Annotated in this window: 58 protein-coding genes, 1 tRNA gene and 1 other RNA gene (1 of these 60 running past the window's edge); 23 read left to right on the forward strand and 37 right to left on the reverse strand. The window is 55.5% G+C overall.

Going from position 1 to position 55,914, the window contains the following annotated elements:
- Both ACTQ33_RS03735 and ACTQ33_RS03740 read left to right on the forward strand, forming a co-directional pair.
- Positions 1–992, forward strand: the 3' portion of a protein-coding gene (locus tag ACTQ33_RS03735) for an MATE family efflux transporter (protein ID WP_441462467.1). 355 nt of this gene lie to the left of the window's left edge; 992 of the gene's 1,347 nt are visible here — the last part of the coding sequence; its start codon lies beyond the left edge, outside the window; the stop codon is at positions 990–992.
- 82 nt (positions 993–1,074) lie between these two features.
- Complete coding sequence (locus tag ACTQ33_RS03740; protein ID WP_441462316.1) at positions 1,075–1,572, forward strand: hypothetical protein; 498 nt, start codon at positions 1,075–1,077, stop codon at positions 1,570–1,572.
- Positions 1,573–1,649: 77 nt separating this feature from the next.
- On the opposite strand, the gene ACTQ33_RS03745 is transcribed toward ACTQ33_RS03740, so the two are convergent.
- The 4 genes from ACTQ33_RS03745 to ACTQ33_RS03760 form a co-directional block, all read right to left on the reverse strand.
- Positions 1,650–2,951, reverse strand: coding sequence for a permease prefix domain 1-containing protein (locus tag ACTQ33_RS03745; RefSeq protein WP_441462318.1), 1,302 nt, complete (start codon positions 2,949–2,951; stop codon positions 1,650–1,652).
- On the reverse strand, positions 2,938–3,243 hold the full coding sequence (locus tag ACTQ33_RS03750; RefSeq protein ID WP_441462320.1) for a PadR family transcriptional regulator: 306 nt from the start codon (positions 3,241–3,243) through the stop codon (positions 2,938–2,940). Before ACTQ33_RS03750 ends, ACTQ33_RS03745 begins: the two co-directional genes overlap by 14 nt.
- A gap of 95 nt (positions 3,244–3,338) precedes the next feature.
- Positions 3,339–4,088, reverse strand: coding sequence for a copper homeostasis protein CutC (locus ACTQ33_RS03755; RefSeq protein ID WP_441462322.1), 750 nt, complete (start codon positions 4,086–4,088; stop codon positions 3,339–3,341).
- A gap of 81 nt (positions 4,089–4,169) precedes the next feature.
- Positions 4,170–5,348: an ROK family transcriptional regulator gene (locus ACTQ33_RS03760; protein WP_441462324.1), complete on the reverse strand. Its 1,179-nt coding sequence runs from the start codon at positions 5,346–5,348 to the stop codon at positions 4,170–4,172.
- 278 nt (positions 5,349–5,626) lie between these two features.
- Here ACTQ33_RS03760 and ACTQ33_RS03765 point away from each other — a divergent pair, with 278 nt between their 5' ends.
- The 8 genes from ACTQ33_RS03765 to ACTQ33_RS03800 all read left to right on the forward strand — a co-directional run bounded on the left by ACTQ33_RS03765 (position 5,627) and on the right by ACTQ33_RS03800 (position 16,436).
- Positions 5,627–7,213 carry an ABC transporter substrate-binding protein gene (locus ACTQ33_RS03765; protein ID WP_441462326.1) on the forward strand — a complete coding sequence of 529 codons (1,587 nt, stop codon included), beginning with the start codon at positions 5,627–5,629 and terminating at the stop codon, positions 7,211–7,213.
- Between the two features lie 128 nt (positions 7,214–7,341).
- Entirely contained in the window at positions 7,342–8,262 is a 921-nt protein-coding gene (locus ACTQ33_RS03770; protein ID WP_441462328.1) for an ABC transporter permease, read from the forward strand.
- Between the two features lie 20 nt (positions 8,263–8,282).
- Positions 8,283–9,188: an ABC transporter permease gene (locus ACTQ33_RS03775; protein ID WP_441462330.1), complete on the forward strand. Its 906-nt coding sequence runs from the start codon at positions 8,283–8,285 to the stop codon at positions 9,186–9,188.
- A gap of 12 nt (positions 9,189–9,200) precedes the next feature.
- The gene (locus ACTQ33_RS03780) at positions 9,201–10,223 is read left to right on the forward strand and encodes an ABC transporter ATP-binding protein (RefSeq protein WP_441462332.1); all 1,023 of its coding nucleotides are present in this window, start codon (positions 9,201–9,203) and stop codon (positions 10,221–10,223) included.
- On the forward strand, positions 10,220–11,185 hold the full coding sequence (locus ACTQ33_RS03785) for an ABC transporter ATP-binding protein (RefSeq protein ID WP_441462334.1): 966 nt from the start codon (positions 10,220–10,222) through the stop codon (positions 11,183–11,185). Before ACTQ33_RS03780 ends, ACTQ33_RS03785 begins: the two co-directional genes overlap by 4 nt.
- Positions 11,186–11,189: 4 nt before the next feature.
- Positions 11,190–12,506, forward strand: a complete 1,317-nt coding sequence (locus ACTQ33_RS03790; RefSeq protein ID WP_441462336.1) for an alpha-L-fucosidase — start codon at positions 11,190–11,192, stop codon at positions 12,504–12,506.
- 120 nt (positions 12,507–12,626) lie between these two features.
- Positions 12,627–13,985: a leucyl aminopeptidase family protein gene (locus tag ACTQ33_RS03795; protein ID WP_441462338.1), complete on the forward strand. Its 1,359-nt coding sequence runs from the start codon at positions 12,627–12,629 to the stop codon at positions 13,983–13,985.
- A 3-nt stretch (positions 13,986–13,988) separates the two neighbouring features.
- Positions 13,989–16,436 carry a transglutaminase domain-containing protein gene (locus ACTQ33_RS03800; RefSeq protein WP_441462340.1) on the forward strand — a complete coding sequence of 816 codons (2,448 nt, stop codon included), beginning with the start codon at positions 13,989–13,991 and terminating at the stop codon, positions 16,434–16,436.
- 131 nt (positions 16,437–16,567) lie between these two features.
- On the opposite strand, the gene ACTQ33_RS03805 is transcribed toward ACTQ33_RS03800, so the two are convergent.
- Positions 16,568–18,289, reverse strand: a complete 1,722-nt coding sequence (locus tag ACTQ33_RS03805; protein WP_441462342.1) for an ammonium transporter — start codon at positions 18,287–18,289, stop codon at positions 16,568–16,570.
- 978 nt (positions 18,290–19,267) lie between these two features.
- Between ACTQ33_RS03805 and ACTQ33_RS03810 the strand changes: the two genes are divergently transcribed.
- Positions 19,268–19,729, forward strand: a complete 462-nt coding sequence (locus ACTQ33_RS03810; RefSeq protein WP_441462344.1) for a hypothetical protein — start codon at positions 19,268–19,270, stop codon at positions 19,727–19,729.
- A gap of 121 nt (positions 19,730–19,850) precedes the next feature.
- Here the strand turns inward: ACTQ33_RS03810 and ACTQ33_RS03815 are convergent.
- A protein-coding gene (locus tag ACTQ33_RS03815) for an IS5 family transposase (RefSeq protein WP_441462346.1) occupies positions 19,851–20,835 on the reverse strand; the annotation gives its coding sequence in 2 pieces (ribosomal slippage) (positions 19,851–20,423 and positions 20,425–20,835; 984 coding nt in all).
- A 95-nt stretch (positions 20,836–20,930) separates the two neighbouring features.
- On the opposite strand from ACTQ33_RS03815, the gene ACTQ33_RS03820 reads away from it, so the two are divergent.
- From ACTQ33_RS03820 to ACTQ33_RS03830, 3 genes are all read left to right on the forward strand, one after another.
- The gene (locus ACTQ33_RS03820; protein ID WP_441462348.1) at positions 20,931–21,158 is read left to right on the forward strand and encodes a hypothetical protein; all 228 of its coding nucleotides are present in this window, start codon (positions 20,931–20,933) and stop codon (positions 21,156–21,158) included.
- Positions 21,159–21,802: 644 nt separating this feature from the next.
- On the forward strand, positions 21,803–23,212 hold the full coding sequence (locus ACTQ33_RS03825) for a FibroRumin system radical SAM peptide maturase (RefSeq protein ID WP_441462350.1): 1,410 nt from the start codon (positions 21,803–21,805) through the stop codon (positions 23,210–23,212).
- Positions 23,202–25,334, forward strand: coding sequence for a hypothetical protein (locus ACTQ33_RS03830; RefSeq protein ID WP_441462351.1), 2,133 nt, complete (start codon positions 23,202–23,204; stop codon positions 25,332–25,334). Before ACTQ33_RS03825 ends, ACTQ33_RS03830 begins: the two co-directional genes overlap by 11 nt.
- A 111-nt stretch (positions 25,335–25,445) precedes the next feature.
- On the opposite strand, the gene ACTQ33_RS03835 is transcribed toward ACTQ33_RS03830, so the two are convergent.
- The 4 genes from ACTQ33_RS03835 to ACTQ33_RS03850 form a co-directional block, all read right to left on the reverse strand.
- Complete coding sequence (locus ACTQ33_RS03835; RefSeq protein WP_441462353.1) at positions 25,446–26,831, reverse strand: relaxase/mobilization nuclease domain-containing protein; 1,386 nt, start codon at positions 26,829–26,831, stop codon at positions 25,446–25,448.
- On the reverse strand, positions 26,797–27,015 hold the full coding sequence (locus tag ACTQ33_RS03840) for a plasmid mobilization protein (RefSeq protein ID WP_441462355.1): 219 nt from the start codon (positions 27,013–27,015) through the stop codon (positions 26,797–26,799). Before ACTQ33_RS03840 ends, ACTQ33_RS03835 begins: the two co-directional genes overlap by 35 nt.
- 181 nt (positions 27,016–27,196) lie before the next feature.
- Positions 27,197–28,411, reverse strand: a complete 1,215-nt coding sequence (locus ACTQ33_RS03845) for a YfjI family protein (protein WP_441462357.1) — start codon at positions 28,409–28,411, stop codon at positions 27,197–27,199.
- A 277-nt stretch (positions 28,412–28,688) separates the two neighbouring features.
- Complete coding sequence (locus tag ACTQ33_RS03850; protein ID WP_441462359.1) at positions 28,689–28,898, reverse strand: helix-turn-helix domain-containing protein; 210 nt, start codon at positions 28,896–28,898, stop codon at positions 28,689–28,691.
- Between the two features lie 144 nt (positions 28,899–29,042).
- Between ACTQ33_RS03850 and ACTQ33_RS03855 the strand changes: the two genes are divergently transcribed.
- Both ACTQ33_RS03855 and ACTQ33_RS03860 read left to right on the forward strand, forming a co-directional pair.
- The gene (locus ACTQ33_RS03855; protein WP_441462360.1) at positions 29,043–29,861 is read left to right on the forward strand and encodes a helix-turn-helix domain-containing protein; all 819 of its coding nucleotides are present in this window, start codon (positions 29,043–29,045) and stop codon (positions 29,859–29,861) included.
- Positions 29,862–29,896: 35 nt separating this feature from the next.
- Positions 29,897–31,009: a tyrosine-type recombinase/integrase gene (locus tag ACTQ33_RS03860; protein WP_441462362.1), complete on the forward strand. Its 1,113-nt coding sequence runs from the start codon at positions 29,897–29,899 to the stop codon at positions 31,007–31,009.
- 174 nt (positions 31,010–31,183) lie between these two features.
- Here the strand turns inward: ACTQ33_RS03860 and ACTQ33_RS03865 are convergent.
- Positions 31,184–31,259 (reverse strand) — tRNA-Ala (locus tag ACTQ33_RS03865).
- 158 nt (positions 31,260–31,417) lie between these two features.
- Between ACTQ33_RS03865 and hydA the strand changes: the two genes are divergently transcribed.
- From hydA to ACTQ33_RS03880, 3 genes are all read left to right on the forward strand, one after another.
- Positions 31,418–32,791 carry a dihydropyrimidinase gene (gene hydA / locus ACTQ33_RS03870; protein ID WP_441462363.1) on the forward strand — a complete coding sequence of 458 codons (1,374 nt, stop codon included), beginning with the start codon at positions 31,418–31,420 and terminating at the stop codon, positions 32,789–32,791.
- A 16-nt stretch (positions 32,792–32,807) separates the two neighbouring features.
- Entirely contained in the window at positions 32,808–33,350 is a 543-nt protein-coding gene (locus tag ACTQ33_RS03875; protein ID WP_441462365.1) for a flavin reductase family protein, read from the forward strand.
- A gap of 188 nt (positions 33,351–33,538) precedes the next feature.
- Entirely contained in the window at positions 33,539–33,775 is a 237-nt protein-coding gene (locus ACTQ33_RS03880) for a hypothetical protein (protein WP_441462366.1), read from the forward strand.
- Positions 33,776–33,865: 90 nt separating this feature from the next.
- On the opposite strand, the gene ACTQ33_RS03885 is transcribed toward ACTQ33_RS03880, so the two are convergent.
- Positions 33,866–34,639, reverse strand: a complete 774-nt coding sequence (locus ACTQ33_RS03885; protein ID WP_441462469.1) for a hypothetical protein — start codon at positions 34,637–34,639, stop codon at positions 33,866–33,868.
- Between the two features lie 183 nt (positions 34,640–34,822).
- On the opposite strand from ACTQ33_RS03885, the gene ACTQ33_RS03890 reads away from it, so the two are divergent.
- From ACTQ33_RS03890 to ssrA, 4 genes are all read left to right on the forward strand, one after another.
- Positions 34,823–36,346 carry a DEAD/DEAH box helicase gene (locus ACTQ33_RS03890; RefSeq protein ID WP_441462368.1) on the forward strand — a complete coding sequence of 508 codons (1,524 nt, stop codon included), beginning with the start codon at positions 34,823–34,825 and terminating at the stop codon, positions 36,344–36,346.
- Positions 36,347–36,433: 87 nt separating this feature from the next.
- The gene (gene smpB, locus ACTQ33_RS03895) at positions 36,434–36,898 is read left to right on the forward strand and encodes an SsrA-binding protein SmpB (RefSeq protein WP_441462370.1); all 465 of its coding nucleotides are present in this window, start codon (positions 36,434–36,436) and stop codon (positions 36,896–36,898) included.
- A 2-nt stretch (positions 36,899–36,900) separates the two neighbouring features.
- Positions 36,901–37,440, forward strand: a complete 540-nt coding sequence (locus ACTQ33_RS03900; RefSeq protein WP_441462372.1) for a peptidylprolyl isomerase — start codon at positions 36,901–36,903, stop codon at positions 37,438–37,440.
- Between the two features lie 113 nt (positions 37,441–37,553).
- Positions 37,554–37,901: a transfer-messenger RNA gene (ssrA, locus tag ACTQ33_RS03905) on the forward strand.
- Between the two features lie 181 nt (positions 37,902–38,082).
- Here ssrA and ACTQ33_RS03910 read toward each other — a convergent pair.
- From ACTQ33_RS03910 to ACTQ33_RS04030, 25 genes are all read right to left on the reverse strand, one after another.
- A complete protein-coding gene (locus ACTQ33_RS03910; protein WP_441462374.1) occupies positions 38,083–38,853 on the reverse strand; it encodes an N-acetylmuramoyl-L-alanine amidase in 771 nt (256 codons plus the stop codon).
- The gene (locus ACTQ33_RS03915) at positions 38,850–39,335 is read right to left on the reverse strand and encodes a phage holin family protein (RefSeq protein WP_441462376.1); all 486 of its coding nucleotides are present in this window, start codon (positions 39,333–39,335) and stop codon (positions 38,850–38,852) included. The genes ACTQ33_RS03910 and ACTQ33_RS03915 overlap by 4 nt, the downstream gene beginning before the upstream one ends.
- 45 nt (positions 39,336–39,380) lie before the next feature.
- On the reverse strand, positions 39,381–39,698 hold the full coding sequence (locus tag ACTQ33_RS03920) for a hypothetical protein (protein WP_441462377.1): 318 nt from the start codon (positions 39,696–39,698) through the stop codon (positions 39,381–39,383).
- Positions 39,699–39,742: 44 nt separating this feature from the next.
- Entirely contained in the window at positions 39,743–40,180 is a 438-nt protein-coding gene (locus ACTQ33_RS03925) for a putative ABC transporter permease (protein WP_441462379.1), read from the reverse strand.
- The gene (locus ACTQ33_RS03930) at positions 40,164–40,706 is read right to left on the reverse strand and encodes a DUF4376 domain-containing protein (protein ID WP_441462381.1); all 543 of its coding nucleotides are present in this window, start codon (positions 40,704–40,706) and stop codon (positions 40,164–40,166) included. The genes ACTQ33_RS03925 and ACTQ33_RS03930 overlap by 17 nt, the downstream gene beginning before the upstream one ends.
- A complete protein-coding gene (locus tag ACTQ33_RS03935) occupies positions 40,703–41,530 on the reverse strand; it encodes a hypothetical protein (RefSeq protein ID WP_441462383.1) in 828 nt (275 codons plus the stop codon). The genes ACTQ33_RS03930 and ACTQ33_RS03935 overlap by 4 nt, the downstream gene beginning before the upstream one ends.
- Positions 41,531–41,541: 11 nt before the next feature.
- On the reverse strand, positions 41,542–42,141 hold the full coding sequence (locus tag ACTQ33_RS03940; RefSeq protein WP_441462385.1) for a phage tail-collar fiber domain-containing protein: 600 nt from the start codon (positions 42,139–42,141) through the stop codon (positions 41,542–41,544).
- Complete coding sequence (locus tag ACTQ33_RS03945) at positions 42,138–42,821, reverse strand: putative phage tail protein (RefSeq protein WP_441462387.1); 684 nt, start codon at positions 42,819–42,821, stop codon at positions 42,138–42,140. Before ACTQ33_RS03945 ends, ACTQ33_RS03940 begins: the two co-directional genes overlap by 4 nt.
- Positions 42,818–43,852 carry a baseplate J/gp47 family protein gene (locus ACTQ33_RS03950; RefSeq protein ID WP_441462389.1) on the reverse strand — a complete coding sequence of 345 codons (1,035 nt, stop codon included), beginning with the start codon at positions 43,850–43,852 and terminating at the stop codon, positions 42,818–42,820. Before ACTQ33_RS03950 ends, ACTQ33_RS03945 begins: the two co-directional genes overlap by 4 nt.
- A complete protein-coding gene (locus ACTQ33_RS03955; RefSeq protein ID WP_441462391.1) occupies positions 43,849–44,259 on the reverse strand; it encodes a DUF2634 domain-containing protein in 411 nt (136 codons plus the stop codon). Before ACTQ33_RS03955 ends, ACTQ33_RS03950 begins: the two co-directional genes overlap by 4 nt.
- Complete coding sequence (locus ACTQ33_RS03960) at positions 44,256–44,519, reverse strand: hypothetical protein (RefSeq protein ID WP_441462393.1); 264 nt, start codon at positions 44,517–44,519, stop codon at positions 44,256–44,258. Before ACTQ33_RS03960 ends, ACTQ33_RS03955 begins: the two co-directional genes overlap by 4 nt.
- 10 nt (positions 44,520–44,529) lie before the next feature.
- Complete coding sequence (locus tag ACTQ33_RS03965) at positions 44,530–45,501, reverse strand: XkdQ/YqbQ family protein (protein ID WP_441462395.1); 972 nt, start codon at positions 45,499–45,501, stop codon at positions 44,530–44,532.
- A gap of 4 nt (positions 45,502–45,505) precedes the next feature.
- Positions 45,506–46,537: a LysM peptidoglycan-binding domain-containing protein gene (locus tag ACTQ33_RS03970; RefSeq protein WP_441462397.1), complete on the reverse strand. Its 1,032-nt coding sequence runs from the start codon at positions 46,535–46,537 to the stop codon at positions 45,506–45,508.
- Positions 46,537–48,618, reverse strand: coding sequence for a tape measure protein (locus ACTQ33_RS03975; protein ID WP_441462399.1), 2,082 nt, complete (start codon positions 48,616–48,618; stop codon positions 46,537–46,539). The genes ACTQ33_RS03970 and ACTQ33_RS03975 overlap by 1 nt, the downstream gene beginning before the upstream one ends.
- Before the next feature lie 155 nt (positions 48,619–48,773).
- Positions 48,774–49,178, reverse strand: coding sequence for a phage tail assembly chaperone (locus ACTQ33_RS03980; protein ID WP_441462400.1), 405 nt, complete (start codon positions 49,176–49,178; stop codon positions 48,774–48,776).
- A complete protein-coding gene (locus ACTQ33_RS03985; protein ID WP_441462402.1) occupies positions 49,175–49,606 on the reverse strand; it encodes a phage tail tube protein in 432 nt (143 codons plus the stop codon). Before ACTQ33_RS03985 ends, ACTQ33_RS03980 begins: the two co-directional genes overlap by 4 nt.
- 12 nt (positions 49,607–49,618) lie before the next feature.
- A complete protein-coding gene (locus ACTQ33_RS03990) occupies positions 49,619–50,680 on the reverse strand; it encodes a phage tail sheath C-terminal domain-containing protein (protein WP_441462404.1) in 1,062 nt (353 codons plus the stop codon).
- Positions 50,661–51,146 carry a phage tail terminator family protein gene (locus ACTQ33_RS03995; RefSeq protein ID WP_441462406.1) on the reverse strand — a complete coding sequence of 162 codons (486 nt, stop codon included), beginning with the start codon at positions 51,144–51,146 and terminating at the stop codon, positions 50,661–50,663. Before ACTQ33_RS03995 ends, ACTQ33_RS03990 begins: the two co-directional genes overlap by 20 nt.
- 3 nt (positions 51,147–51,149) lie before the next feature.
- Positions 51,150–51,608: a hypothetical protein gene (locus tag ACTQ33_RS04000; protein ID WP_441462408.1), complete on the reverse strand. Its 459-nt coding sequence runs from the start codon at positions 51,606–51,608 to the stop codon at positions 51,150–51,152.
- Positions 51,608–52,171 (reverse strand): hypothetical protein, encoded by a 564-nt coding sequence (locus tag ACTQ33_RS04005; protein ID WP_441462410.1) that lies wholly within the window; start codon positions 52,169–52,171, stop codon positions 51,608–51,610. Before ACTQ33_RS04005 ends, ACTQ33_RS04000 begins: the two co-directional genes overlap by 1 nt.
- 3 nt (positions 52,172–52,174) lie before the next feature.
- The gene (locus tag ACTQ33_RS04010) at positions 52,175–52,501 is read right to left on the reverse strand and encodes a head-tail connector protein (protein WP_441462411.1); all 327 of its coding nucleotides are present in this window, start codon (positions 52,499–52,501) and stop codon (positions 52,175–52,177) included.
- A 2-nt stretch (positions 52,502–52,503) separates the two neighbouring features.
- Positions 52,504–53,703 (reverse strand): phage major capsid protein, encoded by a 1,200-nt coding sequence (locus ACTQ33_RS04015; RefSeq protein WP_441462413.1) that lies wholly within the window; start codon positions 53,701–53,703, stop codon positions 52,504–52,506.
- Between the two features lie 12 nt (positions 53,704–53,715).
- The gene (locus tag ACTQ33_RS04020; RefSeq protein ID WP_441462415.1) at positions 53,716–54,414 is read right to left on the reverse strand and encodes a head maturation protease, ClpP-related; all 699 of its coding nucleotides are present in this window, start codon (positions 54,412–54,414) and stop codon (positions 53,716–53,718) included.
- Positions 54,411–55,715 carry a phage portal protein gene (locus ACTQ33_RS04025; protein ID WP_441462417.1) on the reverse strand — a complete coding sequence of 435 codons (1,305 nt, stop codon included), beginning with the start codon at positions 55,713–55,715 and terminating at the stop codon, positions 54,411–54,413. Before ACTQ33_RS04025 ends, ACTQ33_RS04020 begins: the two co-directional genes overlap by 4 nt.
- Entirely contained in the window at positions 55,712–55,894 is a 183-nt protein-coding gene (locus tag ACTQ33_RS04030) for a hypothetical protein (RefSeq protein WP_441462419.1), read from the reverse strand. The genes ACTQ33_RS04025 and ACTQ33_RS04030 overlap by 4 nt, the downstream gene beginning before the upstream one ends.
- Positions 55,895–55,914: the final 20 nt, after the last annotated feature.

Raw genomic sequence — 55,914 nt, forward strand, 5'->3', positions numbered from 1 at the left:
GGATGGACACGCCCCAGGCGGTTATGGAACAGTCGGTGGTGTACCTGCGGATCTATTTCCTGGGCTCCCTGGGCAACGTCCTCTATAATATCTGCGTGGGCGTTTTACAAGCCGTGGGCGACAGCCGCCATCCCCTGTACTATCTGATCGTTTCCTCGCTGGTGAATCTGGTGCTGGACCTGGTGTTCATCGCCGGACTGGGCTGCGGCGTGGGCGGCGCGGCGGCGGCCACGGTGATCTCCCAAATCGTCAGCGCGATCCTGTGTCTGATCCAGCTGGCCCGTTCCCGGGAGGCTTACGGCCTGCGGTGGCGGGAGATTCGGTTCCACAAGGGAATGCTGGGACAGGTGCTGCGCCTCGGCGTGCCCTCCGGCGTCCAGAACTCCATCATCAACTTTGCCAATGTCATCGTCCAGTCCAACGTCAACGCCTTCGGGGAAATGGCTATGGCAGGCTACGGCGCGTATACCAAGGTGGAGGGCTTCGCATTCCTGCCCATCACCAGCTTCGCCATGGCCCTGACCACCTTTATCGGGCAGAATTTGGGCGCGAAAGAGTTTGAACGGGCGAAAAAGGGCGCCCGCTTCGGTATCCTGACGACGGTAATTCTGGCCGAACTCATCGGTGTTGTCATCTTTCTGCTGGCGCCCTCGCTCATTGCCGCCTTTGACAGCACGCCGGAAGTCATCGCCTTCGGTACCGACAAATCCCGGACGGCGGCACTGTTCTATTTCCTGCTGGCCTATTCCCATGGCTCCGCTGCCGTGCTGCGGGGCGCGGGCAAGGCCATGGTACCCATGGTAGTGCTGATGGTCTGCTGGTGTGCCATCCGGGTCACCTTCCTGTCCATCGCTGTGCCGTTGACCGGCAGCATTCTGACGGTGTACTGGGTGTATCCGCTGACGTGGTTCCTCAGCTCTGTGACATTCTTCTTCTATTCCCGGAAGGGCGACTATCTGAACCGCAAGGTCTTCGGCGCGGACGGCCCCTGACCGGTGAGCGAATTCGCAGATGGGAACCAACAGCAATCCGCTGTTCAAATAGAGACAAATAGAGAAAGGAAGGGAACTGACGATGATTGATACGATTCTGTTAAATCTCCCGGTAATTTTTTTCCTGCTGGTGTTTTTGGGTCTCCTTGTGTTTTGCGTCTGGTATCTCAAAGCCTTTTATGCAGGGCGCGCTGAAAAGCAGAAAACGGCAGAGGCCCAGCGGATACGGCATGGCGGCGAAAGTGTGTTGGAGTGGTCCGAACCATATGCCCAGGGTGACCCCGACCGTGAATTTGGGCGATTGGTTGTTCTGATTCCAAAACGGCTCGGAGGCGATGCGGCCCGCTTTTACGAAAAAGGCGTGGTGCTGGACGCCAAGCGGCTGCCCTATTCGCAGCTGAAAGACGTGGTCTTGATGGAGGCGGAAGATACCATGACGATTAAGGACGCCATCAAGGATTCCGGCGTGTTGTGGCTTTATCCAAAAAAGGGAAGCGCCATTGCGCTGCGCGGCCTGAACTATCAGTTCGATAATACGGTCATGGAAGCCATCAAAAACGGCCTGGGATTTCGCTCCTGAGCGCCGGACCACAGACAGGAAAACACGCTCAGTTCCAAACGGAACTGGGCGTGTTTTGCCTGATAACAGGTAATAGTTCAAACTTTTTGCACAGCTGTGACGGCGTCCCGTACCCATGGCCCCATCCGGAAGACCGACAGCATACAGCCCATAAGCAGGGCGTTGAACACCAAAGCTGTGCCGCCGTAGGACACAAACGGGAAGGAAATGGCGCCAAACAATCCATATCCCAGGTTGGTAACGCCGTAGGACAGCACTTGCAACACAAACGTGGTGCTGACTGCCAGAACCAACAGCTTTCCGAGCATGCTCTGCTGACGCAGACCGCGGCGTATACAGAAGATACACAGTCCTACAGACAACAGCATCAGCACCAGAAACGGCCCCAGACCAAAGTGGTGGATACCGTAGAGCAAGGAGTAATCCGTTTCCAGATTGGGGATGGTGGAAAGGTCTCCGCTTCCCTCGCCCCAAAAAGCAGCCTGGGCGATGAGTTCCCGCACTTGATTATTGAGATGGCCGTCCAGATCGATACGGAAGCTGCGGAACTGCAAATTTTCCGAGGAGAGCAAAGTGACCAGAAATACGCCGCAACACATCAACGGGGGAATCAGCGCCAGGGCCAGTCCGCGGACCCGGCGCACCTGAAACCAGCCCTGCCAGATGGCTGTGTACAGCAGTAATACACTGGTGATAGTATAGAGCAGAAAACCGAAAATGGTGGGAATCCAAAGCAGAATCCCCGCAAAGGGCAGATAGGCCAGCCCACAGTAAACGATACCCAACATGCCCCGGTTCCGCATCCGGTATACGAACAGTCCGTAGGCCATGGGGAAAATCAGCGCTAGATTTCCCAGCATGATGTTGAACGGGGGCAGCGACAAAACCGCAAAGCCATGCCCTGCCAGTTCAACATTTAATATAATATTGGCGCGGAATAAGGCCAGCAGAGAAAGCGCCAGCACCAGACCATAGACCTTACCGGCATGACGGCCCAGCAGGGAAGTGTCCATAAAATAACCGAGGAAAAACGCGGCAGCAGCGATACCATAGGGGAGTGCCCATATGGCGTCCGGTGACAGCACGGATTGCAGAACCAGCCCCACGGCCAGGAGCACCAGGATTACAAACATGGGAAGCCAGGGCGTTTGCGGGCGATGGGTCTGATTCAGGGCTTGTCCCACCATTTGGGCGTCACCCATCTGGGCCACCGCCATCCGGGCGGCCTCGTCTGCATCGTGGCCCTGCTCCAGATAGGCGTCCTGCTGGTCACAGAGGTGCTGTTCCAACTCTTGCGCTACGACGTGCCGCACCCGTTTCCAGCGGATTTGCTGCGACACCTGCTGACAGTATTCGGTGAAGTGCTCATTGGAAGGCATGGACGCTGTCCCCTTTCAGAATCTTTTCCACGGCATCTACAAAGCGGGTCCATTCCCGCTGCTTTTCCTGAAGCCGCTCTCGTCCGGCCTCTGTCAGATGGTAATACTTGCGAATGCGCTCCTGCGGCGCCCGCTGTTCGTAGGAGGATACCAACCCCTGCTTTTCCAGGGTGTGCAGAATGGGATAGAGCGTCCCGGCTTTGAAATCAAAGGTGTGATTGGAACGCTGAGCCAGCGTTCCAATCATCTCATAGCCATATATATCCCGTTCCTCCAGCAGCTTGAGAATCAATGTGGTGGTCCTGCCCCTGATAACACAAAGCTGCCCAGCTCCGAACGAGGAGCTGAGCAGCTTGTATCGTCTGTTGCTGGAAAGAGGAGGAGACATCAGCCCAGACGGCTGACCATCCCACCGATGTAGTCACTGTCAATGACATTGAAGCGGTCCTCCGGCGGATACAGGGCGCCGCCGTAGTAAATGGCCCGGTTGTTGCAGACCGACGTATCCGAACAGGGTCGATGGGCCGCCAGATGAATCTGATCGCAGCCGGTCTCGGCAATGATGCGGTCCATGTTACGGGCCGTAATACCGGCTCCGGGCAGAATCTGGATGCGACCCTTGGCGTAGGCAATCATCTCCCGGACGGTGTCGGTACCCATGGAGACGTCAGGCTCCTGCCCGCTGGTCAGTACACGGGTGATTCCCAGATCAATCAGTTCGTCGAGGACGGCTTTCCAATCCGCCACCACATCGATTGCCCGGTGGAACACCGTTTCCTTACCGGCATCTTGGGCCATCTGGGCCAGGATTTTAGTGCGTTCCCGATCCAGGGTACCATCCTGGTGCAGGAAGCCGAAGACCAAACCATCGGTGCCGTTGGCCAGCAGCAGCTTGGCATCTTCGATGGCTGTGGCAAACTCGGCGTCGGTGTAACAAAAACCGCCTTCCCGGGGACGCACCATGGTCATGATCTTCATATTGGTCTCCCGCTTGGCCACCAACAGCTCACCAATGGTGGGCGTCAGACCGCCATGAAACAGGTTGCTGTTCAATTCCACGCGGTGTGCGCCTGCTTTGTGTGCCTGAATGACATCATCGGCGCTGCCGCAGCATACTTCCAAAATTACCTTACTCATTGTTTCATCACCTATTATCATCAATCTTGCATGTTGTAACCGGTCAAAGGGCCGGTCGTAGAACTGCACGAGTGCACTGGTTTACCGCTCCATGGCAATCTGCTGGAGCTGCTGTTCCACCGCCATGGAAATCAGCCCATAGAGACCGGCTTCCTGCCGCAGGGAAGAGGAGACCACCTCCACCGGGTCAAAGGCTTCCCGCTGCACCGCTTGATTGAGCAGGGGAAGCAGCTGGGATTCAAAGACCAGATAATCTCCGCCGAAGACAACGCGCTCACAGTTGAGCAGCGACAGGGCGGTAATCAGAATCTCGCCCAGTGCCCGACCGATATCCTCCACCAGGGTGTGCAGAAAGGCGTCTCCATTGCGCCACAGCTGGACCACCTGCTGAAAATCCCAGCGCTCCATGGGTGTGCGGAAAGCGGCACGGGTGGCAGGGGGGGCCTCCATACGAATGCGATCCATCAGCGAGGGAATTTCCACCTGCGTTCGCAGGGGCGTGTTGAGACGGCCCACGCGAACGCGGGCAATTTCGCCGGCGCTGCCGCGACTGCCGGTATAGAGATTGCCTTCCAAAATCATACCCATACCGATGCCCATACCGCAGCCCATAAACAACAGGTTGGATACGCGCTGTCCGGCGCCCTGATAGTATTCTCCCACGGTGGCCGCGTTGATGTCGTTGACCCACAGGACATGGGTCTGGAACTGGTGCTCCAAATCGTCGATCAGACGGCGGACATCCCAATTTTCAAACTCAGGGTTCAGGAGGAACTGTTCGTCCAAACCGCTGAAAGCGCCGGGAGAGGAGAGGGCGATCATGGCCAGATGGCCCGGCGGCACATTGCCCAGACGCAGCAGGGTGGAAATGGCGGCAATGGACTGCTGTAGCCGTTCCGCATAGGGCGCACTGTCGCGGACTGTGAGAACTTGCCGGTACAGTTGGCAGCCGTTGAGATCGCTCAGAGCAAAAATGGGCTGCTCCAATCCCAGCTCCGCGGCAATAAAAAAGCAATACGCCCCATGGAGCTGCAACAGCACGGGTCTGCGGCCCCCAACCCGCTGGGCATTGGCGGTGCCGACCTCCTGGAGCACACCGCACTGGAGCAGAGGCGCGATATTTTCAGAGACCGTGGAGCGGCTCAGCTCCAGACGGCGGGCCAGTTCGGCCCTGGAAATGGTGCCGCTCTGCTGAATCAGCTGTAAGATCGCCAGACGGCTATGGGCGCGCAATGCGGCATTGGTATCATTTTTTTCCATATGCTCTCCCTTTTTTACACACGGCCGCCTGCATGGCAGAACGACAGTTTGTTCTAGCACCGAATATACTATACCATGTAATGAAAAAATATTCAATTCCAATTCAAAATTTTTTGTGAAAAAAGAAAAAAATCCATAAAATCTTGGTGTTGACATTTGTCAAACATCGTGATAAATTTAGTGAAGTAAACTGAATTATGTTCGGACTCGGTACAAACTAACCATGGATACCCCGATGCATAATTCACAGATGTACTAGAAAGTGAGGGCTTTACATCATGAACAAAAGGATTCCCGCTCTTGTACTGGCTGCGGTTATGGCCATGTCCGCTGCCGGCTGCGGCAGCAAATCTGCCGCAGACACCACGACCAACACGGACGCCACGGCCAATACAGACGCCGCACAGAATACGGCAACTGCCGCCGACAATGACCTGGTGATTGCGTTCAACACCGACGTTCAGAGTTTGGATCCCCACAATACCACGGATACGCTTTCCATTTCGATCAGCAACACCATGTATGAAAGCCTGATTACGTTCGACGAAAATCAGAACATTGTACCGCTGCTGGCCGAAAGCTTTAAGGCGGAGGATGACAACCTGACCTATACCTTCACCCTGCGCAAGGGCATCAAGTTCAGCGATGGGACCGACCTCAACGCCGACGCGGTCATCGCCAACTATGAGCGCTGCCTGGCCGACACCACGCTGCGTCAGAACAGCAACGTCAAGAAGTGGGAGTCCGTGACCAAGGTAGACGACTACACTGTGGCGATTAAGCTGCTGACCCCCGATTCCTCGTTCCTCAACCGCTTCACCCAGTTTGATATGATCAGCCCCACCGCCCTGGCAAACGGCGTCGATCTGAACAAGGAGAGCGCCGGTACCGGCCAGTATGTGTTCAAGGAGCATGTGGAGGGCGACCATGTGACCGTCGTTCCCAACACCGAGTACTGGGGCACCAAGGCCACCGTGGACAGCCTGACCTTCCGCGCTGTTCCCGAAGACGGCAGCCGCATTGCTATGCTGCAGACCGGCGAGGCTGACTTCATCCATCCCATGCCCGTCATCCAGGCCCAGGAGATGGATGGCCAGGACGGCATTGTGGTGGAGAGAACGCCGTCCAATATCATGCGCTATGTGACGCTGAATACCACGGTGCCGGAGCTGTCCGACAAGCGGGTCCGTCAGGCTATGAACTACGCCATCGACAAGCAGGCCTATGCCCAGGTGGTGTTCAACGGCTACTGCGAGGAGGTTCTCTCCTGCTTCCCCTCCACGGTGTCCTATTATGCTGAGCAGACGCCCTATACCTACGACCTGGAAAAGGCCAAGGAGCTGATGACCGAGGCCGGCTATCCCGACGGTTTCTCTCTCACCCTGTGGGGCGACAATATGACCATTGAGCAGACCGGTATGCAGTTCATTGCCCAGCAGCTGGGTCAGATCGGCATTCAGGTTGAGGTGGTTCCCATGGAGCCCACCACCCTCAGCGAAATGATCTATATGCCTGAGGAGGAAAACGACGTCCAGATGTGGTACGTCAACTGGTCCGCCGGTTCCTTTGACGCCGACGGCTCCATGCGTTCTATCCTGCACAGCGACAATGTGCCGCCCACCAGTGCCAACACCGCGTTCTTCCGCAATGAGGAGTTTGATACGCTGATCGATAACGCCAAGCTGACCACCGATACCCAGGAGCTGACGGACCTGTATGCCCAGGCTCAGGCCATCGTGTGGGACGAGTGCCCCTGGCTGTTCTTGGGCAATGATGATCTGGTGTTTGCCCACCAGTCCTATGTGAACGGCATCGTAATGGCTCCCGACGGCTCCCTGGATGTGACCAACGCCACACTGTCCTGAGAAAAAACGCGCAGCCGATTGGCCTGTGAAGATATCCGGAATCCGGCAGCAGCGGCGCTGCTGCCGGATTTTTTAAACAATACTCTCCGGGCATGCTGCCCGCACACTCTACAAAGGAGGCGACACGCTTGGGCCGTTATGTTGTCAAGCGCATTCTCAGCGTCATACCACTGCTGTTGGTGATCTCAATTCTGATTTTTGCGTTTATCCATTTGATCCCCGGCGACCCGGTTCGCAAAATGCTGCCCAAAGAGGCGACCAACGAAGAATACCTGGCTCTGAAAGAGGAGCTGGGTCTCAATGAACCGCTGCCGGTCCAGTATCTCGATTATATGAAGGGCATTTTTCAGGGCGACTTCGGCGATTCCTATAAAAATGGCCTGCCTATCCGTGAGATTCTGCCCGACCGCATGGTTGCCACGCTGAAACTGACCTTTGCCGGCATTGTATGGGCTGTGGTGCTGGGAACCTTGATCGGTATTCTCTCGGCGGTCAAACGAGGAAAATTCCTGGACTATTTGGGCATGGTCATTGCCACCTCCGGTATTTCGGTCCCGTCGTTCTGGCTGGGCCTGATTCTGATACAGATATTTGCCGTGGAATTGGGATGGCTGCCAACCGGCCAGTTGGACAGCTGGAAGGGCTATATTCTGCCGTCCCTGACGCTCGGCTGTTCCATTATGGGCACATTGGCCCGCTATTCTCGTTCCTCCATGCTGGAGACGCTGCAGGATGACTACGTCCGCACGGCCCGGGCCAAGGGCCAGCGGGAATCCCTGGTGGTGCTGCGCCATGCATTCCGCAATTCCCTGGTGCAGGTGGTCACTGTGGTGGGCCTTCAGATCGGTGGTCTGCTGGCCGGTTCGGTGCTGGTGGAGACCGTATTCTCCATTCCCGGCCTGGGCCGGCTCATGGTGGATTCCATCGAGTTCCGTGATTATAAGGTGATTCAAGCGCTGCTGATGTTCTTCGCGGTGGAGTATATTACCATCAATCTCATCGTGGACCTGCTCTACGGCGTACTGAACCCCAAGATCCGCTATGATTAACGGAAAGGAGGCGCTTTTTCATGTCTGAAAACAACCACTCTGTCAACCCTGCGTCCAGCGCGTATATGGACGACCCGGTGCTGCAAAACCGCAGCCGTGCACGGGAGTTTTTCAAAAAGTTCTGCCAGCGCAAGACGGCAGTCGTTGCAGGATGTTTTATTATTTTGCTGATTGTTCTGGCCATCATCGGACCATCCATTGCCCCCTATGACCCGGACGTGTACGATTACAGCAATATGCGTGCCGCGCCCAGTTTACAGCATCTGATGGGCACCGACGAGTTCGGCCGCGATGTGTTCAGCCGCCTGCTGGCCGGTACCAGACTGTCGCTGGGCTCCGCTCTGGCGGCGGTGCTGGTGGGCGCGGCTCTGGGTACGATACTGGGCATTCTGGCCGGTTATTACGGCGGCATTCTGGAATCCCTGGTTATGCGCGGCAGTGACGTGCTGTTTGCCATGCCCGACATTCTCCTCTGTATTGCCATTGTGGCCATCATAGGACCGGGCTTGATCAACGTCATTATTGCCGTGACCGTCTTTACCATACCATCCTTCGCCCGTGTGATGCGAAGCGCCACGCTGACGGTGCGAGGGAGCCTGCATGTGGAGGTGGCCCGGTCCCTGGGCTGCCCGGACAGCCGGATTCTGTGGAAGCATATCTTCCCCGGTACGGTGCAGGCCATGATCATCAACTTCACCATGCGTATTGGCTCGGCCATTCTGGCTGCGTCCTCCCTGAGTTTCCTGGGCTTTGGCGCCGATGTGGGCGCGCCGGAATGGGGTGCCATGCTGTCCTCCGGCCGGAACTTCATCGGCGTGGCAGACCATCTGATCCTGTTCCCCGGTCTGCTGATCTTCCTGACGGTGCTGGCGTTCAACCTGTTCGGCGACGGACTCCGCGACACCCTGGACCCCAAGATCAAGTGAGGTGGATGGACTATGAGTGAAAAAGAAATTCTGCTGGACGTACGCGACCTGTGCACGGTATTCCAGGTGGGAAAGCGCAAAACCGTGACGGCTGTCAACGGCATCAGCTTTCAGGTGGGCGCCGGTGAGATCGTGGGTCTGGTCGGTGAGTCCGGCTGCGGCAAATCCGTCACCAGCCTTTCCGTCATGCAATTGCTGAAAAATACCAGTGGTCGGGTGGTAGGCGGTCAAATTCTGCTCAAGGGCAAGGATCTGCTGCACTGTTCCGAAAAGGAAATGCGTTCGGTCCGCGGCAAGGAAATCTCTATGATTTTCCAGGAGCCCATGAGTTCGCTGAATCCCTCCATGCGTATTGAGGCGCAGATGGTGGAAGCCATTCGTCTCCATACGGATATGGATAAAAAGGCAGCTCGGAACCATGCGCTGACCATGATGCGCAAGGTAGGCATTGCCAATCCGGAGACCACCATCCGCAGCTATCCCCACCAGCTCTCCGGCGGTATGAGCCAACGTGTGATGATTGCCATGGCCATGAGCTGCGATCCCACGGTACTGATTGCCGATGAGCCCACGACGGCGCTGGACGTTACCATTCAGGCCCAGATTTTGCAGCTGATGCGGCAAATTCGAGACGACAATAATACGGGTATTCTGCTCATTACCCACGACCTGGGCGTGGTGGCGGAAATGTGCAGCCGTGTCATCGTCATGTATGCCGGACGCATCGTGGAGGAAGCGCCGGTGCAGGAGCTGTTTGCGTCTCCCAAGCATCCCTACACCCAGGGTCTCATTGCCTCGGTGCCCAAGCTGGGCTCCGGCGTCACAAGCCTGCCGTCCATTCCCGGCAGCGTACCGGATCTGTCCATGATGCCCGAAGGCTGTAAATTTGCGCCGCGCTGCTCCAAGGCCTGTGACCGCTGCCACCAGACGGAGCCGCCGCTCTTTCCGCTGAAAGACGGCCGTGAGAGCCGCTGCTGGCTGGCGGAACCCGAGGCTGTGCAGCTTACTGAGGAAAAGGAGGAACAGATCGGATGACCCCTTTGCTTTCTGTAAAAAATGTCACCAAGACATTCCCGGCCGGTCGCGGCAAGAATGGTAAAAAGGCCCGCGTCCATGCCGTCAACAATATTTCCTTTGATATCTATCCCGGCGAAACCTTTTCCGTGGTTGGCGAGTCCGGCTGCGGAAAGTCTACCACCGGCCGTCTGGTGGACCATCTGCTGGTGCCGGATTCCGGCGAAATCTGGTTTGACGGCTGCGACATTTCCAAGTTGTCCGACAAGGAAATGCGTCCCATCCGCAAGGACATTCAGATGATTTTCCAGGACCCCAACGGCTCCCTGAATCCCCGCATGCGCGTGGAGGATCTGGTGGCGGAGCCGCTGCTGATTCATACGGATATGAGTCCGGCGGAACGCATGAAAGCGGCGCATGAGCTGCTGCAAGTGGTCGGACTGGGCACAAAGCACGCCCACCGGTTCCCCCACGAGTTCTCCGGTGGACAGCGTCAGCGTATCGGCATTGCCCGGGCGCTGACGGTGCGGCCCAAGCTGATTATTGCCGACGAGCCGGTTTCCTCTCTGGACGTATCCATCCAGGCCCAGGTGCTGAACCTGATGCAGCAGCTGCAGCGGGATTACGATTTGACCTATATGTTCATCTCCCACGACCTGAGCGTGGTGGAGATGATCTCCGACCGAATCGCCGTCATGTACCTGGGCTCCATTGTGGAGCTGGCGGAAAAGAAGGAGCTCTATGCCCATCCCCGCCATCCCTATACAAAGGCGCTGCTGTCGGCGGTGCCCATTCCCGATCCCACGATACAGAAGGACCATGCGTTGCTGGAGGGTGATATCCCCAGCACCATCGACCTGCCGGTAGGCTGCCCCTTCCAGACCCGCTGCCCCCGGTGCCAGGACGATTGCAAACTGAAACCCATTGAGCCGGTAGATGTGGGCGGCGGCCATATGGTGGCCTGCCTGCATATGGAGGAGTAATCATATGTCGTTTACCTTTGACAGAGAAGCTTATAACCGCCGCATGGCCTGGTATACCGAGGCCCGGTTCGGCATGTTTCTCCACTGGGGCGTCTATTCCATTCCTGCCCGCCATGAGTGGGTGCGCAGTTATGAGAATATTCCCAACGAGGCCTACGAGCCGCTTATGGACGAGTTCAATCCCTCTCACTGTGATATGCGCCAGTGGATGGAGGCGGCCCGGGATGCAGGCATGAAATATGTGATCCTGACCGCCAAGCACCACGACGGTTTCTGTCTCTATGACAGCGCCTATACGGACTTCAAATCGACCAACAGCCCGGCAAAACGGGATTTTGTGCGGGAGTTTCTGGAGGCGGCCCGGGACTGCGGCCTCCGCGCCGGTCTTTACTTCTCTCTCATTGATTGGCGGCACCCGGATTTCCCCCACTATGGCGACCGTTACCATCCCATGCGGGACAACCCGGAGGAATCCAACGAGAATCGGAACTTTGACCGCTATCTGGAGTATCTGCACAACCAGGTTCGGGAGCTGTGCACCAACTACGGAAAGCTGGATTTGCTGTGGTTTGACTTCTCCTACGACAATCTCCGCGGAGAGGCTTGGAAGGCTACGGAGCTGATGAAGATGGTTCGCTCTCTCCAGCCGGACGTCATCATTGACAATCGCCTGGAGGTCAGCGGCGAGGGCTTCGGCTCCCTGGCGGCCTGCAAGCCCACCCCGTATCACGGAGACTTTGTCAGCCCCGAGCAGATTATCCCGCCCAACGGCTTGCAGGACGCCAACGGCGATCCGCTGATCTGGGAAAGCTGCGTGACCATGAATAACCACTGGGGCTACTGCGCCACGGACCATTTTTACAAGCCCGCCTCCATGCTCATCAAAAAGCTGGTGGAGTGCGTATCCAAGGGCGGCAATCTGCTGCTGAACATCGGCCCCGACGCCACCGGACGGTTCCCAAAGGAATCTCTGGCCATTCTCAAGGAGATCGGCGTCTGGATGCAGTACAATGGCAAAAGTATCTACGGCTGCGGCATGTCCGGCCTGGACAAGCCGGATTTTGGACGGTTCACCCGCCGGGGCGATACGCTATACGTCCATGTTTTTGAGAATACCATCGGCCCGCTGCCGCTGTTTGGGATTCCCAAGTCGCAAATTGCATCTATTCGCCGTCTGGCCGACGGCAGCGAGGTCCAGCTGTCCACCAGCTGGGTCCACAGCGACTACCCGGAATTGGCCTTTGCCAATCTAGGCGAAGACCCGGTATTGCCGGACCCCATCGATACGGTCCTGGAAATTCAGCTGCGTCCGGAGCGCTGAACAACGAGCCAATATATAAGATAGACAGACGCAAATACAAGAGGGCCCGTCCGCCCGGTCTACGGACCGGGTGGGCGGGCCTCCTGATTCTATTTTCATTGATTTTAACGGAGGTTCATCATGCTGAAATTGTGGAACCAAGAGGCGGTTGATTGGCGACTGGCTCTGCGGACGGAGATGGAAGGTGCCGGTTCCCGGCTGTCCGTCGAGGCCGACGGCAAAACGGCCACACTGTGGGTTGGTCTGGGCGACGCGGAGACGGTGACGGCGGAGACCGTTCGCCGGGCTGCGGCCAAGGGCATCAAGACCCTCAAGGGCCTGGGCGCCAAAACGGTGGTGCTGGACCCCGCTGCGGCGCAGACGCTGCTGCATCAGGAAGGGATCGATGCCATGGCCCAGGGTGCGGCGCTGGCCCTTTACCGGCCCCGGTCCTGGAAGACGGAGGAGCAGACGGATATGACCCTGTACATGGAGTCTGCTTTGCCGTCGGAGGAGAGCAACAGCCTGACCGAAGCCATCTGCCTAGCCAGAGATTTGGTCAACTGCCCGGCCAACCATCTGGTTCCCGCCGACCTGGCACGGACGATGACGGAGACGGCCCGGACCTATGGGGTCGAGACGGAAATTATTTCCGCTGAGCAGGCCCGTGCTCTGGGCATGGAGGCATTTCTGACCGTGGGCGACAGTGCCGGTCATGCTCCGTGCCTGATTGTGCTGCGTTATCGCGGCGGCGCGCCGGACCAGGCGCCCATTGGTCTGGTGGGTAAAGGCGTTACCTGTGATACCGGCGGATATTGCCTGAAACCGGCCAGCTCCATGAAGGGCATCAAGGGCGATATGGCCGGTGCAGCTGCCGTGTTTGGCGCGCTGCTGGCCTTGGCTCGGAACAAAGTGCCCGTCAATGCCACGGTGGTGATTCCGTCGGTGGAAAACCGCATCGCCCCGGACAGCTTTATCCCCGGCGATGTCATCGGCTCCATGTCCGGCAAAACCATCGAGATAGGCAACACCGACGCCGAGGGACGGCTGATTCTGGCGGACGCCATCACCTATGCCCTGCGCAAGGAAGGCGTTGGCCGCGTGCTGGATATTGCGACGCTGACCGGCGCGGTGGTTGGTATGTTCGGCTTCACCACGGCGGGCTTCCTGTGCAACGACGAAGCCTACTGCACCGATTTCATGGAAGCCGCCGCCGTCAGCGGCGAGCAGTATTGGCGGCTCCCGGCCTTTGACGAGTACCGCAAGATGATTGAAAGCCCTGTGGCTGATGTGTCCAACGTCTCCAATGACGGTTGCGGCACCATCACTGCCGGACTGTTCCTGGAGGCCTTTACGGAGTCCCATCCCTGGCTCCATATCGACATTGCCGGTACAGCCTGGGTGGATTCGCCCAAGTGGGAGTACCAGACCAACGGCGCCACCGGTGCGGCGGTGACCACGCTGTATCATCTGTGCAAGGCTATGGCCAAGGAGGCATAAACTGTGGAAACCTGGAGCCAACTTTTGGAGACGCTTGGCGGCGAACAGCGCCGGGCCATGGAATTTCTCTACACCCATTTGCCTCAGAGCGACCTGGACACCTATCCGGCTGCGCTGTTTTTGCAGTTTGCAGACCATGCCCTGACCATGCGCCGGACGCTGCCCTGGTGTGCGGAACTGCCGGAGGAGCTGTTTGACCACTACGTTCTGTTTCCCAGAGTCAACGATGAGGATTTGTCCTTTCACCGGCAGCACTTTTCTGAAGCCCTGCTGAACCGGGTACATGCCATGGACACCATGGAGGAGCGGATTCTGGAGGTCAATCGCTGGTGCCATGAAAACGCATCCTATCAAAGTCAGGATGACCGGACGGCGTCGCCTTGGACTGTCTATGCCAACGGCAGCGGCCGCTGCGGCGAGGAGTCGGCCTTTCTGGTGGCGGCGCTGCGCAGCATCGGCATTGCGGCCCGTCAGGTTTATTCGCCCCGCTGGGCCCACTGTGACGATAACCATGCCTGGGTGGAAGCGCTGTGCGACGGCCAGTGGCGGTTCTTGGGCGCCTGTGAGCCGGAGCCCATTTTGGATCGGGGCTGGTTCAACACGGCGGCGTCCCGGGCCATTCTGGTACACTCGCGGATTTTCGGAACCGGAAACCATCTGCTCCACGGCACACCCATTAGCCGGGTGGATGGGATTTCCTGGTTCAACCAGACCGAACGCTATGCCAAAACTGCGCCGTTACAGCTCCATGTGACGCGGGATGGCCAGCCGGCCGCCGGCGCTCGTCTCGAACTTCAGGTGCTCAATGAGGCCACCTACTATACCATTGCCACCTTGACCGCCGATTGCTATGGCTATGCAGAAATCCGGCTGGGCCTGGGCGATCTCCATGTACTGGCCACACAGGACGGCCTTTGGGCAGAAGCCGATCGGGCAGGGGACCGGGTGGAACTGGCGCTGGCGCCGCTTCAGGAGCGGGAAACTGACTGGGTGACCATGGATGTGCTGGCGCCCCAGGATGCGGTTTTGCGCGATGTGTCTTTGGATGAAGCAGGGAAGGCGCGGAGAACGGCGGAGCTTCAGCGGGGAGCTGCCTTGCGGGAGGCCCGCATGGCGCAGTTCTATACGCCGCGTCCCGAGGACGGTCCCCGGGAAACCCTGTACCGGACGGCCCGCAGCAATGCGGAGGCGCTCCGTACCTTCTTGGAACGGGATGACAACCCCCTGCGGCAGGCCATGGTGGAAACGCTGACGGACAAGGATTTGCGGGACGTAAATCCGGCGGTACTGGAGGAGCATTTGCTCCATGTGGCGGCCAATGACGGCCTGCCTGCGGAGGTGTACCAATCCTTTGTGCTCAGCCCCCGGATTGAGTTGGAGCCGCTGACCGCCTGGCGCGGTCCTCTGGCACAGGCGCTGTGCCCGGAGGAGCAGGCTGTATACCGGAAAAATCCGGCAGCGTTGTGGACGGAGCTGGAACGCCGTATTACCACCCGTGATTTGGGCCTCGTCTATACGGGAGAACGGACGGGTCTGGTATGGACTCCCATGGCTGCCTGGACGGCAGGCCGCTGCGATTGCCGCAGCCTTCGGATTCTCTTTGTGGCTATCCTGCGCAGTCTGGGTGTGGCGGCCCGGCTGGGACAACTGGACGGTATGCCGGAGTATTGGCAGAACGGCTGCTTCCATCCGGTCAAACCCAGAGCCACCGCCACACTAACGCTGACCCATGCGCCGGAGGCGGAGCCGCTGTATCGTCAGAACTGGACCCTGGCTGTCCGCACGGCTACAGGGTGGAACACTCTGTCTTTGACGGATCAGGACTGGCAGCAGGGGCAGCGGACCTTGACGGTGCCTGCCGGACAGTATCGGCTTCTGACATCGGTGCGGCTGCCCAACGGCAACCAGTTTGCGGCCGGAAAGGAGTTTTCGCTCCGGGCCGGGACGGAACGGACGGAGTCGTTGCTGCTGCGGAGCTTCCGGTTGGAGGACTTGCTGCGCCGACAGGATATGCCGGTGCTTCCCGCCGTTACTTTGGACGGCACGCCGGTACCGGATGTCAGCCGCATCAATGGCCGTCCCACGCTGCTGTGCTGGATGGAGGAGGGCAATGAGCCCACGGAGCATGTCCTCAACGAACTGATGGCCGGACAGGAGGCCCTCCAGCAGCTGGCGGCCAATGTGGTATTTCTGGTCCGGGGCAGGGACAGCCTGAATCAGCGTACCTTGGCCCAGGTGTTGCAGCGCTGGCCGGACATTCAGGTTCTGCTGGATGACTGGGCATTTGACCTGGAGACGGTGGCGCGTCATCTGGCCTGTGACCCGGAACGTCCCCCGCTGGCTGTGGTATGCAATGGCGATGGCGTGGCGGTCTATGGAATCAGCGGCTACCATGTGGGCTCCGTGGAGCTGATGACGCGGATTATCGCGCAGCTTTGCGCCGAGGCCTGATCAGAAAACAAGAAGAGAAAGAAAAGAAAGTCGATTAGGTACAGAAATCGATACAATACAGATACAGAGAGGGCGTTGCAGAATGGAGTTCCGCAACGCCCTCTGTTTGTGCAGTGGGGGATTATGAAGGATTATTCCACATCCTGAAGTGCAGCACAGTCTTCTTCGCCGGTACGGACCTTGACAACACGTTCCACGCCGTAGACAAAAATTTTGCCATCGCCGATGTGACCGGTATACAGAACGTTCTTGGCCGTATCAATGACTTTCTGGACCGGAATCTTACAGACAACCACTTCCACCTGAGCCTTCGGCAGCAGGGTGGCGTCCAGCTCAATGCCGCGATATTTCTTACCGGTGCCTTTCTGGATGCCCATACCCATGACCTGTGTGACCGTCATGCCGGTAACGCCCAGATTGTTGAGGGCGTCTTTCAGGGGTTCCAGCTTATCCAGCTTGGCAATGATCACAATTTTGTGCATGGAAAAGGCGGGGGTTGCACTTCCCATGACAGGAACGGCGGCAGCCACCTGAGCCGGAGAGGCATGGTCCAGACGGTCTTCGCCCAGGTCGGTGTTTTCATTGACGCTGAGGGCGGCATAGGTGGGGTCGTTGACGACAAAACCGGCATAGGCACTGGCCAGTCCGTGCTCATGGATATCGAGACCATCGATTTCCACGTTGGCCGGAACCCGCAGACCCACCAACTTGTCAATTACCTTGAATACAATAAACATGACGACCAGAACATAGAGTCCGACGGCCACAATGCCCAGTGCCTGGACACCCAGGATGGAGAACCCACCGCCGTAAAACAGACCCCGTCCAAAGCTGCCGGAGTTGGCAAACAGTCCAACCGCCAGGGTACCCCAGGCGCCGTTGAGGCAATGGACGGAGACAGCGCCTACCGGGTCGTCAATTTTGGCAACTTTATCAAAAAATTCCACACCAAACACACAGAGCGCACCGGCCACAATGCCGATGATGGCGGCGCCCACAGGGGTGACCACGTCGCAACCGGCGGTGATGGCCACCAGACCTGCCAAAGCGGCGTTGAAGGTGATGGAAACATCGGGCTTTTTATACCGGACCCAGCTGATGATCAGGGCGGTTATCGTAGCCAGGGCGGCAGCCAGATTGGTATTGAAGCAAATGAGGCCGGCGGAGATCATGGTGCTGTCGCCCGTCATGGAGATGGTGGAACCGCCGTTAAAACCAAACCAGCAGAACCAGAGGATGAAAACGCCAAGCGCCATGGAGCTCAGGTTGTGCCCCAGAATGGCCCGCGGCTTTCCGTCTCTTCCGTACTTGCCGATACGGGGTCCCAGCAGGGCAGCGCCCAGAACGGCGGTGACGCCGCCTACATAGTGAACCGCGGTGGAACCGGCAAAATCATGGAAGCCCAGGTCGGCCAGCCAGCCGCCGCCCCAAATCCAGTGACCGCTGATTGGGTACACAATGAGACTGATGGCTGCGGAGTAGAGACAGTACGCTGAAAAATTGGTGCGTTCTGCCATGGAACCGGAGACGATGGTGGCAGCCGTAGCGCAAAACACCGTTTGAAATATGGCAAAAACCCACAGAGGTAAGCCGTTGCCCAGGAAAGAATAGTCGCCCCGAATCAACGGGTCAAAGCCGCCCACCAGGGGACCGGTGCCGAAGAACATGAGACCAAAGCCGACCAGCCAAAAACAAGGCGTGCCGATGCAGAAGTCCATCATATTTTTCATCAGGATATTACCCGTATTTTTGGCGCGGGTCAAGCCGCTTTCACAAAGGGCGAAACCGGCCTGCATGAAGAAAACCAGAAATGCAGCGATTAAGGTCCAGATGACATCGGATGATTGATACATAGCACTTCCTCCTCAATCTCTCCCAATTTGTTGAGAGTTTTTACTTTGTTTCTGAACGGATCAAATTGCAATTCTTTCGGTTCATTGAAGTAATGTCAAAATTATATCGAGAAATTGTTGAAAGTCAACCGGAAATTGAGAGGTTTTAATAACTTTGTAGGAGTGATCGTACATAGCGATTTAATCGAATGAATTTCTGGTGGTTTTACGGAAAAATGAGCCAGTCTGTTTGTGAGCCACAAAAAATTTTTGTCAGTTCCCATGGCAGCGTATGCGGAAGCGATCAAGACCCTATGTGGAGCAAACGCTGCTCCAAAGACTGTCTGGGCGCTATGGGGTCCTGGACTGAGATCAAAATGTGTCGAATTGCAAAAGCAGTTGAGGACACCCAGATCGCCTGGAGAAACCCAAAATGGTCATCAACGGTCTGCTCCGTCGGGTAGCGGCATATGGGGATTGTGAGCTGCACAGGGAGTTCAACATTGACTTTGCACAGTTCAGCCCAAGAATGGACGTTGCAGCAATTGCCGTATAGAAGAAAAAACCCGCTTCCTTACGGAAACGAGTTTTTTACAGTACTCTTTTGAGTTGGTGGAGATAAGCGGGATCGAACCGCTGACCTCTTGAATGCCATGGTTCTTGTCTGAATTTTTCCGTATTTTCTATCATACATAATAGACGTATTATCAAAATTTTCTTGAATAACCAGAATATTTTATGATATAGAGTTTATATGCTGACAATCTGATTCTGGTATGAATTCTGGTACAAACCCCCGCCCAGCACCGTGCTTGCCGGTGCTGGGCGGGGGTTTGTATTTTCTGGAAAATAATAACGGAAAGGGATGAAAGATAGAAGATAGCTGGTCTACACAAAAGGTTATTATTTTGATTCAGGAAATAAACGTATGATTTGGGGAATCAAATTTATAGAAAGGAAAATGCTGCTGTGATATACTGTTTCAAAGGCGGTGACACGATGAACGCAGAGGATACCATGCCACACAAAGATATTTTAGATCGCTTGATCACACAGATATTAAAAGAAGAGGTAATCTCTCCCGAGGAATGGGAGTGCAGAATGGACGAACTATCAGAGGAGCCCGATGTTGTTCCTACCAAATCAGAAATTGAGACTGCCGAAGCAGCATGGATGGCGTTCCAGGCCCACTTAAATCGTTTGGGGCTACCGGCAGATCATCGTTTTCAACTATGTAAAACGTTATACACAAAGGCCCTGACAGAACCTACTATAGAATTGACACAGCTATATTGCAACATTGTCTGCAACAGCAGTGTTCTTTTGGACAGCAAATGTAATGTGGAGCAAATGGCTGCTTGCTGGCATTCTCAATGCAAGCAAACAGATGCTCTGTATCAGTATTTGATGCAGAGGAAGCAAACGTCGATCTGTTTTCAGCAAATCTTAAGGAACCGCTGATTAAATGTAGCATTACAGCTTATAAAGGGCGGCAATCGTGCCAAATTGTGCAAGATAAACTCAAAATTCAGTCATTTCTACTGTTTTTTGCGTCCTTTTTCTGCAAAAGGGCGCAAAAAGCCTATGCTGGCGGCAAAGTGCCGCCGGCTCTAACCAGCATATACAAATTCGCACTGGCAAACAGCACATACAGGCGGTTGAGGTTTTTGCTCAGCCCTCGATAGACTGTTTTCCGGAAACCAAAGATATTTTTTACGATGCGGTACGGATGCTCTACTTTACAGCGCACAGAGGATTTCTGGTGCTCAATATGGCGTTCCCAATCGACAGTATTGCCTGAAACTCTGGGCAGCCTGCCCGGTCTGCGGTTGATACGGTACTGGATAGAAGAAAATTGCGCGTTGTTTTGGATCTCTTCCCGTTTTTCGATACCAAGGTAAGCACTGTCTCCATAGACTACCTCGTCGTCCTCTCGCAGCAGCTTTGCTGCCACGGCGATATCATGGACATTGGCTGCCGTTACCTCCACCGTGTGGACAAATCCGCTGCCTGTATCTACGCCCGTATGGCATTTCATGCCGAAATACCATTGGTTGCCCTTTTTTGCCTGATGCATCTCCAGGTCACGCTCTTTTTTCGCGTTCTTTGTAGAGCTGGGAGCGCTGATGAGCGTGGCGTTCACGGTACTTCCCGCCCCGCATCATCCGCCCGGCGCGATCCAGGCAGCGGTTAATCGCGTCAAAGAACCGCTTCCCCAGTCCATGCTCCTCCAGCAGGTGGCGGAACTGCAGCAGCGTTGTGGCGTCCGGCACATCCATTTCCCAAAAGTTGATTCCCATGAATTTCCGCATCGCATAGCTGTCGTAGATGGCGTCCTCAACCCCCTTATCTGACAGGGTAAACCAGCACTGCAGCAGGTACATCCGCAGCATTATCTCGATCTCAATGGGTGGACGGCCTCGCTTTCCAGATGGATAGTAGGGCACAATTAGCGACACCCATTCCTTCCACGGGATGATCTCCTCCATGATTTCCAGAAATTCCTCACGCCGCGTCTTTTTCTTCCGCTGGCTGTATTCGTAATCACTGAAACTTTGCTGCTTCATTTCTGTACACCGCCTTTTTTCTTCTGCCACTATGATATCATTTCTTTTGTGTCTTTGCATTCAATCAGTGGTTCCCTAAGAAAACCATTGCAGATATGAAAGCCAAAATCGAATCGCTGGTGGCAGAGCTTGCTGCGATCAAGGATGAGCTGGCACAATATAAGTCCGTGCGTGGTCAGCTTCGCACAGCGGATCTGGAGCAAGAGAATAATCGGCTTCGTAAAAGGCTTCGCACCTATGAGGATGTGATTTCACGGAATGATCTGTGGTCATATTTCGGCAGATATCGAGGAAAAGCACGCACAAAAGACGAAGTACGCTAATTCTCATGTAGAGACGTAAAATATGGAGATTTTCCAATGGGAGCGTTCAAATCATGCAGCGCAGTGTATCGTTTGGACGCTTCCCGTAAAAAATGGGTTGATTGTGAACGACGATCTAGAGAAATATCTGAAAGTCGTGATTGACTGTAAACTGCTGGATAGTTGTATTCATTGCCGTTTGCGGGAGTACTATATTTCTGTGGGTGATACTTTTTATCATTAAAGAAGCAGGATAACTAAAAAGCCATCTCGATGTTAGGGAAGAGCAAAGTAACAATTTGAAAATTTGACTGACCAGATTCAAAGGTTCCAATAGGGGTTAAATTATGGATTATTTAAATGTCAAGAACTTGATTTTAAGATGATTTCATGATATACTATAAAAGTAATTTTAGATATTTCCCGAAAAGGGTCAATATAAAGCAAAACTTTATGCTGGAGGTAATATTTATGAGTGCAAACGAAATGGATTACAATGAACTGTATGGAAACATTAATGCTTCCATGGAAGGCGTAACAATGGCAAAGTGTAATTGCACAGCATGCAATTCATGTGCTTGCGGTCGTTGTGAAAGATGTATTAGCCAGTGTACTGGTTGTAGAAGCGGTTTTCTTGCCGATGAACTCGAATGGGAGGTTGCTTAATGATTAGATTCTCTCGTTTTGCGCATACATTTGAATTAGGCGAGGCGGTTACACTTTATCATTCATTGCGAATGAAGCCTGTGTACTTGTCGAGAGATTCTTTTGAGGACTTGCAGGCATGGCTTGCAGGTCCTTTTTGTATAGATTTTGACTCCGCTCCTGATGCAATTAAAGAAGAAGTATTGCAGCTAAAAAAATGGAAAATTCTTACTTCGAGAGAAGATGAAGACGAAAAAGTATTAGAGTTTATTAAATCAAGAATCCCTACTCCTGCCATCAGTGTTTGCTATATGATACTTAGTGAACAATGCAATCTGGCTTGTAAGTATTGTTTTCTTGGAAATAATGATACTGATAAACGTAGCCATTTCAATCTACAGAATATGTCGATTGAAACTGCAGAAAAAGCAGTTGATTTCTTTTTAAAACAATTAAAAACATCTGGTTTAGATTTTGAAAAAGAAAAACCAGTCGTTATTTTTTATGGTGGTGAACCGCTGGTAAACTATCCAACATTGGTATATATTGCGGAAAAACTACTTTCTCTAAAAGAATCTGAAAAGTGCCTGAAAAATTTAGAAATGTCAATGGTTACCAACGGACTCCTGTTAGATGATGACCGTATTAAAAAGCTGAAAGAACTTGGTATTGGTGTTGCAATATCTGTAGATGGTTTTACTGAAGAAGAAAACAGGATGCGCATTGATCGAAGTGGAAAGGTAGTGTTTGGAAAAATCCTTGAAAAGATTGAGCGTTGCCAAGAACTTGGACTTAATATCTCTCTTTCGGTAACACTGAGTGAAGAAACAATCAAAAATAAAGAGAATATATTAAAATTGGTCAATGCGTATAACATTCATTCTTTTGGCTTTAATATTATGATGTCTAGTGATACGTTTATTGTACCCGATTCTTATAATGAAGAGGCTGCTCAATTTATTATTGATGAGTTTGTTGAGTTGAGAAAACTTGGTATTTATGAAGATCGAATGATGAGAAAGCTGGATTCTTTCGCAAAAGCTCAGGTATATTATTCAGATTGCGCTGCAACTTGCGGAGGACAGATTGTCATTGCACCCAATGGTCAGGTTGGAATCTGTCATGGGTGTTTGTACGATAAAAAGTATTTTGTCACAGATATTGATGATCAAGCGTTTGACTGTAAAACAAATGACAGTTATATTGAGTGGTCACAGTTGACTCCGGTGAATCACGAAGAATGTCTTGATTGTCCCGCACTTGGAATATGCGGTGGTGGTTGTCCATTAAATGCTATGTACTTGAAACCGGGCAACACTATCCACTCAATCGACACACGATTCTGTTCCCACGCAAAAAAAACATTGGATTTCTTGATAAGAGATCTATATCGTGTTGTGCAGAAAAGGACTGTTTTGGATGCAAAATAATATTATTGTAAAAGGTATAAGAACGAACAATCTAAAAAACATTGATATAGAAATATTCAAGGACGAAATTAATCTGATCCTTGGACCTTCGGGTAGTGGCAAATCCACGCTTGCGTATGAAACGATTGCACAAATAGGACAGCATGAATATTTGTCGATGTTTGCAGATGATGTTTTCGAACCAACATATAAGGTTCAATCTTTTTGCAATATGTTACCCGCAGTCCCTATAAAGCAATCAAATAATAATAATAACCTTCGTTCGACCATTGGTACCTACTTCGGGATGAACAGAAAGATAATCCTTCTGTTTTCAGCAATCTTGAACATTAATGAAGATTTTTTTTCGTTAGTTAAAGAAGAAAACCTATGTGAAAAATGCCACGGTTTAGGTTTTGTAACCCAATTAGATGTTAACAAAATTATCGCACCACATACAGCAATTAAAGATGTTCCGTTCCGATGCTGGAATCGCTATAAGGATTTTTTTTCTCGAATCCTTATTGAATATTGCGAAGATCTAGGAATTGATACTAACTCGACTTTTTACAGCTTGTCATCTGAACAACAACACAAGCTTCTCCATGGAGTCAGCGAAAGAAAGTATACGATAAAATATAAAAAGGTCGGACAAACCTCTAGCAGAACTACAAAATTTTATGGTGTTCTATCTGGCCATGATATGCTACCAGGATGTTCCATTAGCAAAGCATTTTACTCTAATGTGGAATGTGACTGTTGTCATGGAAGAAAATATAATGCTGACCATTTGAATTCAAAAGTATTTGGATTATCAATTGGAGAATTTCTTACGATGGAATTCGACAAATTGCTACCGACAGTTGAGAAAATGGTAAGAAGTATTTTGGATGTTCAATTGAAATTTGTATTAATCGAGTTATATAGTTTTGTTAAGAAGACGGTTGAACTAAAATTAGGACACTTGTCTTTCAACAGAAGTATTCCGACGTTATCTGGAGGAGAATTTCAACGATTGAAGTTAGTACAGGTGTTTAATACCCAACTTTCAAATCTGTTGCTTGTATTAGATGAACCACTAGCTGGTCTATCTGTAAACGAAAAACCGATTATCAAACAAAATATAATTAATTTAGCCGAGCAGAACACAGTCCTTCTTGTAGATCACAGTACAGAATTCTGCGCTTCTGCTAAGCAGATTATTTGTCTCGGTCCAACTGGAGGAACTCAAGGGGGCTACATTATTGATGTCGATCAATACCTCCTTAAGCAATCTATGCCAAATCTGTTTTCAGCGCCTGATTGTGATAAGGTGATAGATGTTCGTGCTTGTAACTCAATTTATCAATATAAAGGTGTGGATGTAAAGATTGCTCTAGAACGTATGAATCTCGTTACTGGTGATTCTGGTATTGGAAAGACAACAATATTGCGTGAATATTTTCCTCAGATATTTGATAGCTATATATATATTAGTCAAAAACAAATTATGGGTAATAAAAACTCGTGTGTAGCTACAGCATTAAATGTTGCCACACGAATATCGGCTTTGTATGGAGACAGATTTCATAAGGATAAAAAAGAGTTTTCAAATTTAACAGGCAATAAAGGGTGTTGTCAGAATTGTGGTGGTGCAGGATATTTCGAGTACGGGGTATCTGGAGGCACGACAGTAAAGGTTGAGTGCAATAAATGCCACGGGACAGGTTTTTCTGATAATTTGATGCAATATAAAATTGATGGGAAGAGTATTTTTGATGTATGGATGATGACCATTGATGAAGCCATGGCGTTTTACGATGGAAAAGACAAAAAACTTTTCGATACACTTGCGGTGGCTAGTTCCGTAATGCTCGGGCATTTAAGGCTTGGCCAAACAACAAGTTCACTGTCAGGCGGAGAAAATATCCGAATTAAATTGATTAAACAAGCATATTCGACTGCAAAGATGATTGGCATTGACGAGCCATTTAAAGGACTTAATGTTACGGAACGAAATGCAATAGCAATCTATCTCGATAAATTGCGTCAGAAAGGAAAAACGATAATAGTAATTGATCATACCGAAGGAATAGAGCAGTTCTTTTCATTTCGATTAGTAATTCAAAATGAAAATGGGATGATTACTGGAAAACATCTTTGATCCAATGTGATAATGAATGGAACCTATAAATCATAGACACTTTCCCAAGTAGACTCGGGGCTCTAAAACCCAGAGGGGCATCCATTGGATGGCCCTCCGTGTACATGTGCGTTATCGGGGGATTTCATACCGCTGACGGTGTTTCTTTTTCTCCTGCGGAGGATGCAGCCGCTGCCGCATCCTCTGTTCAATTTTCAACTGATTTTCCATCTCTGGCACCTGTTCCAGAATTTTTTGCGCTGTTTTCTGCTGTTGCCGCAGTGTGGTCAACATCCGGGTCAGTTCTGTCCGCTGCTCCTTCAGAATTTCCATCCGTTCGCCGGGATTGCTGCGGCGCATCCGATTGTAAAGTTCCTTCCGTTGCCATTCCTTTTCCTCAATCCGAAACGTAATGGAAAACAAAAAATTCTCCACATCTTCCTGTGTATGCAGCTGTTCCCGGTGAATCAGTTCCATCTGCCGGGAATATTGCTGGAGGTTTCTGACCTCCTGCCGCATGGCCGGAGAGAGGGGTGTCGTGCGCCGCTGTTTGGGAAACAGACCGAGAAAGTAGCAATAATGCAGGTACAGCGCCAGAAATCCGGTGATTTTTTTCGTGTGTTTCGCTGATCCCAGTAATGTCATTGTGCGCGGCTTCTGCATCTGCTGTTTCTGCCGGGCGCGGTATTGGCTCCACTGTGCATCCTTTTCCCAGGGCTCCAGCACCGCGATTCGCTCCCGAATCCGATGCGGGTCGTATTCTTCCCCAAGGCGGAACATCCGCACGGCTTTTTTGGCTCCGACAGCCCGGATGGTGGGATATTTCCGATTTTGATACTGGATATGATAGCCTTTACTCTCCATGAGCGTACAGAAGTGAAACCAGTCATAGGCCATGGGAATTACCTGGTCGATGGTCTCCCGCATGAGATTGAAGACAGTTGGCTCTCCGCGCTTTTCTGCAAAATAGATGTTCCGCGGTGTTTTGCCCTTGGGATGCTCAATCACCGTCAGATTGTGTTCCCGGCACAGTGCATCGGAGATCTCCCGCATCCGGTAAAATGCCCGTTTGTCGCAGTTGAACTTCTGGCCGTCCTTGTAGCTGACCGAGTTGATGACTAGGTGATTATGGTAAGTACCGGTATTGAAATGGGTGGCGATCAGCACCTGGAACCGGTCACCCCACATCCGTCTGGCCAACTCTACGCCCAACTGGTGGCACAATTCCGGGGATACTTCACCGGTTTTGAAGCTCTGAACACAGTGGTAGGCCAGGTTGCCGCTGGTCTTGTTGAAGTGCCGCTTGACGTACTGCATATCCTCACAGGCATGGTCACGACGGCAATGGAGGGTTGTAACATACATGGTTTTCTCCGGGCCGCTGGTGACCTTGTCGCAGTTCTGTGCATAGTGGAGTACCTGCTGCATATCGGAGAACTCGGTTTTCTCTGCGTTCTCCGCATAGCCCACCACCCGGCTGAGACTATCCTTGATGGCCCAGATCTTCGTGATGCCCACGGGCCACACCTTCTTCCAGATCGTCAAATAGCTCTGCTGGGTTTGGCTGGGTCAAGTCCTCACCAATACCCACCCGACGTAGGTAGGCCGACAGACCAATACCGGCCTGTTTAGCCTGGGCCTCCATTCTCCGTTTCTCCTGTTCCGTCACACGAATATGAATGTCGCAGGTTCGGTTATCCAAAGGTTCCTCCTTCCTCCGGGGTCATAGGGGCGGGAGCCCCTTTCGGCTCCGCCGCCCAGGCTTTGTGGCTACAAAGCCTATGCTCGCTACACTCCAGGACACCCCTTTATGGGGCGCCCTGGTTTTCCGGTTGTTCTAATGGGAACTCCCTGCAAGAAATGCAATAAATGCAGTAAATTCCTCAGGTCAGTGGATTGACAATAATCCGCACATCTGCTGGCCGTCCGGCAGATTGACGCTCCGGTTCCTCCAGCCGCAGATAGCCATGTTCCTCCAACAGCTCCAGCGTGGGGAACAGGTCTTCTGTTTTCTTAAAGAACTTTCCCCGGCACATCTGAAACAGTTCTGACCGCTTGATTTGGCGGATGCTTTTCTTTTTCAGCTTGGCCAGCACAAAGCGGCCTTTCTGGATGCTCAAGTCAGTGCCCATTCTGGAGTAGGCATAAGTGGCATGTGCCAGAAAATATTGACCAATGGCAATGGCATGGGACATGGTTCCAGCAGAAATCTCCCGACTTTCTTCGCCCATCTCCGCACAGTGGAGCAGTCCAGCAATTCGCAACACGGCACCGATATACTTGCTGGCCCAGTCGGAAATGGCTTGTCCTTCGCCGGTCAGAAACCGCTCATGCTCCTCAAAATATACTGCCATCCGATCGGATGCCTGCTGGGACAGTACCAGGGTCTGTATTTCTGATGGGCAAAACGCCATCTGCTGCACAATCAGATTCTGATAAGCGGACTGTATCTCTGGCGGAATGGGTGGTGTACAAAATACACGGCTGCCGATGCGGGAGGGCGGGGAAGCGTACAGGAACCGGGCCAGCAGGCCGCGGCCGCTCATGGTGGTGTTGTCCATGATTTCCTCCAGCACACTGGGCTGAATGGATAAGATGGCAGACAACGCAGGGTGTTGGATACACTCCGCCTCCCGGCACATCCGATCCACATAAATGGGGTCACCACAGTGGCCTTTGAGCCAGATATCCATGTTGGTTTTATTGGAGTACCGTCCGGCCATAATATCAAAAATACCGCCCTCTGTGGAAATGACGGAGAACACACCGCCATTGGCTGCCATCAAGCTGGTGAGGGCTTCACTGGAGCAGTCATCGGCAAAGAAGCGTACCGGTTTCTGCTCCGATGTATCTTCCGGCTCTGGTTCTCTCTGCTGCTGGAGATACGCCTGTTCATACTCGTAAAGAAATCGCGTCATATCCCGCATGACACTGGATTTTCGCTCGCCAGGGGCGGCAATAACCACCGTATACAGACTGAGCGGTTCATAATATCCCGGTGTTCCCTCCACACGGTATTTACCCTGCAAACAGACAGCCTGTACTCCCAGACTGATGACCGCTGCCATATCCGGGGAAGTCTGGCTGTGCTCAGCCACAGCCTGGACATAATCGTGTATTACACCAGGCAGCGCATCCAGCGGAAAGGCCGGAAGATTACACCACTGCGGTGTCAAGGGTATGGGTGGTCGAAAGGCTGGTGTTTCTTTTTCGGACGGTTTGGAATATTTTGCATTTATTGCATTTCTTGCAGCGTACTCCGCAGACCGGTTGTCAAAGAGGGAATTTCTGAGTATACTATCTATGTCTTTTTGATTCGGCTGCCCCACATCTGCGCCAACAGATGGAATCGGGGCAGTCGTTTTTTCATTGGGATCAGTCCACAATGCTGCTCCCTCCTGTGTGCTGCTCAATCCACTGAATCAGCTTGTCTTTGGGTACCAATTTCCGTTTTCCGATTTGCAGCGTGGGAAATTCCGCAGAATTGAGCAGCTGATAGGCACCAGCTCTGGAAATTCCCAGGGTAGATGCCAGCATATCTGCATTCAGAATATCCGGCAGATTGGCGTAGGCTTCCGTTTTCATGGTAAATTGCCTCCTCCTATAAAAAATTGTCCAAGTATTTTATACTTGACACAATCATTCTATGATGATATTATCAGACTGTCAAGTATATCGGATACGATTTGGCCGACATTTAGTATTTCATACCATACAAGGAGGCGCACTGTGAAATATCCAGTTTTTCCCTATACTCAACGAGAGGCTGAACGGGCAGGCATTTCCAATCGCGCAGAGCGGAACCGCAACTGTCTGTTTGCCCGCAGACTGGCACAGCTCCGGGCCGAAAAGAAATTATCCCAGCAGAAACTGGCCGATCTGCTGGAAGTCTCCAAATCCACCATCAGTCTCTATGAGACCGGCGATACGGTGCCGGATGCCAAGATGATTGTGCGGATGTGTGAGATTTTTGAAGTCAGTTGCGACTATTTTCTCTGTCAGTCCGATTACCGGGCCGCAGAGGAAAAAAAGCAGACTATTGAGGAGATTGGGCTGTCTGAGTTAACCGGTCAAAGGCTGAATGACCTGGACTTGTTTACCATGGAAGATGTCTATGAACATATCCAACTTCCGTTTTCTCCCAAAGGTACATTCAATCGTCTCTGTGAAGATGCACGATTTGTAGCCATGATGCGGCTTTTGACAGATAGCTACCAAATGCGGATTGCCGCTGCACGAAACGTGGAAAGAGAACCCTTGCAAATCACGAATATGGAAGTGATAGGATGCCGTCAGATTTTGGCTGCCCTTGGCGAAGTGGGCGTCCCCATGGATGATTTGGCCGAGGTGTATTTACAGCGGGCCAGTGAACTCTTTAAGGAGATTGCCAGAGCGTTCCCCACGGAAGACCCGGAAACAGGGGAGAAGTATCGGATTCAAGGCCAGGGCAACATGTTCAGCCCCCTGCTCCGTGGCAAATGGAAAGATTTCTCCTGTCCGGGAGAAACGTCCCCTCAAGCAGAATCCTCAGAGGAGCAAGCACTCTGATATTCTGATATAAAATCCATGTTAGGAGGAATTGGATGCCCAAAAAACGCTCCAATGGCGAAGGCGCATTGCGGAAACGCAAAAACGGCCTTTGGGAGTGTATGATGATGATCGGGTTTCAACCCAACGGAAAAAGAAAATACAAGAGCTTTTATGGAAAGACCCAGAAAGCAGTTTTGCAAAAAGTACAGGACTATAAACTGGCACTGGAGTCCGGCCTGGACTTGACCACAGAATTGACCTTTGGGCAGTGGTCGCAGACTTGGTATGAGGGCTATGCAGGACAGGTATCCCCCACCACCTATGAGGGCTATCGCTATACGTTGAAAATTCTCAATGCCACTTTCGGGAAAAAGCTGCTCAAACAGATCAAGGTTGCCGATGTGGAAACCTTTCTGAGGGATCTGACCAAGGACGGCGCCCATCAATCGCTGGCGTCCAAATGCCGTGGCATGATGTTTCAGATCATGAAGAAGGCCCAGGCCAACGATTTGATTCTGAAAAATCCTGTGGAATTGGCAGACAAGTTGAAACAGGCCCCGATGCAAAACAAAAAGGACTCCTTCACAGCGGAAGAAGTCCAGGCATTATTTCAATATCTGCCACAGGATAAGGTTGGGAATAGCATTCGCTTGCTGCTTTTGACCGGTATGCGCAGCCAGGAACTGCTGGTGTTGGAAGCGATCCATATGGAGGCCGACGGTTCCTGTATTCATATTCGGCAGGCGCTCAAGCAGATCCGTGGCTCCGTGGCTATTGGCCCGCCTAAAAGTGCCAGCAGCATCCGGGATGTGCCAATTCCCAAAGCCTATCAAGCAATGGTGGCAGAGCTGAGAATGGAGTGCAGCCCGTATCTCTGGACGGGAAGAAGCGGTGACAAGCCCTGCAATCCCACCCATTTTCGGGACAAGTTTCAGACGGCTATTGCTGCGGTGCCTGGGGTGCGGAAGCTGACGCCCCACGCTTGCCGCCATACCTTTGTCAGCCAGCTCCAGGCCCAGGGAATTCCTATGGAGACCATCCAGAGCCTTGCCGGACACGCACAGATAGATATGACGGAACATTATCTCCATGTGCAGGATGGGGTCAAGGCTACAGCGGTGGAACGCATGGCAGACCTCATTTTGAACCGGCAAGCGGAGAAATGAAAATCGTGTATCCTACGTGCTGACAGTTCCAAATAGTCCATATAATCCCATCGTCTTTCTGGTACCGTTCTGGTACGGATTCTGGTATTTCTGTTCCTATAACAAAATATAGCAAAGATTTTCTGGGCAAAGATAGAAAAAACGTCCTGAAATCTTGCGATTTCAAGACGTTTTTGGTGGAGATAAGCGGGATCGAACCGCTGACCTCTTGAATGCCATTCAAGCGCTCTCCCAGCTGAGCTATACCCCCATATTCAACTATGCACGCCCTTAGTGCTTTGATAGTATACCTTGTTTTTTCAGATATGTCAACTCTTTTTTTCAAAAATTTTTACACAAGCCATGCGTTCCGTTTTGACGAGGAACGTGGTACAATGAGGACAACCAAAACAGAAGGGAGCGAACGGTATGAAACATTTGCTCAAAGGCGGCCTGGTGGTGGGCGGCAATGGCCCTGTCCGGGCCGATGTGCTCATCGACGGCGAACAGGTGGCCGCCGTGGGTTTGAATCTGGACAATCTGGCCCAGCAGATTACAGATGTCTCGGGAATGCTGCTGTTTCCCGGCTTTATCGACGGTCACACCCATTTTGATCTGGATGTGTGCAACACCACCACGGCCGACGATTTCTTTTCCGGCAGCCGCAGCGCTTTGCGGGGCGGCACCACCACCATTGTGGATTTCGCCTGCCCCAACAAAGGCGAGAGCCTGCGTCACGGTCTGGACCTGTGGCACCAGAAGGCCGACGGCAAAGCCGCCTGTGACTATGGCTTCCACATGACCATCGACGACTGGAACCCCGACATTCGCCGGGAACTGCCTGTGATGTTTGACGAGGGTATTTCCACGTTTAAAATGTATATGACCTATCCGGCTATGATGATTGGGGACCGGGATATGTTCAGTGCCATGGAGGCATTGCGGGACCTGGGCGGTCTGGCAGGCTATCACTGTGAAAACAGCGGCGTGATCGACGCCCTGATTGCACAATATCTGTCCACCGGTGACACCGGCCCCGGCGCCCACCCCCTGAGCCGCCCCGCCGCTGCCGAGGCCGAGGCCGTCTCCCGGCTCCTGCGGCTGGCGGAGATTGCTGAGACCCCTGTGATTATTGTCCATCTCAGCACCGCTGCCGCGCTGGAAGAGGTCCGCGCCGCCCGCCGCCGTGGGCAGACGGTGTTTGTGGAGACCTGCCCCCACTATCTGCTGCTCCAGGACGATGTCTACTTCCAGGAGGACTACAGCCAGGCGGCCCGCTACGTCTGTGCGCCCCCCATCCGGGAGATGGGCAATCAGGAAGCGCTGCTGTACGGTTTGGCCAACGGCGAAATTCAGACCATTGCCACGGACCATTGCAGCTTCACGTTGCAGCAGAAGGACGCCGGACGGGGCGACTTCACGAAGATTCCAGGCGGTCTGCCCGGTGTGGAAACCCGTGGACTGCTGGCCTATTCGCTGCTGGTGGGCGGTCATGTGCTGGACGTGGGCCAGCTGGCCCAGGTACTGGCGGAAAATCCCGCCAAGCTCTATGGCATGTGGCCCCGGAAAGGCGTTATCGCCCCCGGAAGCGACGCCGACATTGTGGTTTACGACCCCAAGGCCGACACGGTCATCACCGCCGAGGGCCAGGAATCCCGTGCCGGATACACGCCCTTTGAGGGATTCCAGACCTGCGGCAGTATCCGCAGTGTCTATCTACGCGGCTCCCTGGCTGTAGACAAGGGCGTGGTCCTGGCCGGCAGCCACGGCCAATACATCCACCGGAACCGACCCATACTGTAAAGGAGGAATTTTCATTATGGAACGACAACTGTTTCCCGTCTATGATCGGGCTTCGGAGATTCTCAACGCATTGCCCGGCGGCATCCTGCTGACCGCCGCCGCCAATGGCCGTACCAACACCATGACCATCGGTTGGGGCACGCTGGGCATGGAGTGGGGCATCCCCATTTTTACAGCCTTTGTCCGAAAGGGCCGCTTTACCAGAGAATTGCTGGACGTCAATCCGGAATTTACGATCAACGTTCCCGTCGGTGACTTTGATCGGAAGATCTTGGGCTTTTGCGGCACCAAGTCCGGCCGGGACGTGGATAAATTTCAGGAATTGGGCCTGACGGCGGTACCGGGCCTGGAGGTCTCCGTACCCGCCATTGCCCAGCTGCCCCTGACGCTGGAATGCCGCGTCATCTACCGGCGGGCCCAGAACCCCGACGCCATTCCGCCCCGGTTCCTGGAGAAATACTACCCCCAGGACGTGGGCTCCGACGCCACCGGCTCCAACCAGGATTTCCATATCGCCTATATGGGCGAGGTGGTCGCTTCCTATCTGTTGCAGCCGTAACGACTCACCGCATTCACAGCCCGCTGCGGTACGGCTCTGTTCTGCGGCGGGCTTATTGAGGGAAACGACAAGAATCAAACGTTGCGCACCGGTGGAAAAGCGGCAAATAGATTTACCAATTTGTGCAATTTGGTTCTAACGGGAACACGGGAGCAAATCGGATATAGGAAAGTGGGAGGGTGACAGCTATGAAGAAGTACCAAACGCTAAATACGATTTTAAACTGCATCATTGGCAGCTTTCTTGGTGTTTTTTTAGCAAGAAGTGTGTATACATATTGGGACTACACGACCCATCCTGACTTGTACGCTGTATCCTCTGCTCCTTGGTATACCACGATTCAAATTTTTGGAATCATTGTTGCTATCATTGTAGGAGTTGCCGTAGTATTGAAAATACTCATTAGAAAGAAGGCAAGCGGATAAAAGCACGCAGCCGGAAAACACAATCGATCAACAGTATGTAAACGGGCAGCCAATGATTCGGCTGCCCGTTTACATACAATGGCGCTTTGCCTATTCTGTTTCTGTAGGTGGAACTTCATTGTCCATGAGCACACGGGGGATAAACCGCTTGGCAAATCGGCCCTTGCCCCGGCTTTTGACAAAGAAAAATCCGATAACGGAAAAGACCACAGCGCCGATGAAGTTGACGAACAGATCCTTCATGGTGTCGTAAAGGCCCGGGTCCAGATAGCCACCCAGCCCCAGGGATTGCTGGGTACCGTCTTTGAATACGAGAATCGTGTCGGCAATATTTTTTACCATCACCACATGGTTGGAGTTAGTGGGGTCCAGGGACACGGAGGCCAGATACGTCTGAATGTGATCCTTTTGCATGTCGTAGCCTAGGAACATGTCCATGGACCATTCAAAAAACTCCCACAACACGCCTACGGTCATGGAAAAGCAGAAGGCCACCACCGCCATATAGAAGGGCGACAGTTTTACGGAGATGCGCTCGTGGCGGTTCAGCAGATCCACAAGACAGAATCCGATGGCCGCACACAAAAACCCGTTTATGGTGTGCAGCATGGTATCCCAGTGGGTGATATGGGTATAATAGGCCCGTATTTCCCCCAGAATTTCAGCGGCATAGATGAACAGCAGAATAATGACTTCCAGTGTATCGGGCAGATCGATGCGCAGCTGCCGTTCCAACAGCGCCGGCAGGGTGAACAAAACCAGCGTCAGGACGCAAAGAAAAACGTTCTCATAGTTGCCGTTGAGAAACTGGGCAATGAGGACGCCGATAACCGACAGTCGCAGAAAAATATACAGGGCAGTCATCCGCTTGCCATGGACTTGAGAACGGTGGCGTCGTCTGGGCAATCCAACCCCTCCTTAAAAAAATCTCGATACTTCTATCTTACACCATGTGTCAATGGCAATTTTCATTGCTTTTTGCGTCAGGCTTATGATATACTGATTGTTCAGAACTATCACGAAATTGATTTTAGAAAAGGAAACTCCATGACATTTCAAGACTTACAATTACTTCCTCAGCTCCTCCGGGCCGTAGACGATATGGGCTACGAAGCCCCTTCTCCCATCCAGGCCGCCGCCATTCCGCCGGTGCTGGCGGGCCGGGACCTCATCGGCTGCGCCCAGACAGGCACCGGTAAAACAGCGGCGTTTGCCATCCCCATTTTGCAGCGGCTCCAGAAAAAGGCCGACGGTTCCCATAAACCCATCCGGGCCCTGATTCTGACCCCCACGCGGGAGCTGGCCTTGCAGATTCAAGACAATTTTGAACGCTACAGCAAATATCTGCCCCTGCGCAGCACCGTGATTTTCGGTGGCGTGGGCCAGATGCCCCAGGTGGAAGCCATCCGCAAGGGTGTGGATGTGCTGGTGGCAACGCCGGGCCGTCTCAACGACCTGTGCAACCAGGGCCACATTGACCTGAAAAAGATTGAAACCTTCGTTCTGGACGAGGCCGACCGGATGCTGGACATGGGATTTATCCATGATGTCCGCAAGGTCATTGCCCGTCTGCCCCAGCGGCGGCAGACGCTGCTGTTCTCCGCCACCATGCCCAAGGAGATCGCGGACCTGTCCCAGCAGATTCTCCATAATCCGGTTCGGGTGGAGGTAACGCCCCAGTCCTCCACCGTGGACACCATTGAGCAGCAGCTTTACAAGGTGGACAAGTCCAAAAAGCGGGACCTGCTGCTGTGGCTGCTGGGAAAACGGCCGGAACAGACCATTCTCGTGTTCACCGCCACCAAACACGGCGCGGACCGGGTGGTGCGGGAACTGAACCGAAATAACGTACCGGCCATGGCCATCCACGGCAATAAGAGTCAGACCAACCGGGTCAAAGCGCTGGAGAGCTTCAAGGATGGGTCCATTCGTGTTCTTGTGGCTACGGATATCGCCGCCCGTGGCATCGATATCAGCGAGCTGCCCCTGGTCATCAACTTTGACTTACCCAATATCCCCGAAACGTATGTCCACCGCATTGGCCGCACCGGTCGTGCCGGTCACAGCGGTTTGGCCATCAGCTTCTGCAACTTCGATGAGCTGGCCTATTTAAAGGATATTGAAAAACTTACCAAAAAGACCGTACCCGTGGTGGAGGACCACCCGTTCCCCATGGAAATTTTTGAGCCTACCCCCAAGGTCCAGCGTGGCCCCCGTCCGTCCAAGCGGCAGCCCCAGGAGACCAGGGCCGCAGAACCCGCCGGAACGTCCGGCGAGCATGCGTCCCAGACGGTGAAACAGGGGAGCAGACGGAAAAAGAAGGCGGCGCAGCCGCCCAAGGCCGCCGAGCCGAAGCCGGAACAGAAGCCGATTCAGGTGCAGATGGAGCACAAGTCCCACCACAAACCGCTGCCGCCGGAGGAGCCGGCCCGGCCCAGCCGTCCGGGGAAAAAGCTGCGGTCCGGCGGTCCCGAGCTGCCGGGAAAAGTGGTGGCCTTTGCCGATGGACGCCACCGGCCCCGCCGCCGGGGCAATCGTGGCAGCGGCACAAAGCAGAGCACGGGCCAGTAAGTCCGAAAACTTCCCATGGAAAAGTGACGCCATCTGTGCTATACTAACGGCGTTGAGTAAAATTTCCCAAACAGGACGGTGAACACCATGGAATCCAAGGGCATCAAAATCGCGGCCAAGAATCAGAAAGCGTTCCACGATTATTTTGTAGAGGAGCGGTTCGAGGCGGGCATTGAGCTGTTCGGCACGGAGGTTAAGTCCATACGCCAGGGCACCCTGAACCTGAAGGATGCCTGGTGCAATATCAAGGACGGCGAAATCTGGCTCAAGCAGATGCACATCAGTCCCTATGAAAAGGGCAACATTTTCAATAAAGACCCCATGCGGCCCCGGCGGCTGCTGATGCACAAGCGGGAGATCAACCGGCTCTATGGTCAGATCAAACAGGACGGCTATTCGCTGATTCCCCTGTCTGTATACTTTAAAAACGCCCGTGTCAAGGTGGAGGTCGCGCTGTGTAAGGGCAAGAAGCTCTATGACAAGCGTGAGGACGCCGCCCGCAAGGATGCCAAGCGGCAGATGGACCGGGCCATGAAGGAAAGGAATCGATAAGTATGGCAAATCCCATTGCAACCATTGAAATGGAGAACGGCGGCAAGATCGTCATGGAGCTGTTCCCCGATGTGGCGCCCCAGTCGGTCCGCAATTTTGTCACCCTGGCCCAGTCCGGATTCTATGATGGCCTGATCTTTCATCGTGTCATCTCCGGCTTTATGATTCAGGGCGGCTGCCCCGAGGGTACCGGTATGGGCGGCCCCGGCTACTGCATCAAGGGCGAGTTCAAGCTCAACGGTGTGGACAACAACGTGTCCCATAAGCGGGGCGTGGTGTCCATGGCCCGTGCCCAGTCGCCCAACTCCGGCGGCAGCCAGTTCTTCATTATGCACGCCGACTGCGAATTCTTGGACGGTCAATATGCGGCGTTCGGTCAGGTGATCGAGGGTATGGACGTGGTGGACGCCATCGCGGCGGTAAATACCGACGGCGCCGACCGGCCCGAGGAGGAACAGAAAATCAAGTCCATCACCGTGGACACCCAGGGCAAGACCTACATGCCCCCGGAGAAGCTGAAGGACCCCTACGGCCGGTTCTAAAAAATGGGTATGGTTTCCGGTTGACAAAGGCCGGAAATGCGATATAATATAGTATCCTGCCAAAACAATGGCAGATCACCCCTGCCGCGGGCAAACCGCGGCAGGCCCCATATGGGGGCGTACCGGTTTCGACGGGGGTGGTGAGGCTGGAATAGCGAGCAGAGGCGCCTGGCCTCTATAAAACGGGCAATTTTTTAAACTTAACTGACAACAATAAAGTTGCCTTGGCTGCCTGATTAGGCGCCCGTTCCCCCCGGAAGGACCGCGAGCCGGGCTGGAGCGTCGATGAGCGGTGCACGTGCGTGCGGTAAGCTTTGCCCGCACCATGCATCATGAAGCTACTGATCCGTAAAGGGTGTCCTTTCCCGTTACGGTGAGGGAATGAAAAGAATGGACTGCGCTCGGAGAGATTCCTGTCAAGCTGCTTTCGGACGCGGGTTCGACTCCCGCCGCCTCCACCAAAATGAACCCCCCGAATCCTCAATGGTTTCGGGGGGTTCTCTTGTATTATCAATGGTTTTTAAGTATTTCTTAAAAATCATTCGTTGCACCTAATCAATAGATATTGTGTGCACTCTGCGCAATATTGCACACGCAGTTGCACACGCCAAAGCAGCCCCACCGATTGGCGGGGCTGCTGTCTTATTTCTGGCCCTTGGCCAGCTCATACGCCCGATACGCCATGAGCGCGGCCTGGTATCTGGGAATCAGCTGCATAGGGCTGGTTCCGTCGGTGATCCCGGCGGCCTTGGCCCTCTCCAGTTCCTCCTTGGCCCATGCGGGGACCTCCAGCGTTTCGGTGTACTCTGCCAACTTATCATAAATTTCTTTTCCGGTCATAGTCTCCTCCTGTTCCGGCTCCGAACGCTGCAAGCCGAAGCCGTCAATGATACTCATGGCGATGGCCTCGACGATATCCGACTGTTTGGCTGCATATACAGCCATATCGTCGGCATCATCGATAAAGCAAATCTCCAGCAGGGCCGAAGAGGTCCCAGCTTTCCGGGCCTGCTGGATGACGTCCCAGTTATTCCGCTTTACACCCCGGTTGGTAAGACCTACGGCAGCGATGGCCGCCACCATGGCCTGCTCCACTGCTGTACCCGGTTCGGCGGTGGTAACATAGCACTCGACGCCCTTTGTTTTGCCATCGGCGGTAGAAGCCTTGACGGCGTTGAAGTGGATCTCCAACACATAGTCATATTGGGCGAACTGGGCCGTTTTGGTCAACTGCCCCGCCTTGTAATCGGCGTAGGCGTTGCGAGCCGTGGGATAGGTGTCCACGTCGCAGCATCCCTCCAGGGCCTGAGCCAGAGCGGCCACCACCTTGCGGGTCTCGGTGGCCTCCTGGAAGCCATTGCCCACAGCGCCGGGGTCACCGGCGCCATGGCCTGCAATCAACAGCAGTTTCATTCCTGACTGTCACCTCCTCCGGTCAGTTTATCTCCGGCGGCGTCCACGGCCTCCTTGCCGTTGGCCATGAGCTTTACCAGCCAGGCCGGGATGGGTGCGCCCATGCGCTGGGCATTCTCGGCAATGCTGCCCAGCTCCGTAATAGCGTACCACACCAGCACCAAAGGCAGCAGCAGGCCGATCTCCGGCAGGGCAATCTCCACCATGGGCAGCTGCTCCATGATGATGGACAGTAGACCATCGGCAAAGGCGGCGATGATGACCACCACCACCTCGCCCATCTTATGCCAGATACCCTCCCGGGCCGTATGACTGGCCCATTCACCGTTTTTCATGGCGGCAGCGGTGCCAGTGGCGTAATCCAGGGCCATCAGCACCACCCAGGCCGCAATCAGCCAGCCCAGCCAGCCCCAGAAAGCGGAGAATGCTCCCAGTGCAGCAGTAAGTCCGGCTTTGACTGCCAGCATCCAATCAAATTCCATATGGTCCTCCTTTGTGGATGGGGCCGGTGTCCCGGCCCCGGTTGGTCAGCTGTTGACGATGGACTGGAACTTCTCCCGGTCACCGGCAACAAAGGCCGCGCACAGCGCCTTGTAGTTGCGGTCGATGATCTTGCCGACCTCGTCGTACTCCTTGGCCTGGGCAGCAGCGTCCAGGGCCTCCCACTTGGCCTTTGCGGCGGGGACGTCGATCTCCGACAGGGCCTTGTACTGGTGCTGGGGATTGCCCTTGATGCCCTCCACAAAGAGGTTGGGCGCGATCTCCATATCACCGGTCAGATTGTCGCCGTCGGTGCGCTCCTCGTTCGCACACTGCCAGATGGTCCACAGATAGTTTTTCAGCATAGTTTTTTCTCCTTTCATTTTTCGGCGTATTCGCCGTTGCTGATTTATGTATAGTGCGGCTTCTCGCCGCCTTCGACTGCATAGCGCAGCCAGTCGAACACAGGAATAAAGATCAGGCACAGAATGTACCAAAGCAGGGCATACTGGGCGCAGATTTGGCCCCATAGGTTGAGGGGCAAGCGGGAATAATCCCAGACGCCCAGGCCCAGCCAGGTATTGAGGATCAGCCCGGCCACCAACTCCGTGACGGTGATAGCCACGGTGCAGACGGCAGCCTGGAGCATCAAGGGCATCTCCCAGGGTAGCTCTGCGCCAAACCGCTCCAGGGGGATGGACAAAAGGATGGCCAACACCAGCATGGTCCAGCTGATCCGCTCCGGGTGGCCGGTGGCGGTCTTGAATGCCACTTCCAAAAGGAAGTACACCGTGCCGCCCCAGCTCCAGAGGAGCATGGACAGGACCCGATTACTCCACCGCGTCATAGTCCACCTCGATGGCTGCCAGGGCTTCCAGGCTTTCGGCGTCCCGCATGGCCACCTCCTGGGTCTGCTGGTAGGTGACCAGGGCCGTGACGCGGGCATCGATGGCAAAGGCCAGCTTGCCCAGTTCCTCCAGGGTCCACTCCTTGCACACCTGGCCGGTGCTGTTCCACGTCAGACTGTAGGGCGTGGAGGTCTGCTGGGCCAACGTCGCCGACAGAATTTTGCCTGTGAGCTGCTGCTGTTTCTCTGCGGTAATGGAATACCGCTCACCGTCGTTCCACTGGATAGGATGGGATTCCAGGTACGCTGCCAGATCGGTTTTGCTCTGTGCAATGCGCTGGGCCTTGCCCTCCTCCAGGGGTGGCTGATACCAGCTGCCGCCGTCAAACTGGAACTTCTCCCAGGCGCTCTCTGCCACACCCACAAACTCCACCACACTGCCGTCCGTCAAATACAGCGTGGCCTTTTCGCCCTCTTGTACTGCCTTGGTGCAGTCGTAGGACTGATTTGTATATGTTACTTTCATACCAACACTCCATTCTCCAGAACCACGCCACCGCGCACTTTCTTATATTTGGTTTCAGCGGTCAAATTGACGGTGCCTGCGACAATCAATGCGGGCAAGGCATTACCGTCTGAACCGGCCTGGATTCCAATACTGTTGCTATTTCCTGACAGATCGTTTACATAGAGTGTGCCCGCTGTCACCAATACAGCGGCGCCCTGTGTATTGGATATAGTGGTGTAATAAATAGAAGCATTACTCATTTCAAAGTAAACCGCCGAACTGCCGACGGTGATACCACTTCCATCAATGGAACAACTTGCGCAACTTAAAAAAGTACATTGTCTGGCGCTTACAACGTTTCCGGATAAACTGCCGCTGACAGATAGATCCGTTATCCGCAACGGGACCCGACATCCAAGTCCCGCAATGCCGCCAGTGATGCTAACGGTGTCCATATCTGCACCGATCAGACTGATTCCAAAGTTATTGGAATAATTTGCACCATAAAACCCTTCAATCGTTACGGCTTCCGGATAGGTTCCAGCAGCAATGTTGATCTCGACTTTATATCCACCCAGATTTTTAGGGATGGCATGGAGCGCAGCCATAATAGTTTTTTTAGGCCGCTCAGCGGCTAGACCGTCGTTGCTGTCGCTGCCGGTGGCTGCATTGACATACAGCGCAAGATTCTGGGTCAGCGGCGCCAGGGCGAACAGTTTCCCGAAAACCTGCTTGAGCAGCGACAGCGAAATGCGCTTTGTCCCCTGGGATGTCGTGGCGACAAAGCTGTCGTTGTCGGCCATTGCTGCCGCCTGGGGCAGCTCACTGGTTTTTACACTCATGCTATACCTCCTCATAAAATGCGGACTGCATCGATCTGAATGCCGTCATCGGTTGTCAGCTGCTCTCCTGTATCGGCGTGCAGCGCTGTGGTGATATCGCCGCGAATGATCCGGCTCATGGCCTCATCTACAACTTTGGACTGCCAGTTCTCCAGATCTTCCAGTGTGGCGAAGATCAGCGTTTTACTGATGACTGCCGTCACGTTGGCCGCTGTATCAAAGACCAGCTCCACACCAAACTCGATCTCCCGCAGTTGGGTGGCTCCGGCGGGGATCTCCGCGCCGTCGGCCTCGTAGCCGTAGGCATAGAGGATTTCGCCGTCATCGGGGTCGGTGGCATAGAGACCCGTCTCCCGCCAAGTAAATTCATCCATGACGGTGTTTACCAGCTGGCCCTTAATCAGGCACTGGTTGCCGTTGTTCTCCACGCTGGCAATGGGCAGCTCCCGGACGGGGTTGACCAGTTGGGTCCGGTCTCTGGGGTCCTCGCCGCCAGGCAGCTGGCCGTCACCAATGCGCCACTTGGTCACGGGGATTTCCGAACCAATGGGCGTTTTGGCCAGCATGGCCGCACCGGCTTTGGTCAAAGTCAATTCGGGCAATTTGCTCATAAGTTCACCTGCTTTACAATGATTTTGTCTGCCTGCCGCATGACCATCCCCACCCGTACCGGGTCGCGGCGCAGCGGGCCGCAGGAAAGAGGCCGCAGCTGGTAGCGGTCACCCTGCCGGGGCGCAATGCCGCAGTACACGGGATTCTGCCGGTAGCCGCTGCACATCACCGGGGCCAGCCGGTACCGGTCACCCTGCCGGGCAGCAATGCCGGTGTAGATGGTGGAGGTAGTTGTGACCTGGTGGATGATGTGGTATTGCAGGTGGGCCGGTTTGATCTCCTCAATGGTCTGCATCAGCTGATCCTGGTGCGCAACGCCCACGGTGTCCAGATACCGGAGATTAAAATAATATTGCTTCGGGTATTCCTCGACCACCACTTCTCCGTCGGTGTAGCTTTCGGCCACAGCCTGCATCATCGCCAAGGTCACGGTACCGACGCCCCGCAGCTTGGCCAGAATCTTCGACCGGCGCAGATCATCCGGCAAGCCACTATCTGTGGGCAAGTCCAGCTGCCGCTCCCACAATGCCAGGCCCCAGGTGGCCGTCTCCACGTTGCACTGATCCAGCACCTCCCGCCAGTGGGCCCGGAGGGCTGCCGCCTCCGTGTCTTCGGCCTGCCAGATAGCCAGCGTCTCCGGCGATGCCTGCCACCACTTGGGATATTGGTTGGCAATCATGTGACCGTCACCTCCCCCAGCACCGGCGCTTGGTTATCGGCCAGGGTCAGATTGACCTCGCCGCCGTTGACCGTCAGCGCCGTAAAGTCCTGGACGCCGTCAATGGACAGGAGCATATAGGCAATGCGGTTATAGATGACCGCAGAACTGACAAAGGCAATGGACCGGAGATATTCGTCCAGCAACTGGGAAAACTGCTCCTGTACCCCCTGGGCGCTCCTGGTGCCATCCAGTACGATGGTGGCGGTCACGTCCACGGTCAGCGTCTCCGCCGCCTCCACGGTGACCTCCACGCAGATTGGGCGCTCCTGCTCGATGTGGGCCGCCACGGCGGCCACTTGCTCCGGGCTGGGCGGCTCCAGGCTGCTGCCCAAGACCACCACCTTGACGGTGCCGCCGCCGTTCCAGCAGGGAAAGACCTTGGCTTTGCCGATGCCCTCCACCTCCAGAGCCCACTTTTCATAGTGATAAGCGTTGCCGGAGGTGGCAGGCTTGCGCCAGAGATCATAGAGCCGCTGGACCAGGGCCGCGTCAGTCTCCATGTCGGTACCGCCCTGGGCGGCGGTGCTGCTTTGGACGGTGACGCCTGCGGAGTTTTGCAGGGTGGTGATGGCGTTTTCTTCCACGTTGTACTGCTCGCCCACGTCCTGGGCTGTCACAGCTGCGGTGGCGGTACCATCGGCCACGGTAACGGCCTTGTCGGTGGCAAAGACCAGGCCCCCCGCCGTCTGGACGGCAGTCCCGGCGGGGACTGTGGTGCCGTTGCTGCCCGCAAACGTGACGGTAGCCGTGGCCTTGGTGCCGGGTTTCCGCTCGATGCCGTACTCAGCACAGCGGCGGTCGATGTAGATGCCGCTGGTCTCGTCCACAAAGGACACGGGGATCATGGCGTCGTGGTCGAAGTAGTCGGCGGCAATCTCCAGGGCCACGGCCCGAATCAGGGTATCGGTGTAGCTGCCCTCCTGTGTGTCCAAATTGGACACCGCCAGAGATTGCTTCATGGACTGCAAAATTTCTTCAAAGGATTTCAAACGCGCACCTCCCCGTAAATGGTTTTGAGCGTGGCGGAGATTTGCAGCTCATCGTCTGCGAAGTCCACCACAATGTCCGTTACCTCGGACACATAGGGATTAACCAGCAGCGCCTCCCGCACCATGCGGGGGGCTTCCGCCGTCTTGATGTCGGAGGACCAGCCCTGGCCCATGAGGGTAGAGAGTTCGCTGCCGAACTGGCCGGAGTAGATGGCGTGGTGATAGCGCATGGTCCGCAGCGCCGTCATGGCCCAGAGCCGCACGGCAGCGGCTCCCTCCACCTCCACGGGCTTGCCGTTTTTCCACACGGGCAGTCCCGTGTCCGGGTCGGCCATAATCTCCCGATAGAGGGGCAGGGTCTGGGATGGCTGGGGGACGCTGCCGCCCAGCATGGGAAACAAACTCATAGCGGCACCACCTTCATCAGAATGTACAGGGTCGAAGCGTCAGCCAGACAGAGCAGCCGGTCGCCCACTTGCAGGCCGTTTACCAGCTGCTGGTTACAGCGGATGCCCTGGCCCTCCTGGAAGATCAGGCCGAAGACTTCAAAGCGGTATGGCGCATAGGGCCGCACAGAAATCACCTTGCCCTCGCACAGCTGCCAGCCGTCGGCGGGGTCTGGATTGCGAAACATGGTGACAAATTTCTGATAGGGATTCTCGTCCATGGATGCCTCCTTACTCCGGCAGGTTGCCCACTTCCTGCTCGTCCATGACGTTCTGGAAGTTCAGCACCAGTTTATTGGTGTAAATGCCGTCGGCCCAGGTGTGGGTGTCACTGTCCACCCAGAACTTGCCCCACAGGCCCGTGTACGGCTCCTGGACGGCCACCATGGTTCCTGCGATACTGCGGGTGTCTCCGATGCACTCCAGGGTGATTTTCTGGGTGGGGCCGTTGTCCTCCAGCAGGGCCTTGGCTTCCTCGGTGCTGTTGTCGGACTGCTTGATCACCCGCTGCATGACGCCGTATTGCTGGATGTGGCTGCCGTTTTCCTGGGTGGTGACCAGTTTGTAGCTGTCGTCGACCACTTTCACCCGGTTTACCAGATTCTCAATGGACTCGGTGACGGAGGCGCTGAGCAGATTGGAGCCGCCCTTGATGACCAGGGTGTATTGGCCCTGCTCCTTCTTGCGGACCGTCAGCTTGTCCAGTTCAAAGGCGATCCGGTACCGCTCGCCGGTGGCTGCTGCCGCCAAAGTGTATCCGGTGGCCATGATCTTGTAGAGGGACTGACCCAGGAAATTGCGGGAAAACCGGTGGCCCGTGGACGCGATCGCGCCCAGGGACAGGCCAAACTCCCCTGCCAACTGCTGCACTACGGCCTCCGGGGTGGTGTTGGTGAAGCGGTAATAGCCCTGGTTATTGTTGAGGTAGACGCCCCGGTCGTAGCAGCGAATGGTTTTGGTACGGGCGTCGGTGGCCGTCTGGACGGAGAACACAAAGCCGTCAAACAGCTGGTCCGTATCGCCCCAGAACGCCACATGGTCGCCCAGGTCCACTGTCGCCTCCGGCAGCTCCACGTCTGGCAGCGACACCAGATCAACTTCCAGAGACCGGGAGCAGGACTGGATATCTCCGGCCCAGGTGCTGCGGCTGACCAGCTGGGTCAAATCCTGGGTGCCTTTGGCGTTGGTTCGCAGTAGCTTCATGGCGTCACCTCGTCCAGTGCAGGGAGATGGTCTTGGGACCGTTGACCGTCACCATGATATAGTCGCCGCCGGTTTTTACTGACGCGCCATCCAATGTCACAGAATCCACACGCCAGGTTGTACTGGACCGCCAGCGGACATAGAACCTTGCTCCAGCGGGAACGGTAATTAGCCGACTGGACTGGACGGTGCCGGACCCGCTCTTGCCGGTCTTCATATCAGACCAGGAGTAGGACGCTTGGCAGGCCGTCAGCGGGCTTCCATTGGACAGGCGTACCAGGTAGGTACTGGGCTGGACGGTGGGCTTGACCACGGCTGACGTGCCGCCTCCGTCTTGTTTGGCCGCTGCCGCCACGGCGGTGGTGGAGGGCTGGGCCGACTGGGTGGCCGTGGTGCCCTGGAGGGTGGTCTTGTCGGGAATCTTGAGCACCTGACCGGTATAAATCAGATTGGCATTTTTGATGCCGTTATAGGCCGCCAGCTTGTAGCAGAGCGTACCGTCGCCGTAAAATTTGCGGCAGATATTCCACAGGTTATCGCCGGTTTTTACCGTGTAGGTGGTGGCGCTGGTCTGCCGGTCCGTTTCCTCCCGGACAGCGGCCTTGGCCGTGGTGGTCAGCGTTTCCACCGTAGGGGCCGCCAGCGTCACATAGGGCTGCATGGTCAGAGTGCCGTAAATGTCATTGGTGCCGTCCTGCTCGCCGTATTCCAGGTTGGTAAAATAGACCGGCAGATTGACCGCAGTGCCGGAGACAATAAACCGCAGCTTGGCCCGGTTCTCGATCTGCTGGAGCAGCCACGCCAGGATCACCGCCTGCTCCGTGTACTGGACGCAGTAGGAGCGGTTACTGGACGGCAGGAACACATCCAGGGTAATCGTCTCCCGGGCGTCGGTGGTGGGCACGGTATAGGCCCCCAGGGTGTAGACGTCCACGGTCTGTACCTGCTTGCCCTTACGGACGGTGTAGCTGGCCGGGGTCACCGGCAGGGTCATCTCCTGGCCGGTCTCGGTCTTGAACATCATTTTCCGCAGCATCACGGCACCCCCGTCAGCATGGCGTCCTGGAGTTTTGCCACCAGGGCCGACGCGATGCGGTCAATGTCGGCGTCCTCCCGGACCACAATCTGGTCGGCCAGCTTGGCGATCTGGACGGCGCTGCCCCGGCTTTCGCTCCGGGCCTCCGCTGCCGTCAGCACCCGCTCGCCCTCATGGAGCAGGGCCGGGTAGTTGTCATAGGGCACCCGCTCCAGGCCGTAGGCGTGGGCCTTGAGATTGGCGGCATAGGGGGAGGAAGCACCGGAAATGGCAGCATACGGGGATGCGGTAAGATATGGAGCTGCGGCTCCGGAGATGGCGGCAGAAGAAGGAGCGTGCAAATTAGATGCCATTCCCGCTGCACGGCCCTTGGAAAATTCCTCGCCCAACTGATAGCCCGCGTCCCAATAGGCATTATTGGTCGCTGTATTCTCACGGACGGTCTCAATGAGCGACAGTTCCGACTGCACCATCAGCTGTGCGCCCTCGGTAGCATTGTATTCATTGATAGCCTGAACCTTGGCTGCCGCCAGCATTTCACCGGCTTGGGCCAACGCATCATCGGAGCCGTCGGCCATGAGCGCTTTATAATCGTCGTCATCCAAAACGTGGGACAGAGCATCTCGAATCATTTTTTGCTTTTCATTCTCAAGGCTGGCTTCCCACGCGCCCATGGCATAGTTGATTTCTTTCATCCTATCGCCGTATACCCCGTCCATCCAGGCGATTTCCTCTTTCATGCCCTCCGTTTTGATTTTGTTGTAACCCTCGCCGGACGCAGCGTCGAGTTCCGCCTGCATATCCTCCAGGGTGGAACTCAGACCTGCAAAGGTCTGGGACTGCTGCTCCATGGCCCCGCCGTACATATCTCCAAGGGCGTTTTCGATCATCTGCACGGCTTCCACGCCGCCGATCTCGCTCTTGGAGATCATGTCGTAAATCTGTCCCTGGGTTTTGCCAAGGCCGTCGGACAGAATGCCGATGACATCCACGCCCCGCTCCTGGAAAATGTTCAAATATTCCAGGGTGGCCTTACCGCTGGATTCCATGCGGCTCATGGATTTTGCCATTTCCGCCATACCGCTCTCGTCGATGCCCACGGCGCTGCCCGCGTCGCCCAGTTTTTCCATCAGGTTCAGCATCCGCTCCGGATTATCGCCGAAGCCCGTGGCCAGGGCCCGGCTCATGTCTGTCAGACCCTCGTAGGTCATGGGAGTATCTGCCGACAGCTCCCGCAAATCCTCCAGGTAGGAAGCGCCGACACCCTTGCCCAGCAGCTGGTCAAAGGCCAGCGCATCCTGCTCCCGCTGGGCCGCCAGAACGCTGCCGTTCTGGATGGAGGATGCACGTTCTTCCTTTATGGCGTTGACAGAATCCTGCACATAACTTTTGAATGCTTCATCGCGATTGGCGTATTCCTCCATGGTGCCTGCTACAAGGCCACCCAGGCCGCCCAACGCAGCGCCGATGGCCGTACCGATACCCGGTGCAATGGCGGTGCCGATGGATGCACCCATACCGGCATAGGACAGGGCGTTGCTTACATAACTGCCCATGGTATCGCCGCCCAGGCTGGTAGCTAATGTACCGACAGCCTGAGACGCCAGATCGCCCACAAGGGCTGTAGCGCCGGCAGCGCTCAGGCGGGACAGCAGGCTGTCGCCGGCAGCGCTGTCCGGAGAAGGATTCGGAGACGGGTTATTACCGTTCCGGCGGCTCTCCACTTCGGTCAAATCATACAGGGCGCGGCGGGTATCATTGGCCGCCTGCCGGACGCTGGACAGCGTTGTGGCCAACCGGTTATATTCCTCATTTGCCTCTTCCAGACGCGCTTCGTCCATGGCGTCGCCGGTGGCCCGAAAGGCCCGTTCTGCCTCCCGCAGTTCCCGGCGTGCCGCAGACAAGCTGGTTTGCAGACGGCTCTGCCCCTCAAGTAACTGGGAGAGCCGCCGGGAATACTGCTGCGCCTGCCGCTGCGTCTCATCCAAAGAATCGTTGAAATTATCATTGGCCTGCTCCATCCGGATCAATTCCGGCGATATGGCGTCACGAAGCGTAGCCACGACACTGGCCTCTGCCATGCGTTATCCTCCTTTCCGCTGCTCCGCTTCCTGGAGTGCAAAGGCATTGAGCAGCAGCCGTTCTCCGGCGGGCAGCGCGTAAAATTGCCCCGGCTGGAGATTGTGCCTCACCCAGAGGAAATACAGCAAATTCAGTTCCGGGTCTGCGTCCAGCTCTAATTTTTTTTTACGGCTTCCAGGCTGATAGTCCGGTATCCGCTCAGCTGTTGGATTGCCCGGGATAATGCAGAAATTTCGCCGGGCAGCAGCATAGCCTTGACCAGATCAGGGGGTGTGACGCCGTGGCGGCCCCAGGCTTCCCCCTCCTGGAGCAGGTCATACTGCACCGCCAGACGGGGGTCCTGCAAATCGGGTTCCGCCACGCCCGCCAAAGCGGTCCAAACGTCGGTTTCCTCTCGCTCGGCCAGCTCATGGCACTTGTTGTAGCTGAGGCCCCGCAGCTTAAACACCACATCCTGGCCCAGTTCCTCGCTGAGCCGCAGAACCTTATAGTCCTGCTCCTGGGGCGTTTTTTGGACGTTCCGGGCAGTGCCTGCCAGCAAAATATCCAGAACACTCATGTGGGCTGCACCTCCTGGAGCCACTCCCGATCGGTGAACGTAAAGGGAATGGTAATTTCAGTGGTGCCGCCCGCTTTCCAGTCCATGATGGCCTCCTCGTCCAGGCTGACGTTGTAGAACGCCACCCGTTCCGCGCCGTAGGCGTCGGGGTCTGCCAGCTTGCCGACGATGGTCAGCCGCTCGTCAATGCCTTTCAGTACCTGATTGCTGTGATTGGCCGTGCGGCTGAATACCTTTTTGATGGTGATGGAGCCGGTGCCCTTGGCGTTGACAATTTTGGTATCCACTGCCATCTGTCCGGCCATCTGCTGGTCTTCCTTGGTATAGGTGAATTTTGCCTGAAAGGCGCTGACCTCGGCCCAAAGTTCAGACGCCACCCACACCTGCCCCCAGGTACCGGACATGACGCGATTTGCTGCAATGCTCATGAGAATCCCTCCTTACACGGTAATCGTAACCTTGATGTCCTCGATGCTGTCCAGAATCTGAATGGCGGCATAGAGAAATACCTCGCTGCCGGTGTTGGCCTGCTCAATTTGCTCCGTGGTCATGTTGGACGTGTCCACGCCGTTCTGGTCCAACCAGGCGGTCTGGGCTTCCACATCAATGCCCACTGTGAAGCCGGGCTGAATCAGTTCGTCCCGGGCCAGAGTGGTAAAGTAATTGGTAACCGCCGTCTGAAGCAGCATTTTGTTGTCGTAGCTGTTGGCGTACTTGCCGATGTAGTTGTCCCGGAACGCCCGCCGCAAATCGCTCTGGATCATGTCCATAATCTCGATGATCTTGATTTTCTGGTAGGCTTTGGATTTCCCGACAATGGTGGTCAGGCTGTTGACGGCCCGACCGGTTTTCACCATGTCGTCGAAGAACAGCAGGAATTTACCGGCGTCCACGGCGGCATCGGCATCCCACTGAGTCAGCCGCGTCACGTCCTCCACCTCCGTCAGCGGGGCGTAGGTGCAGCTGTAGGTCATGGGGGTGCCTGCCAGCATACCGGCCATGCGGGAGCAGTAGGCAGCGGCGTCAAAGGTGTCTTTACCGACTTTAATGCCGTCGGTGGTAAAGTTGATGATGGCCTCGTGATCGGCCTCGGTGTTGGGCAGCACCGCCTTGAAAATGGCGTGATTTTCCTCCCGCTGGGTGACAATCCAGTCCTTGACGGCGCTGCACTCCTCGGGGGTGATCTCCGGCGGGCCCGCCAGATAGTCAAACTGCTGGGTAGCCAGCCAGTCCAGGGCCTCGGTCAGATTCTCCGCTTCTTCGGGCAGCACATAGCCGATAACCTTTTGCGTGGGCTTGACGTAACCCAGAAAGGCCCGCTGCAAATATCCCTGATTGGCCGCCGTCAGCCCTTCGGGGATTTGCAGCTTGGTGGTCATGGCACCCAGGGGGCCGTTGTTGGCGGCGTCCTTGACGATGACCGCCACCACGCCCTTTTCGCTGCGGGCAATGGCCGTCTGGGCCGCCACGGTAAAAATAATGTCAATGCTCGGCATTCCCATGGTCGTATTCCTCCATATTCAGATTGATTTCCTCCATGATGCCCATGGGCGGCTCCACGATCTCCGCCAGTTCGGTGATCCCCACATCCCAGGCCAGTACGGCAGTCACGTCTATCCAGTCCCGGCCACCGCTGCCGCCGGTCAACTGCTGCACCTTGAGGGCCCGGTCACCGACCTTGAAATACAGGGGCGCAAAAATGCCCAGGACTTTCAGCTGCCGGACGTTGAGCACCTCCAACTGGCTGTTGTGGTACTCGTCCACCGCCACAAAGCAGACCACCCGGACCGTGAGCTGCAAAGTGACCGTAGAGACGGTGGAAGCCGTCAGGACAATGTCCGTGTTCTCCACCAGAAAGGACGGACGCTGGAACTTGGACGGCACCAGATTGGTGTAGACGGTGCTGTCGGGGTATCGCTCAGTCAGGGCAGCGGACACCGCCGCCACCACGTCGTTTTGTGTTACCATGGGCTATCCCTCCAGATAGGCGGCCAGATGCCGCTCGACGGACTGGGCCATCTCCCGGGCCACCTCCTCCGCCACCGGCTGGGTATCGGCGTAGAATTTGAACGCCCTGGCCCGGGCCATATGGACCTCGGGCCGGTAGCGTTTGGCCCTGCCGGAGGGGAAACGGACCTTGTGGCCGCTTTCCAGGTAATTCGTAATCGCGCCGGGACTGTTGGGGCCGGTTTCTCCGGCTCTGGGCCGCAGGGCCACATAACCGCCGCCGCTGCCTTTCTTCGTTTCCTGCCAGGAGCGGACCTTGCCGTGGATATCCCGCAAACCGCTGGCCGTTATGCTGCGGTCCAGGGCCTGTTCCAGTTGGTTGCCCGCCTGGTCCAGCAGCTGCTCCCGGACGGCCCGGAACTCCGCCGCCAGTCCGTGCAGCCGCTCACCGATATTATTGGTATAGGTCACTTCCAACCGCATTACAGGTCCCCCTTTCGCACGATTTCAAACTCATTTTTGTACCGGTCCAGCCGGTGGGCTGTCTGGACCTCATAGGGCACCCCGGCAACCTCCACCAGCCGTCCCTCCTCCAGGTCAATGACCTTGGGCGTCACCAGGACAAACGCTGTGGTATTGACGGCCAGGGGCTCCAGCTGCTCATGCTTGATGTATTTTTCCGTCAGCACACCGGGAAAGTGGGGACCGTCCTCCACCGGGTCGGCCTGGCACTCCACCAGGTCCACCAGCGCCGCTTTTACGTCCAGGTGCATCCGGCCCCGGTCGGTAATGGCCGTCAGGAACAGGTGCTGCCCCTTCCAGGAGAGGGCCTGGTGGAGCGTCAGGGGCTGTCTGCGCAGCACCACAGCAGCATCCCTGGCACCCACGCCCACCCTGGAAAAGAGATTGGTCTTCGCTGTCTGTTCCACCTGGGTCCAGGCTTTGCGGCTGGGTACCCACTGCCACCGGCCCGGCTCCGTCTCCTGCATCGTCAGAATCTGCACCGGTTCACTCAACGTACCCGCGCCCACATAGCGTGCGCCCATGGCTCAGCCCTCCCCGGTGTCCAAATTGGACACAATCGGCTCCGACAGTTTCAGCTGGTTCAGCATGGAGCGAAAAGCCGGGCTTTCCGTGGCCGTCCCGGTGATGACGGCATCCCGCAAATCAAAGTCCCGCAGCACCATAAAGTTGATGCACAGATCATATTGAGCTGCCCGGGGCGTCCCGACCGGGGGCGGGGCAATGCCTGCCTGGTCCATGTAGGCCACGGCGGCATCATACAGCGTTTCCAGCGTTGCCTGCTCTTCGTCGGTGGGCTCCTCGATACGGCAGTAGGCCAGCAGAGACGCCAGCCGCTCCGGTGTCAGTGCCATGGTCAGTCACCGCCGCCGATCTTGCCGACCACGAAGCCCTTGTCCACCACCAGATTGCCGCCCACAAAGGCATCGCCCAGAATGGCCACCATGCGCTCCACGGCCTTGACAGACTCATCCAGGCGGATGGTGTACTCCCCAAACAGCCCCACCTCGAAGTTCATGGGGTCGCCATACAGAATCTTGTCATCGCCTACGGCCTTGACCAGATCATAGGGCAGGATCACACCGCCGTCCCGGATGGTGCCGCTGTTGGGGTTGGTGGGGTCGGGAGCGATTTCCAACAGACGGCGCTTTTCGTTAGTGCCGCGCAGAGCGCCCAGAGCCTTGAGGATGGGCTTTGTCAGCAGCAGCCGTGCCCCCGCTCCCATAGCCTCGTCGCTGCCGTAGGCAAAGTAGAGGGCGTCCAGGGTGTTGACGTCCACCGCCGTGCCCAGGGTTTCCTCAGCGAAGATATTGGCGGCGGCTTTGTTCTTGGCATTGGTAACGCCGTAGAACACGGGGGTACCGGGGTCGTCGCCGTTGACAATCAGTGCCGCCAGATTGCGGCGCATAGCCCGCATGGCCATGCCCTGGATTTTCTCGTAATAGGCGGTCGGAGACAACCGGGCAATGTTCCGGTCCACAAAAGTGGTCACAGTCAGTTCATAGGGTTTGATCTCCGCCACGCCGAAGGTGGGGTCGGTGGAAGCGGTGCGGGCCGTACCGGAGGTGGTTTCCACCTTGCCGCCCTTGGCGTCCAGCTCCGTGATAACGTAGGGCTCCTGCCAGCTGCCCAGGCCAGTCAAATCCAGCGTACGGACCCGGTCCACGATGGATGGCACCACATTGCCCAGGGGGTCGCGGATATCCGTGCCAACACCGGTGGGCTGGACGATGGTGCCGGTGGCTACGGTCACCTGGTTATACAGGGCACGGCGTACCTCATTGACCGTAAATTTGACCTCCTCGCCCTTCATCAGCGCGGAAACACGCTCGCTGGCAATGTCCTCCGCCTCGCTGCCGGTGGGCTCCGGGGCGGTCAGCATCTTCTTATCCTGCTCGGCCAGGAGGGCCTGGACATCGGCAATCTCCTGGTTGAGATTGGTAATCTGCTCCATGGCGCTCTGGTAACCGCTGTGGTTGTTGGCGTTCAGGGCATCCTCTGCCTGCTGGATCAGGGCGGTGCGCCGGTTCATCAGGTCGTACAGTTTCTGTTTCATAAGGTCCTCCCATCAAATTCTGTATTTTTCCAGTTCCAGACGGGCCGCCATGCGCCAATCCGGCTCTGCTGTCTGCTGGGGCTTCTGGGGGTTGGCCCGGTCGTAGGCCGCCCGCAAAGCGTCAATGTCGGGCAGTCCAAAGGCGTTGACCAGAGCGCCGGGGCTCATGGCCGTCTGGCTCTCCTGGCCCAGAATTTCATCCACCAGGCCGTGGTCCAACGCATCCTGGGCGCTGAGCCATGTTTCGGCGGCAATCATGCGCCGCAGCTCGGCCCGGTCACTCTTGCCCTTGGCTTTCAGTTCGTAGGCATTGAGGATGGCCTCCCGCGTGGAATCCAGCATCCCAATGGAACGCTGGTGGGCCGTCCGGTCGCCGTCGGTGCGGGTGGTGGGCAGATGGACCATCATCTGGGCCACCGGGGAGATGGCCACCGTATCGCAGCCCAGGCACAAATAGCTGGCGGCGCTGGCGGCCAGACTCTGAATCTCGGCCCGGGTGTGGATGGTGCAGCTTTTCAGCACCGAGTACATTTCCGCACCCGCAAAGACGGAACCGCCGGGGCTGTTGATCTCCAGCACCAGTTCCTCGCCCTCCGGGTTGTTGGCCACGGCGTCCCGCACCTGCTGGGGCGAAAAAGCCGTATAGCCAAACCAGTCATAGAGCAACTTGTCATCGTCACTGGAAACGATGCCGTTGAGGGTCACTCTCATGTTGTTTCACCTCCGTTGCGGTTGGTATTGCGCTGGAGGGACAGCTCTTTCCAAATGGACAGCGGGACATAGTTCAGCGATGCCATCCGCTCGTCGCCGCCCTCCACGTCGGGCATATCCTCCAGCTGCATAATGTTGTTGACGGAGAAACCGCCGATCTCCCACATGGTTTTGTACCAGGCACCACGGGCGGCGTTGTCGCCCCGCAGCTCGGCCATCATATTGATGCGCAATTCCAGGCCCGCCGCCACCTGTCCGGCAAAGAGCAGCTTCCAGGTGGTTTCCTCCTCATACTGGGTGACGATGGGGTGCAGGGTGGAAACAACGTACTCGATGGCGTTCTGCTCATTGCTGCTGTAGGACTGCTTACCCTCCTGGAGCTTGTACAGGGGAATACCAAAGTATCGGGCAATGTCCCGGATAGCCACCTCCTGGCTCTCAATAAACTGGGCATCCCGGTTGCTGATTGCCAGGGGCTTGTAGTCCAGGCCGTAATCCAGCACCGCCAACTTAAAGGCGTTGGTGGGGCCGGAGTGGACCCGCTCCCATTCGCTCCGCAGTTGGTCCTTGAGGGTGACGGCGGTGCCGTCGGCCCTCCGGAGGATGTCGCCATTTGCGTCCTTGGCGTAGCCGCTGAGATCGGCGTCGGTTTTGAGGACGCCGCTGGGCTGGCCGCCGTGCTGATAATAGGACAGGTCGTGCTGCTGCCGGGCCCGGGCCGATGCAATGACCTCGCTGGCCCGCCGCAGGACGGAAATGCCTTTCAGGCCGTCCCGGGTGGCCCCCTTATAGTGGCAGATATCGGCGCTGGACAGGGTAAAGACGCTGCCGCTGTAGGGGTGGCAAACGTGATACCAGACCCGCCCGTTGGTGTCCCGCCAGGGCGTCACCAGATGGCCGGGTAGCGGAATCAACTCCCGGACCTGGGCCGTGTAGGGGTCCCGGATGATCCAGTCGTAGCCGTTGCCGGTGACCAGGCGGCTGGTCTCCAGCAGCTTCTTTCGGATAAACGGCGTCATGGCCTCGTTGGGCCGGACGTTGAGGACTGTCAGCAAGGGCAGGTCCACCCGCTCCCGGCTGGCCCGGTCCACGCAGTAGGTGGGCAGCTTGGCCATGGAATCGCTGAGAATCTCGATGCAGCGGTCCACAGCGCTGAGCTTGCGGGCAAAGGTTTCATTGCCCGCCTCGCCCACCGGCAGGGCACCGGCGGCGGTCAGGGTGTCCACGGTGATGGCGTTCTGTACCCGCTGTCCCCCGGAGGGAGACCGGGCCACGGCCCGCAGTCCGTTGGAAACACTCACTGCTTTTCACCTCCGCCGCCCAGGATACTGAGCATGGCCCCGGCCATGGCCAGGATACCGGCGGCAATCATACCCGCAGGGACATAGATAAGACCGATGCCGACGACCACCGCCGCAGCACCGCCAATCATCACCAGATCTGTGGCGTACTTCGACACACCTTTTTTCCAATCGTTCATACATACCTCCCGGTGTCCAA

The organism is Candidatus Avoscillospira sp. LCP25S3_F1 (genome assembly GCF_052117125.1).
Taxonomy (GTDB): Bacteria; Bacillota; Clostridia; order Oscillospirales; family Oscillospiraceae; genus Avoscillospira_A.

What these genes read in the sequence shown, in the direction of transcription:
- ACTQ33_RS03850 (WP_441462359.1), bottom strand. Translation starts at nt 28,898, where the DNA reads ATGAAAACGGAAGCCTACGCCAATCTGCCGGATATTCTGAATGCAGAT.
- ACTQ33_RS03810 (WP_441462344.1), top strand. Translation starts at nt 19,268, where the DNA reads ATGAACGCAGAGGATACCATGCCACACAAAGATATTTTAGATCGCTTG.
- ACTQ33_RS03970 (WP_441462397.1), bottom strand. Translation starts at nt 46,537, where the DNA reads ATGCTGCGGAAAATGATGTTCAAGACCGAGACCGGCCAGGAGATGACC.
- ACTQ33_RS03755 (WP_441462322.1), bottom strand. Translation starts at nt 4,088, where the DNA reads ATGAGTAAGGTAATTTTGGAAGTATGCTGCGGCAGCGCCGATGATGTC.
- ACTQ33_RS03820 (WP_441462348.1), top strand. Translation starts at nt 20,931, where the DNA reads ATGAAAGCCAAAATCGAATCGCTGGTGGCAGAGCTTGCTGCGATCAAG.
- ACTQ33_RS03785 (WP_441462334.1), top strand. Translation starts at nt 10,220, where the DNA reads ATGACCCCTTTGCTTTCTGTAAAAAATGTCACCAAGACATTCCCGGCC.
- ACTQ33_RS03925 (WP_441462379.1), bottom strand. Translation starts at nt 40,180, where the DNA reads ATGACGCGGTGGAGTAATCGGGTCCTGTCCATGCTCCTCTGGAGCTGG.
- ACTQ33_RS03790 (WP_441462336.1), top strand. Translation starts at nt 11,190, where the DNA reads ATGTCGTTTACCTTTGACAGAGAAGCTTATAACCGCCGCATGGCCTGG.
- ACTQ33_RS03860 (WP_441462362.1), top strand. Translation starts at nt 29,897, where the DNA reads ATGCCCAAAAAACGCTCCAATGGCGAAGGCGCATTGCGGAAACGCAAA.
- ACTQ33_RS03965 (WP_441462395.1), bottom strand. Translation starts at nt 45,501, where the DNA reads ATGAAGCTACTGCGAACCAACGCCAAAGGCACCCAGGATTTGACCCAG.
- ACTQ33_RS03780 (WP_441462332.1), top strand. Translation starts at nt 9,201, where the DNA reads ATGAGTGAAAAAGAAATTCTGCTGGACGTACGCGACCTGTGCACGGTA.
- ACTQ33_RS03960 (WP_441462393.1), bottom strand. Translation starts at nt 44,519, where the DNA reads ATGGACGAGAATCCCTATCAGAAATTTGTCACCATGTTTCGCAATCCA.
- ACTQ33_RS03885 (WP_441462469.1), bottom strand. Translation starts at nt 34,639, where the DNA reads ATGACTGCCCTGTATATTTTTCTGCGACTGTCGGTTATCGGCGTCCTC.
- ACTQ33_RS04015 (WP_441462413.1), bottom strand. Translation starts at nt 53,703, where the DNA reads ATGAAACAGAAACTGTACGACCTGATGAACCGGCGCACCGCCCTGATC.
- ACTQ33_RS03985 (WP_441462402.1), bottom strand. Translation starts at nt 49,606, where the DNA reads ATGAGCATTGCAGCAAATCGCGTCATGTCCGGTACCTGGGGGCAGGTG.
- ACTQ33_RS03775 (WP_441462330.1), top strand. Translation starts at nt 8,283, where the DNA reads ATGTCTGAAAACAACCACTCTGTCAACCCTGCGTCCAGCGCGTATATG.
- ACTQ33_RS04020 (WP_441462415.1), bottom strand. Translation starts at nt 54,414, where the DNA reads ATGAGAGTGACCCTCAACGGCATCGTTTCCAGTGACGATGACAAGTTG.
- ACTQ33_RS03935 (WP_441462383.1), bottom strand. Translation starts at nt 41,530, where the DNA reads ATGAGTGTAAAAACCAGTGAGCTGCCCCAGGCGGCAGCAATGGCCGAC.
- ACTQ33_RS04030 (WP_441462419.1), bottom strand. Translation starts at nt 55,894, where the DNA reads ATGAACGATTGGAAAAAAGGTGTGTCGAAGTACGCCACAGATCTGGTG.
- ACTQ33_RS03910 (WP_441462374.1), bottom strand. Translation starts at nt 38,853, where the DNA reads ATGAAACTGCTGTTGATTGCAGGCCATGGCGCCGGTGACCCCGGCGCT.
- ACTQ33_RS03825 (WP_441462350.1), top strand. Translation starts at nt 21,803, where the DNA reads ATGATTAGATTCTCTCGTTTTGCGCATACATTTGAATTAGGCGAGGCG.
- ACTQ33_RS03760 (WP_441462324.1), bottom strand. Translation starts at nt 5,348, where the DNA reads ATGGAAAAAAATGATACCAATGCCGCATTGCGCGCCCATAGCCGTCTG.
- hydA (WP_441462363.1), top strand. Translation starts at nt 31,418, where the DNA reads ATGAAACATTTGCTCAAAGGCGGCCTGGTGGTGGGCGGCAATGGCCCT.
- ACTQ33_RS03900 (WP_441462372.1), top strand. Translation starts at nt 36,901, where the DNA reads ATGGCAAATCCCATTGCAACCATTGAAATGGAGAACGGCGGCAAGATC.
- ACTQ33_RS03945 (WP_441462387.1), bottom strand. Translation starts at nt 42,821, where the DNA reads ATGATTGCCAACCAATATCCCAAGTGGTGGCAGGCATCGCCGGAGACG.
- ACTQ33_RS03880 (WP_441462366.1), top strand. Translation starts at nt 33,539, where the DNA reads ATGAAGAAGTACCAAACGCTAAATACGATTTTAAACTGCATCATTGGC.
- ACTQ33_RS03745 (WP_441462318.1), bottom strand. Translation starts at nt 2,951, where the DNA reads ATGCCTTCCAATGAGCACTTCACCGAATACTGTCAGCAGGTGTCGCAG.
- ACTQ33_RS03990 (WP_441462404.1), bottom strand. Translation starts at nt 50,680, where the DNA reads ATGGGAATGCCGAGCATTGACATTATTTTTACCGTGGCGGCCCAGACG.
- ACTQ33_RS03765 (WP_441462326.1), top strand. Translation starts at nt 5,627, where the DNA reads ATGAACAAAAGGATTCCCGCTCTTGTACTGGCTGCGGTTATGGCCATG.
- ACTQ33_RS03940 (WP_441462385.1), bottom strand. Translation starts at nt 42,141, where the DNA reads ATGAGCAAATTGCCCGAATTGACTTTGACCAAAGCCGGTGCGGCCATG.
- smpB (WP_441462370.1), top strand. Translation starts at nt 36,434, where the DNA reads ATGGAATCCAAGGGCATCAAAATCGCGGCCAAGAATCAGAAAGCGTTC.
- ACTQ33_RS03975 (WP_441462399.1), bottom strand. Translation starts at nt 48,618, where the DNA reads ATGGCAGAGGCCAGTGTCGTGGCTACGCTTCGTGACGCCATATCGCCG.
- ACTQ33_RS03830 (WP_441462351.1), top strand. Translation starts at nt 23,202, where the DNA reads ATGCAAAATAATATTATTGTAAAAGGTATAAGAACGAACAATCTAAAA.
- ACTQ33_RS03740 (WP_441462316.1), top strand. Translation starts at nt 1,075, where the DNA reads ATGATTGATACGATTCTGTTAAATCTCCCGGTAATTTTTTTCCTGCTG.
- ACTQ33_RS03890 (WP_441462368.1), top strand. Translation starts at nt 34,823, where the DNA reads ATGACATTTCAAGACTTACAATTACTTCCTCAGCTCCTCCGGGCCGTA.
- ACTQ33_RS03805 (WP_441462342.1), bottom strand. Translation starts at nt 18,289, where the DNA reads ATGTATCAATCATCCGATGTCATCTGGACCTTAATCGCTGCATTTCTG.
- ACTQ33_RS04000 (WP_441462408.1), bottom strand. Translation starts at nt 51,608, where the DNA reads ATGCGGTTGGAAGTGACCTATACCAATAATATCGGTGAGCGGCTGCAC.
- ACTQ33_RS03795 (WP_441462338.1), top strand. Translation starts at nt 12,627, where the DNA reads ATGCTGAAATTGTGGAACCAAGAGGCGGTTGATTGGCGACTGGCTCTG.
- ACTQ33_RS04010 (WP_441462411.1), bottom strand. Translation starts at nt 52,501, where the DNA reads ATGGCACTGACACCGGAGCGGCTGGCGTCTCTGCTGGCCTACTGCCGT.
- ACTQ33_RS03875 (WP_441462365.1), top strand. Translation starts at nt 32,808, where the DNA reads ATGGAACGACAACTGTTTCCCGTCTATGATCGGGCTTCGGAGATTCTC.
- ACTQ33_RS04005 (WP_441462410.1), bottom strand. Translation starts at nt 52,171, where the DNA reads ATGGGCGCACGCTATGTGGGCGCGGGTACGTTGAGTGAACCGGTGCAG.
- ACTQ33_RS03995 (WP_441462406.1), bottom strand. Translation starts at nt 51,146, where the DNA reads ATGGTAACACAAAACGACGTGGTGGCGGCGGTGTCCGCTGCCCTGACT.
- ACTQ33_RS03980 (WP_441462400.1), bottom strand. Translation starts at nt 49,178, where the DNA reads ATGAGTGTTCTGGATATTTTGCTGGCAGGCACTGCCCGGAACGTCCAA.
- ACTQ33_RS03915 (WP_441462376.1), bottom strand. Translation starts at nt 39,335, where the DNA reads ATGGAATTTGATTGGATGCTGGCAGTCAAAGCCGGACTTACTGCTGCA.
- ACTQ33_RS03955 (WP_441462391.1), bottom strand. Translation starts at nt 44,259, where the DNA reads ATGAGTTTGTTTCCCATGCTGGGCGGCAGCGTCCCCCAGCCATCCCAG.
- ACTQ33_RS03930 (WP_441462381.1), bottom strand. Translation starts at nt 40,706, where the DNA reads ATGAAAGTAACATATACAAATCAGTCCTACGACTGCACCAAGGCAGTA.
- ACTQ33_RS03920 (WP_441462377.1), bottom strand. Translation starts at nt 39,698, where the DNA reads ATGCTGAAAAACTATCTGTGGACCATCTGGCAGTGTGCGAACGAGGAG.